54 protein-coding genes and 1 riboswitch (1 of these 55 running past the window's edge) are annotated in these 57,671 nt (G+C 37.2%); of the genes, 48 read left to right on the top strand and 6 right to left on the bottom strand.

The features are described 5' to 3' along the window. Nucleotides 1–101: 101 nt before the first annotated feature. A complete protein-coding gene (locus FHY60_RS15140) occupies nucleotides 102–1,130 on the bottom strand; it encodes a hypothetical protein (RefSeq protein ID WP_139905821.1) in 1,029 nt (342 codons plus the stop codon). Nucleotides 1,131–1,361: 231 nt separating this feature from the next. Here FHY60_RS15140 and cdaA point away from each other — a divergent pair, with 231 nt between their 5' ends. The 18 genes from cdaA to FHY60_RS15050 all read left to right on the top strand — a co-directional run bounded on the left by cdaA (nucleotide 1,362) and on the right by FHY60_RS15050 (nucleotide 16,658). After that, nucleotides 1,362–2,219, top strand: a complete 858-nt coding sequence (gene cdaA, locus FHY60_RS15135; RefSeq protein WP_139905820.1) for a diadenylate cyclase CdaA — start codon at nucleotides 1,362–1,364, stop codon at nucleotides 2,217–2,219. Next, entirely contained in the window at nucleotides 2,186–3,472 is a 1,287-nt protein-coding gene (locus FHY60_RS15130) for a CdaR family protein (RefSeq protein WP_139905819.1), read from the top strand. The genes cdaA and FHY60_RS15130 overlap by 34 nt, the downstream gene beginning before the upstream one ends. A 32-nt stretch (nucleotides 3,473–3,504) precedes the next feature. Beyond that, nucleotides 3,505–5,106, top strand: coding sequence for an NAD(P)/FAD-dependent oxidoreductase (locus FHY60_RS15125; protein WP_139905818.1), 1,602 nt, complete (start codon nucleotides 3,505–3,507; stop codon nucleotides 5,104–5,106). Between the two features lie 221 nt (nucleotides 5,107–5,327). Further along, complete coding sequence (gene ptb, locus FHY60_RS15120) at nucleotides 5,328–6,230, top strand: phosphate butyryltransferase (protein WP_139905817.1); 903 nt, start codon at nucleotides 5,328–5,330, stop codon at nucleotides 6,228–6,230. Nucleotides 6,231–6,268: 38 nt separating this feature from the next. Next, the gene (gene buk, locus FHY60_RS15115) at nucleotides 6,269–7,339 is read left to right on the top strand and encodes a butyrate kinase (RefSeq protein WP_139905816.1); all 1,071 of its coding nucleotides are present in this window, start codon (nucleotides 6,269–6,271) and stop codon (nucleotides 7,337–7,339) included. 14 nt (nucleotides 7,340–7,353) lie between these two features. Then, nucleotides 7,354–8,016 carry a CpaE/TadZ family protein gene (locus tag FHY60_RS15110; RefSeq protein ID WP_139905815.1) on the top strand — a complete coding sequence of 221 codons (663 nt, stop codon included), beginning with the start codon at nucleotides 7,354–7,356 and terminating at the stop codon, nucleotides 8,014–8,016. Between the two features lie 123 nt (nucleotides 8,017–8,139). Further along, nucleotides 8,140–8,349, top strand: coding sequence for a 4Fe-4S dicluster domain-containing protein (locus FHY60_RS15105; RefSeq protein WP_139905814.1), 210 nt, complete (start codon nucleotides 8,140–8,142; stop codon nucleotides 8,347–8,349). Nucleotides 8,350–8,360: 11 nt separating this feature from the next. After that, nucleotides 8,361–9,455 carry a 3-methyl-2-oxobutanoate dehydrogenase subunit VorB gene (locus FHY60_RS15100; RefSeq protein ID WP_139905813.1) on the top strand — a complete coding sequence of 365 codons (1,095 nt, stop codon included), beginning with the start codon at nucleotides 8,361–8,363 and terminating at the stop codon, nucleotides 9,453–9,455. After that, a complete protein-coding gene (locus FHY60_RS15095; RefSeq protein WP_139905812.1) occupies nucleotides 9,455–10,219 on the top strand; it encodes a thiamine pyrophosphate-dependent enzyme in 765 nt (254 codons plus the stop codon). The genes FHY60_RS15100 and FHY60_RS15095 overlap by 1 nt, the downstream gene beginning before the upstream one ends. Then, a complete protein-coding gene (locus tag FHY60_RS15090; RefSeq protein WP_139905811.1) occupies nucleotides 10,219–10,749 on the top strand; it encodes a 2-oxoacid:acceptor oxidoreductase family protein in 531 nt (176 codons plus the stop codon). Before FHY60_RS15095 ends, FHY60_RS15090 begins: the two co-directional genes overlap by 1 nt. A gap of 675 nt (nucleotides 10,750–11,424) precedes the next feature. Further along, nucleotides 11,425–12,066, top strand: coding sequence for a YhbD family protein (locus tag FHY60_RS15085; protein ID WP_207671432.1), 642 nt, complete (start codon nucleotides 11,425–11,427; stop codon nucleotides 12,064–12,066). Between the two features lie 12 nt (nucleotides 12,067–12,078). Then, complete coding sequence (locus FHY60_RS15080) at nucleotides 12,079–12,888, top strand: cell shape determination protein CcmA (RefSeq protein ID WP_139905809.1); 810 nt, start codon at nucleotides 12,079–12,081, stop codon at nucleotides 12,886–12,888. A gap of 166 nt (nucleotides 12,889–13,054) precedes the next feature. Further along, on the top strand, nucleotides 13,055–13,420 hold the full coding sequence (locus FHY60_RS15075) for a DUF2089 domain-containing protein (RefSeq protein WP_139905808.1): 366 nt from the start codon (nucleotides 13,055–13,057) through the stop codon (nucleotides 13,418–13,420). Nucleotides 13,421–13,464: 44 nt separating this feature from the next. Then, nucleotides 13,465–13,872 carry an SHOCT-like domain-containing protein gene (locus tag FHY60_RS15070; protein WP_139905807.1) on the top strand — a complete coding sequence of 136 codons (408 nt, stop codon included), beginning with the start codon at nucleotides 13,465–13,467 and terminating at the stop codon, nucleotides 13,870–13,872. Nucleotides 13,873–13,915: 43 nt separating this feature from the next. After that, nucleotides 13,916–14,176, top strand: a complete 261-nt coding sequence (locus FHY60_RS15065) for a hypothetical protein (RefSeq protein WP_139905806.1) — start codon at nucleotides 13,916–13,918, stop codon at nucleotides 14,174–14,176. A 15-nt stretch (nucleotides 14,177–14,191) separates the two neighbouring features. Further along, nucleotides 14,192–14,998 (top strand): ABC transporter ATP-binding protein, encoded by an 807-nt coding sequence (locus FHY60_RS15060; protein ID WP_139905805.1) that lies wholly within the window; start codon nucleotides 14,192–14,194, stop codon nucleotides 14,996–14,998. Beyond that, a complete protein-coding gene (locus FHY60_RS15055) occupies nucleotides 14,995–15,819 on the top strand; it encodes an ABC transporter permease (protein ID WP_139905804.1) in 825 nt (274 codons plus the stop codon). Before FHY60_RS15060 ends, FHY60_RS15055 begins: the two co-directional genes overlap by 4 nt. Nucleotides 15,820–15,830: 11 nt before the next feature. Then, on the top strand, nucleotides 15,831–16,658 hold the full coding sequence (locus tag FHY60_RS15050) for an ABC transporter permease (RefSeq protein ID WP_139905803.1): 828 nt from the start codon (nucleotides 15,831–15,833) through the stop codon (nucleotides 16,656–16,658). A gap of 135 nt (nucleotides 16,659–16,793) precedes the next feature. On the opposite strand, the gene FHY60_RS15045 is transcribed toward FHY60_RS15050, so the two are convergent. Beyond that, complete coding sequence (locus FHY60_RS15045; RefSeq protein ID WP_139905802.1) at nucleotides 16,794–16,979, bottom strand: hypothetical protein; 186 nt, start codon at nucleotides 16,977–16,979, stop codon at nucleotides 16,794–16,796. A 195-nt stretch (nucleotides 16,980–17,174) separates the two neighbouring features. Here FHY60_RS15045 and glmM point away from each other — a divergent pair, with 195 nt between their 5' ends. Together glmM and glmS are read left to right on the top strand one after the other, a co-directional pair. Beyond that, on the top strand, nucleotides 17,175–18,524 hold the full coding sequence (gene glmM / locus FHY60_RS15040) for a phosphoglucosamine mutase (RefSeq protein WP_139905801.1): 1,350 nt from the start codon (nucleotides 17,175–17,177) through the stop codon (nucleotides 18,522–18,524). A gap of 677 nt (nucleotides 18,525–19,201) precedes the next feature. Beyond that, complete coding sequence (gene glmS / locus FHY60_RS15035) at nucleotides 19,202–21,028, top strand: glutamine--fructose-6-phosphate transaminase (isomerizing) (protein ID WP_139905800.1); 1,827 nt, start codon at nucleotides 19,202–19,204, stop codon at nucleotides 21,026–21,028. A 207-nt stretch (nucleotides 21,029–21,235) separates the two neighbouring features. On the opposite strand, the gene FHY60_RS15030 is transcribed toward glmS, so the two are convergent. Then, on the bottom strand, nucleotides 21,236–22,462 hold the full coding sequence (locus tag FHY60_RS15030; RefSeq protein ID WP_139905486.1) for an IS256 family transposase: 1,227 nt from the start codon (nucleotides 22,460–22,462) through the stop codon (nucleotides 21,236–21,238). Between the two features lie 182 nt (nucleotides 22,463–22,644). Between FHY60_RS15030 and FHY60_RS15025 the strand changes: the two genes are divergently transcribed. The 20 genes from FHY60_RS15025 to FHY60_RS14930 all read left to right on the top strand — a co-directional run bounded on the left by FHY60_RS15025 (nucleotide 22,645) and on the right by FHY60_RS14930 (nucleotide 43,835). After that, entirely contained in the window at nucleotides 22,645–22,863 is a 219-nt protein-coding gene (locus tag FHY60_RS15025) for a hypothetical protein (RefSeq protein ID WP_139905799.1), read from the top strand. 156 nt (nucleotides 22,864–23,019) lie between these two features. Next, entirely contained in the window at nucleotides 23,020–23,238 is a 219-nt protein-coding gene (locus FHY60_RS15020) for a hypothetical protein (protein ID WP_034843433.1), read from the top strand. A 72-nt stretch (nucleotides 23,239–23,310) separates the two neighbouring features. Beyond that, complete coding sequence (locus tag FHY60_RS15015) at nucleotides 23,311–23,769, top strand: DUF5680 domain-containing protein (RefSeq protein WP_139905798.1); 459 nt, start codon at nucleotides 23,311–23,313, stop codon at nucleotides 23,767–23,769. Between the two features lie 64 nt (nucleotides 23,770–23,833). Continuing rightward, complete coding sequence (locus FHY60_RS15010) at nucleotides 23,834–24,670, top strand: DUF1848 domain-containing protein (RefSeq protein WP_139905797.1); 837 nt, start codon at nucleotides 23,834–23,836, stop codon at nucleotides 24,668–24,670. A 34-nt stretch (nucleotides 24,671–24,704) separates the two neighbouring features. After that, the gene (locus FHY60_RS15005; protein WP_139905796.1) at nucleotides 24,705–25,148 is read left to right on the top strand and encodes a stage III sporulation protein AH; all 444 of its coding nucleotides are present in this window, start codon (nucleotides 24,705–24,707) and stop codon (nucleotides 25,146–25,148) included. Between the two features lie 406 nt (nucleotides 25,149–25,554). Then, a complete protein-coding gene (locus tag FHY60_RS18145) occupies nucleotides 25,555–25,902 on the top strand; it encodes a hypothetical protein (RefSeq protein ID WP_243122163.1) in 348 nt (115 codons plus the stop codon). Nucleotides 25,903–26,066: 164 nt separating this feature from the next. Further along, nucleotides 26,067–26,441 (top strand): helix-turn-helix domain-containing protein, encoded by a 375-nt coding sequence (locus tag FHY60_RS14995; protein ID WP_139905795.1) that lies wholly within the window; start codon nucleotides 26,067–26,069, stop codon nucleotides 26,439–26,441. Nucleotides 26,442–26,454: 13 nt separating this feature from the next. Beyond that, a complete protein-coding gene (locus FHY60_RS14990) occupies nucleotides 26,455–27,249 on the top strand; it encodes an ImmA/IrrE family metallo-endopeptidase (RefSeq protein WP_139905794.1) in 795 nt (264 codons plus the stop codon). Continuing rightward, nucleotides 27,246–28,115: a hypothetical protein gene (locus FHY60_RS14985; RefSeq protein WP_139905793.1), complete on the top strand. Its 870-nt coding sequence runs from the start codon at nucleotides 27,246–27,248 to the stop codon at nucleotides 28,113–28,115. The genes FHY60_RS14990 and FHY60_RS14985 overlap by 4 nt, the downstream gene beginning before the upstream one ends. Nucleotides 28,116–28,255: 140 nt before the next feature. After that, entirely contained in the window at nucleotides 28,256–29,311 is a 1,056-nt protein-coding gene (locus FHY60_RS14980; protein ID WP_139905792.1) for an IS91 family transposase, read from the top strand. A gap of 985 nt (nucleotides 29,312–30,296) precedes the next feature. After that, entirely contained in the window at nucleotides 30,297–31,181 is an 885-nt protein-coding gene (locus FHY60_RS14975) for a MerR family transcriptional regulator (RefSeq protein ID WP_139905791.1), read from the top strand. A 289-nt stretch (nucleotides 31,182–31,470) separates the two neighbouring features. Then, nucleotides 31,471–32,373 carry a hypothetical protein gene (locus tag FHY60_RS14970; RefSeq protein ID WP_139905790.1) on the top strand — a complete coding sequence of 301 codons (903 nt, stop codon included), beginning with the start codon at nucleotides 31,471–31,473 and terminating at the stop codon, nucleotides 32,371–32,373. Then, nucleotides 32,370–32,792: a hypothetical protein gene (locus FHY60_RS14965; protein WP_139905789.1), complete on the top strand. Its 423-nt coding sequence runs from the start codon at nucleotides 32,370–32,372 to the stop codon at nucleotides 32,790–32,792. The genes FHY60_RS14970 and FHY60_RS14965 overlap by 4 nt, the downstream gene beginning before the upstream one ends. A gap of 158 nt (nucleotides 32,793–32,950) precedes the next feature. Further along, a riboswitch (cyclic di-AMP (ydaO/yuaA leader) is annotated at nucleotides 32,951–33,078 on the top strand. 5 nt (nucleotides 33,079–33,083) lie between these two features. Then, nucleotides 33,084–33,902 carry a 4-hydroxy-tetrahydrodipicolinate reductase gene (gene dapB, locus FHY60_RS14960; RefSeq protein WP_139905788.1) on the top strand — a complete coding sequence of 273 codons (819 nt, stop codon included), beginning with the start codon at nucleotides 33,084–33,086 and terminating at the stop codon, nucleotides 33,900–33,902. A 234-nt stretch (nucleotides 33,903–34,136) separates the two neighbouring features. After that, nucleotides 34,137–35,087, top strand: coding sequence for an ABC transporter permease (locus tag FHY60_RS14955; protein ID WP_423243594.1), 951 nt, complete (start codon nucleotides 34,137–34,139; stop codon nucleotides 35,085–35,087). Between the two features lie 13 nt (nucleotides 35,088–35,100). Continuing rightward, the gene (locus FHY60_RS14950; RefSeq protein ID WP_139905786.1) at nucleotides 35,101–35,988 is read left to right on the top strand and encodes a carbohydrate ABC transporter permease; all 888 of its coding nucleotides are present in this window, start codon (nucleotides 35,101–35,103) and stop codon (nucleotides 35,986–35,988) included. 61 nt (nucleotides 35,989–36,049) lie between these two features. After that, the gene (locus FHY60_RS14945) at nucleotides 36,050–37,750 is read left to right on the top strand and encodes an ABC transporter substrate-binding protein (protein WP_139905785.1); all 1,701 of its coding nucleotides are present in this window, start codon (nucleotides 36,050–36,052) and stop codon (nucleotides 37,748–37,750) included. A gap of 150 nt (nucleotides 37,751–37,900) precedes the next feature. Continuing rightward, a complete protein-coding gene (gene yicI / locus FHY60_RS14940) occupies nucleotides 37,901–40,222 on the top strand; it encodes an alpha-xylosidase (RefSeq protein WP_139905784.1) in 2,322 nt (773 codons plus the stop codon). 267 nt (nucleotides 40,223–40,489) lie between these two features. Continuing rightward, nucleotides 40,490–42,310 carry a sensor histidine kinase gene (locus tag FHY60_RS14935; RefSeq protein ID WP_139905783.1) on the top strand — a complete coding sequence of 607 codons (1,821 nt, stop codon included), beginning with the start codon at nucleotides 40,490–40,492 and terminating at the stop codon, nucleotides 42,308–42,310. Then, nucleotides 42,288–43,835 carry a response regulator transcription factor gene (locus FHY60_RS14930; RefSeq protein ID WP_139905782.1) on the top strand — a complete coding sequence of 516 codons (1,548 nt, stop codon included), beginning with the start codon at nucleotides 42,288–42,290 and terminating at the stop codon, nucleotides 43,833–43,835. The genes FHY60_RS14935 and FHY60_RS14930 overlap by 23 nt, the downstream gene beginning before the upstream one ends. Before the next feature lie 100 nt (nucleotides 43,836–43,935). On the opposite strand, the gene FHY60_RS14925 is transcribed toward FHY60_RS14930, so the two are convergent. Then, nucleotides 43,936–45,249 carry a replication-associated recombination protein A gene (locus FHY60_RS14925; RefSeq protein ID WP_139905781.1) on the bottom strand — a complete coding sequence of 438 codons (1,314 nt, stop codon included), beginning with the start codon at nucleotides 45,247–45,249 and terminating at the stop codon, nucleotides 43,936–43,938. A gap of 128 nt (nucleotides 45,250–45,377) precedes the next feature. Between FHY60_RS14925 and FHY60_RS14920 the strand changes: the two genes are divergently transcribed. The 4 genes from FHY60_RS14920 (at nucleotide 45,378) to FHY60_RS14905 (ending at nucleotide 50,858) form a co-directional block, all read left to right on the top strand. Then, the gene (locus FHY60_RS14920; RefSeq protein ID WP_139905780.1) at nucleotides 45,378–46,625 is read left to right on the top strand and encodes an MFS transporter; all 1,248 of its coding nucleotides are present in this window, start codon (nucleotides 45,378–45,380) and stop codon (nucleotides 46,623–46,625) included. A 202-nt stretch (nucleotides 46,626–46,827) separates the two neighbouring features. Beyond that, on the top strand, nucleotides 46,828–49,122 hold the full coding sequence (locus tag FHY60_RS14915) for a glycoside hydrolase family 95 protein (protein WP_243122162.1): 2,295 nt from the start codon (nucleotides 46,828–46,830) through the stop codon (nucleotides 49,120–49,122). A 260-nt stretch (nucleotides 49,123–49,382) separates the two neighbouring features. Further along, nucleotides 49,383–49,853 carry a hypothetical protein gene (locus FHY60_RS14910; RefSeq protein ID WP_139905778.1) on the top strand — a complete coding sequence of 157 codons (471 nt, stop codon included), beginning with the start codon at nucleotides 49,383–49,385 and terminating at the stop codon, nucleotides 49,851–49,853. A 39-nt stretch (nucleotides 49,854–49,892) separates the two neighbouring features. Next, a complete protein-coding gene (locus FHY60_RS14905; RefSeq protein WP_139905777.1) occupies nucleotides 49,893–50,858 on the top strand; it encodes an acetylxylan esterase in 966 nt (321 codons plus the stop codon). A 60-nt stretch (nucleotides 50,859–50,918) separates the two neighbouring features. Here FHY60_RS14905 and FHY60_RS14900 read toward each other — a convergent pair whose 3' ends face one another. Together FHY60_RS14900 and FHY60_RS14895 are read right to left on the bottom strand one after the other, a co-directional pair. Then, complete coding sequence (locus tag FHY60_RS14900) at nucleotides 50,919–51,509, bottom strand: TlpA disulfide reductase family protein (protein WP_139905776.1); 591 nt, start codon at nucleotides 51,507–51,509, stop codon at nucleotides 50,919–50,921. Nucleotides 51,510–51,521: 12 nt separating this feature from the next. Next, the gene (locus FHY60_RS14895; RefSeq protein ID WP_139905775.1) at nucleotides 51,522–52,226 is read right to left on the bottom strand and encodes a cytochrome c biogenesis CcdA family protein; all 705 of its coding nucleotides are present in this window, start codon (nucleotides 52,224–52,226) and stop codon (nucleotides 51,522–51,524) included. 223 nt (nucleotides 52,227–52,449) lie between these two features. On the opposite strand from FHY60_RS14895, the gene FHY60_RS14890 reads away from it, so the two are divergent. The 4 genes from FHY60_RS14890 to FHY60_RS14875 form a co-directional block, all read left to right on the top strand. Next, the gene (locus FHY60_RS14890; RefSeq protein WP_139905774.1) at nucleotides 52,450–54,825 is read left to right on the top strand and encodes a glycoside hydrolase family 31 protein; all 2,376 of its coding nucleotides are present in this window, start codon (nucleotides 52,450–52,452) and stop codon (nucleotides 54,823–54,825) included. Between the two features lie 112 nt (nucleotides 54,826–54,937). Further along, nucleotides 54,938–55,990 carry a CdaR family transcriptional regulator gene (locus FHY60_RS14885; RefSeq protein ID WP_139905773.1) on the top strand — a complete coding sequence of 351 codons (1,053 nt, stop codon included), beginning with the start codon at nucleotides 54,938–54,940 and terminating at the stop codon, nucleotides 55,988–55,990. A 131-nt stretch (nucleotides 55,991–56,121) separates the two neighbouring features. Further along, nucleotides 56,122–57,372 (top strand): GntP family permease, encoded by a 1,251-nt coding sequence (locus FHY60_RS14880; RefSeq protein WP_139905772.1) that lies wholly within the window; start codon nucleotides 56,122–56,124, stop codon nucleotides 57,370–57,372. Between the two features lie 40 nt (nucleotides 57,373–57,412). Continuing rightward, a protein-coding gene (locus tag FHY60_RS14875) for a glycerate kinase family protein (RefSeq protein ID WP_139905771.1) crosses the window boundary here: on the top strand, nucleotides 57,413–57,671 show its start. It continues 875 nt past the right edge of the window; 259 of the gene's 1,134 nt are visible here — the first part of the coding sequence; the start codon lies at nucleotides 57,413–57,415; the stop codon falls past the right edge of the window.

The following is a 57,671-nucleotide window of genomic DNA, read 5'->3' as shown; positions in this document are numbered from 1 at the left end:
AATTACTCATTACTCATCACTCATTACTAATTAAAAAAGTGGTTCGCATTTTATTTCTATTACGAACAAAAAGAATCCGGCAGCTACCGGATTCTTTTTCCTTACTTTATGTTTGTGCTTTTAAAGTCAGTAAATTGTTTAAGGAAGTTGTCGTACTTGTCCTGGATACCTAAGAATCTATTGTTTGCATCATAATAGATTTCTGTTAATCTATCATCAGCGAGAGGTTCTTCCGGTTGAAGTTCAGCCTCACCCTTCTCTAGATTTACCGCTGCTATAAAGCTTTGGATGTAGGCATCATAATCCTTAGTTAGCTTCACAAAGCTGTCTCTCAAGGACTTGCAGTTATCCGGAGGTGTAGTGCTTAAGATAGCATTTTGCAGCTGGCTGTTTTTTGAAAGATAGTCTGTTGCAAAGGCAATAACCTCATCATAGGTTGATGAATTATCTCGAGCCTTTCTCAATTCAATAGAGAAGTCTGTTTTCAATGGGATAAACTTATCTACTGATTCGTTTAGCTTATCAATAAAGTCATACATTTGCTTTGTCTTCATATCTGCCTTTTGTTGAGTATCTATCAATTGCTCGGTGTAAAGTTTAAAGGCAGCCAGGAAATCCTGAGCTTCTTTTAATAAAGAAGGGGAAACTCCAGATAAAGAAACTTTTGTATAGTAGCTTTCACAATCATCACGGTACTTTTCAAAGTCCATGAAAGAATCCTTTAAGTCTTTACTGCTTGGATTTCGTAAGATACTGAAGGCTTGCATATACGTCAATTTATTTAATTTTATTCCTTCAAGCAAATCCACATGCATCAATTTAAATTGATCACCTGGGACTTCTGCCTCAACTGACTCTTTTATGGTATCTAACTCTTTTAGTATGTTATCAGAAAGCTGGGTAACAGCCTCAGAGTCAATAACATTATCCTTCAACATCTGGCTTGTACTGCTGTTTAGGCTATTTATTTTTGATATAGCTTGACTCATATTTTTCTCATAGCTATTAAGTGACTTGTCTATTGAAATGTAATATGAAGCAAAAAATGTTCCTCCCAGGATTAAAGCAACTAAAATGGTTATAATAACAGATACTAACGTTTTATTAACTTTTTTCTTTTTAGTTTTCAAGTATGTTCACCGCCCTTTAATTATACATACGTATAGTACAGATATATTTTATCATATAATGATAAATTACTCATAGAAATTTTATTTATATAATATTTTATGATTAAACTTGAGGGGACATTCTTGCTAAAGTTCTAAAAAATAAACTATTAAATTACATTTTATGTACATTAAAGTTGAAGAATGGTGTATAATTGTAAATGAGATTATAATGCTTGGGGTGACAGAGTTTTGAGATTTTTTGATATGTTGGTCTATACCATAAAGGGCATGGGTGTTTGGGATGTATTGGATATACTTGTGATATCATACATATTCTATAAGGGGTATACACTAATAAAAGAGACAAGAGCTGAACAACTAATAAAGGGTATATTATTAATCGTTATATTAATCCCTATAAGTGATTTACTGAACCTTACCATGTTTAATTTAATTTTAAATAAGACAATAACCATCGGAGTATTGTCCATAGTAATTATTTTTCAGCCGGAAATTAGAAGGGCTTTGGAGCATCTTGGGCGAACTGCATTTACTGAAAAACATATACTTTTGGAAGACGATGAAGTTATGGACAAGGTAATTACAGACCTAGTAATTGCAGTAGATAATCTATCTAAATCGAAAACCGGTGCTTTAATTGCCATTGAACAGAAAACTGGGCTAAACGATGTTATTGCCTCAGGAACAAAGATAGACGCCCTTGTTTCTGCTGCACTTCTAGAAAATATATTTGTTGTTAATACGCCTTTACATGATGGGGCAACAATTATTAGAAATGATAGAATATTGGCTTCCGGTTGTGTATTACCGCTGACAGCCAACACTGATATAAATAAGAAATTAGGAACCAGACATAGGGCTGCCATGGGGCTTACGGAAATCTCAGATGCCCTTGTGGTAATAGTTTCAGAAGAAACCGGCACAATATCGTTGTCGGTAAACGGAAAACTTACAAGAAATTACGATAAGGATAGATTAAAGGATATTCTTATCAGAATTATGAAAAGAAGACAGAGCAATAGAAACATAACTATAGGAGAGAAGGTGAAGCAGTGGATAAGAAAAAGGATAACCAAATCATCATAAGGATCATATGTGTCATTGCTTCATTTGCCTTTTGGCTATATATAGCTAACTCAGAAAATCCTGAAAGAGATGGAAGAATAATTGTACCTGTAGAACTGGAGAATATTGATGTGTTAGGCAAGTCAAAGCTTGCTTTGCTGAGCGGTCAGAAGTTTGAGGTAACTTTAAGGGTAAAGGGGCCCATGCTGGAAGTAAATGCTTTGACAGCAAGTAAGTTTTTACTTAAGGCTGACTTATCAAAATCTATTCTTACCAAGGGGATTAACAGGGTACCAGTATATGTGGAACGGTTACCCTCAGATATAGTGATTATGGACCAGGAAAGTCTCAAGGTGGATGTCATCTTGGATAATTTAATAGAGAAAAGTGTACCGGTTAAGGTAGATATACCTGTAACCACAAAACCGGGCTTTATTAGTTCTACGCCGGTACTATATCCAAGTGTAGTATATGTAAGTGGCGCAGAGCAGTATGTAAATAATGTTTCTTATGTACAAGCAAAAACCGTTCTTGAGGATATTGAGAAAGATGAGGAGCTAAACCTGCCGCTGCAGCCTATGGATGAAGCCGGAAGAGTAGTGAAGAACGTTACAATAAGTCCGCAGATTGTTAATGTGGTCATACCGGTAAAAAGGACGAAAACAGTAAAGATTAATGTGGAAACCATAGGAAACATAGCAACGGGAATGATTTTGGAAGGTATAGAAGCTGTTCCTGCTACAATAGATATTGCTGGTGAGGATGAAGTATTAGAAAGTATAACTGAAGTTAATACCGAACCAATTGATCTAGCCCTAATTACTGAGGATAAGACAATTGAGGTGAAGTTAATTCTAAATGGTTTTACTACTGTTAAGGGTGAAAATAGTATCAGTGTAAAAGTCAATGTTGATAATATTAAGCAAATGAATTTATCACCAAAAATTAAGTTTGAAAATTTAGGGGATAATTTAGAGTATACTGCTGATACTGATAGTGTTTCATTGGTATTAATGGGTGCTGAGTCCTTGATGCAACGCATAACGGAGGCCAGCATACAATGTACCGTGGATTTGAGTAATCTTGGGGAGGGAACTCACAGCGTACCTATCAGCATTAAGGTACCTGACGGAGTAAAGATAGAATCCGCATCTCCACATAATATTGATGTAGTTATTAAAAAGAAACGGCAGGAGACGGAGCTGGAAAATAATACTGGAACTGAAACCAACACCACCCATAGCTCAGAGGAAACATCTACTACTGTTGAGTAATGTGTTAGGTAAACATAAGATGGAGGAAAGACATGGCTGTAAGAATAAACAATATAGTACTAAGTATTGATGAGGACTTACACTTATTGAAAGATAAAACTGCAAAAAAGCTAAATATCTCAAAGGACAGCATAAGTGCTTTCAGAATAATAAGGGAGTCTATAGATGCCAGAAAAAAAGATAACATTAAGTTCAACTATTCTGTTGAGCTCAGTTGTACAAATGAGGAAAAGGTAGTTAAAAGAGCCAAGGACAAGGATATAAGTCTAGAGAAAGAAACACAAAGTGAAGAAATCACTCCGGGAAATCAAAAGTTGTCCCATAGACCGGTAATAGTTGGAATGGGACCTGCAGGTTTATTTGCAGGTCTCCTTTTAGCGCGTAAGGGATATAGGCCCATTATTTTTGAGCGTGGAGAAGACGTGGACTCAAGAACTAAAATTGTGGAGCATTTTTGGAACACCGGAGAATTAAAGGGCGAATCCAATGTCCAGTTTGGGGAAGGAGGAGCCGGTACTTTTTCAGATGGTAAGCTTACTACCAGAATTAAAGATAAACGATGTGATTTTGTATTGGCTGAACTGGTTAAAGCCGGTGCCCCGGAAGAGATAATTTATAGCGGAAAGCCGCATGTTGGTACAGATATACTGAAGGATGTTGTAAAAAACATAAGGCAGGAGATTATTGCTAAAGGGGGAGAGGTGCACTTTAACAGCAGGTTAGAGGACATTATCATCCAAAACAGAAAGATAGTGGCCGTCAAGGTAAATGGCAACGAAATACCCTGTGAGCTTCTTCTTTTAGCCATTGGACACAGCTCCAGAGATACCTACGAAATGCTCTATAACAGAGAAGTATTTTTATCACCTAAACCTTTTTCTATAGGCGTAAGAGTAGAACACCCACAGAAGTTTATTGATGAAGCCCAGTATGGAAAGTATGCCAATCATCCGAGACTCAGAGCTGCAGATTACAGAGTGGCTTATACACATGAGCCATTAAAGAGGTCTGTATACAGTTTTTGCATGTGTCCCGGTGGAGCTGTTGTAGCTGCGGCTTCTGAATACAATAGACTGGTGACTAATGGTATGAGCTATTATAAGAGAGATAAGGAGAATGCCAATTCCGCTCTGGTGGTTTCTGTATCACCGGAGGACTTTCAAGGTACATCTCCCCTACGGGGAATGGAGTTTCAGAGGCATTATGAGGAACTGGCCTATAGTGTTGGGGGCGGTAATTATGAAGCACCTGTTCAATTGGTAGGAGATTTTCTAAAGGATAAAAACAGTACGGCTATAGGCAAGGTTACCCCATCCTATAAGCCGGGATGGAACTTTGTGAAACTGGAGAAATGCCTTCCTAATTACGTTATAGATATGTTAAAGATCGGATTAGTTGAATTTGATAAGAAGATTAAGGGTTTTGCCATGGAGGATGCGGTACTCACTGGTATAGAAACCAGAACTTCTGCCCCAGTCAGGATTGATAGAAAGGAGAACCTCCAGAGTATATCTACCCAAGGGCTTTATCCCGTTGGAGAGGGAGCCGGCTATGCAGGAGGTATAATATCCGCTGCGGTTGATGGCCTTAGAGTAGCAGAAGAAATAGTAAAAACTTACAACAATCAAATCTGATTATTCTGAAAAATTTACATTTATATAGTTTATTTGTTAAAATATAATCAAAGCGGTTTCTACGATGATTATCGAAGTTTATTGAAGTTCGGTAGGTTTATAATCAAAATAAACCTACCGGTTCAATATATTTTTTAGGCAACATTGTAGAAAACTTAACAATCCGTCGAGTTTTATATTTGTATATAAGAAAATTCATTTCATGGTAGGAGGAATGGCGAATGGTAAAAAATTTTGATGACTTACTGGCAAAGGTAAAAAGTGGACAAATCAAGAAAGTAGCAGTAGCAGTTGCTCAGGATGAGCCTGTACTGGAAGCGGTAAAAGCTGCCCAGGAACAAGGTATAGCAGAGGCAATACTGGTTGGAGATGAAAGTGCCATTAAGAAAGTTGCGGATAAAATAGGAATGGATTTGACAAAGTTTGAAATACTCCATGAACCTAACGACATAAAGGCAGCCTTAAAAGCTGTGGAGCTTGTTTCAAAGGGCCAAGCAAACATGGTAATGAAAGGACTAGTAGATACTGCAAACTTTTTAAGAGCAGTGTTGAACAAGGAAGTTGGCTTAAGAACAGGAAGACTCATGTCTCATGTGGCAGTTTTTGAAATAAAGGGTTTTGACAGATTAATATTCTTAACAGATGCTGCATTTAACATGTATCCGGACTTGAAGGCTAAAATAGATATACTGAATAACGCAGTAGAAGTGGCGCATGCCGTTGGCATAGATACGCCAAAGGTAGCTCCTGTATGCGCCGTTGAGGTTGTAAATCCCGACATGCCTGCCACTATAGATGCCTCTATACTTTCAAAGATGAACGATAGAGGTCAAATAAAGGGCTGCATCGTTGATGGACCTTTAGCTTTAGACAACGCTATTTCAGAGGAAGCAGCCAAGCATAAAAAGGTAGGGGGACCGGTAGCGGGAAAGGCAGATATATTGTTGCTTCCTAATATCGATGCAGCCAATGTAATGTACAAGACCCTTACCTATACTTCAGAATCAAGAAACGGCGGAATTTTAGTGGGAACCTCAGCACCGGTAATATTGACATCAAGGGCAGACAGCTTTGAAACCAAGACCTACTCCATAGCACTGGCAGCCTTAGTTGCACAGAAGTAGTTAGCAATTAATAATTAAAATATAAGGGGGATATAATAATGTCATTTAAGCTTTTGATTATCAATCCTGGATCGACGTCCACAAAAATTGGTGTATATGAAGATGAAAAGGCAATCCTCGTTGAGACATTGAGACATGAGACTGAGGAGATAGAGAAGTACAACTCAATAGCAGATCAGTTTGAATTTAGAAAAGAAGTCATATTAAAGGTACTAAAGGAAAAGAACTTTGATATTACCACTCTAAATGCAGTAGTTGGAAGGGGAGGATTGTTAAAGCCTATTCCAGGTGGTACATATGCTGTTAATGACAGAATGTTAGAGGATATTAGAGCAGAAATCAGAGGACAGCATGCATCAAATTTAGGTGCCCTAATTGCAAATGAAATTGCAGCGGAGCTCAATATTCCGGCTTATATAGTAGACCCTGTAGTAGTTGATGAGCTGGATGATATAGCAAGAATCTCAGGTATGCCTGAAATAGAGAGAACAAGTATCTTCCATGCTCTAAATCAAAAGGCTGTGGCTAAGAGATATGCAAAAGAGAAGGGAAAGAAATATGAAGAGCTTAACTTAATTGTTGCCCACATGGGCGGTGGAGTTTCTGTGGGAGCTCACAAGAAGGGCAGAATAGTTGATGTTAATAATGCCCTTGACGGGGAAGGACCATACTCACCGGAAAGAAGTGGAGGAGTTCCTGTAGGAGACCTGGTAAGGATGTGCTACAGCGGTAAGTATACATATGAGGAGATGAAGAAGAAGATCACCGGTAAGGGGGGATTTGTGGCATACCTTGGAACCAATAGTGCTCTGGAAGTTGAAAAGGCTGCCTTGGCCGGAGAACCTAAGGCTAAGCTGATTCATGATGCTATGGGTTATCAGGTTGCAAAGGAAATTGGAAGCTGTGCCTCTGTACTTTGTGGTAAGGTTGATGCTATAATATTAACAGGTGGCATGGCTTACGGAAAACCAATGATAGATGTAATAAGCGAGCGAGTTTCCTTCATTGCACCTATAGTGGTTTACCCCGGTGAAGATGAACTTCTTGCTCTTGCACAGGGAGCAATACGGGTGCTTAGCGGGGAGGAAGAAGCTAAAATATACCAATAGAATAGGGAGTGTCTATGAGTAGAATAAGGATTTTTACAGGTCACTTTGGTAGTGGGAAGACAGAGATTGCAATTAACTTTGCAAGGGGGTTGGCCTTACAAAACATAAAAACCTGTTTGGTAGACATCGATATCGTTAATCCGTATTTCTGCGTAAGAGACTTAAGAGAAGAATTAGAAGAAGTGGGGATTAGGTTAATAGCATCTAATCCCCATTTTTCAAATGCAGAATTAGCGGTAGTTCCGGCAGAAGTGGTTTCGGTCTTTAACGATAAGAGCAGGCATGTTATAATAGATGTAGGAGGTGATGATTCAGGAGCGGCAGTGTTAGGAAGGTATTATCAGTACTTTACACTGGAACCTTATGAAATGTATTTTGTCATAAATAATAATAGGCCTTTTACCTCTAATTTAGAGGATACGAAGGAATATATAAAGACTATAGAAAGAGCCTCAAGGTTAAAAGTAACCCACCTAATATCCAATACGAATATGTCCTATGAAACTACAGTGGAGGACATACTAAAGGGGGATAAACTAGCAGGGGAGCTTTCAAAAGAACTTAATATACCTTACAGGTATACAGTTTGTAAAAGAGATTTTATAGATGAGATAAAGGGAAAGGTTGCGGGAGAGATCCTGCCCATAGATATTTATATGAGGCCTGAGTGGCTTTAGGAATTATTTGGGGGACAGTCAATCTTTGACGGACATCAGCGTATGATATATTGACAAACGTTATGTAAACGATTCACCGTTGGGCTATTAGGGGGACAATTTAGCAGTAAGGAGGAATTTATAGTGCCTAAAGTTATGTTTCGAGAAGAAAGATGTAAGGGCTGTGGACATTGTATAGCAGTGTGCCCTAAAAAGATTATAGGATTTTCAGACAGGCTAAATAATAAAGGATACCATCCGGCCTATATACCAGAGGGTAGGATGAAGGAGTGTATCGGATGTGCCTCCTGTGGAAGAATGTGTCCAGATCTAGTTATTACGGTGGAGAAGTAGGAGGAGTTAACGTGAGTGAAAAAGTATTAATGAAAGGCAATGAGGCCTTAGGTGAGGCTGCTATAAGGGCTAACTGTCAGTGTTTCTTTGGATATCCAATTACACCGCAGACAGAGCTAGCTGCATATATGTCAAGGAGAATGCCTCAGGTTGGAAGAGTATTCTTACAGGCAGAAAGCGAAATTGCTGCAATAAATATGGTATATGGTGCTGCCGGAACCGGAGTAAGAGTTATGACTTCCTCCTCCAGCCCTGGAATAAGCTTAAAGGCTGAAGGTATATCCTATATCGCCGGAAGTGAGCTTCCCTGCGTCATAGTAAATATAGTAAGGGGAGGCCCGGGGCTTGGTGGAATTCAACCTGCCCAGTCAGACTATTTTCAGGCTACAAAGGGTGGCGCTCATGGAGATTTTAATATGCCTGTATATGCGCCGGCTTCAATTCAAGAAATGGTAGACCTTGTGCAAGAGGCTTTTGATATAGCTGATATCTATAGAACTCCCTGTATGATTATGGGAGACGGAATGCTTGGACAAATGATGGAACCGGTAGAATTTAAGGAAAGGGCAGGAAGACCTTTACCGGAGAAGGACTGGGCTGCTTCAGGTCTTGGCAACAGAAAAGTGCACAATGTGATTAACTCCTTGCATCTTAATCCTGAAGAACTAGAAAAGCACAACAATAAGCTCCAGGCTAAATATCAGCTTATAAAGGAAAGAGAAGTAAGATATGAGACGTATAACTGCCAGGAAAGCTGTGACATAATACTTGTAGCCTATGGAACAACCGCCAGAATCTGCAGAAACACTATTAAAATGGCGGAAACTGAAGGCATAAAAGTTGGACTTATCAGACCAATTACCCTATGGCCATTTCCTGTAGAAGCTTTTGAAAAAACAATAAATAATACCCTTTATGGTTATCTTTCCGTTGAAATGAGCTGTGGACAGATGGTAGAGGATGTTAGATTGGCAGTTAACGGCAGAAAGCAGGTTAATTTTTATGGAAGGTCCGGTGGTATGGTTCCTCGCCCTCAAGACATCTTGGAGAAAATTGAAGCTATTGTTGAGAAAAAACAATGTGATGAGCAGGGGAGGGCTGTATAATGGCAATAGTATTTGAACCAACTAAGGCACTGTTAGACGTACCTACTCATTACTGTCCCGGATGTACCCATGGAATAATCCATAGGCTGATTGGGGAAGTGATAGAGGAACTAAACATCTTGGATAAGACTATAGGGGTAGCTCCGGTAGGTTGCTCGGTTTTGGCTTATGACTATTTTGCCTGTGACATGTTCCAGGCTGCCCACGGCAGGGCTCCGGCAGTAGCTACGGGGATTAAAAGAGCGCAGCCGGATAAAGTGGTATTTACCTATCAGGGAGATGGAGACCTGGCTGCTATTGGTACTGCAGAAATTGTTCATGCAGCAGCAAGAGGAGAGAATATAGTAAGTATTTTCGTCAATAACTGCATATACGGTATGACCGGAGGACAGATGGCTCCAACCACGCTGCCATGTCAGGTAACGGAAACTTCACCCTACGGCAGAGATATTAAAACTCAAGGGCATCCTATAAGGGTTTCTGAGATGATAGCCACTCTGGATGGAGCATGTTACGTGGAAAGAGTCTCAGTAGATAGTGTTCCAAATGTAATTAAAACCAAGAAAGCTATAAAGAAGGCCTTTGAAAATGCAATAGCAGGGAAAGGATTTTCTATGGTAGAGGTATTATCTATATGTCCAACTAATTGGGGCTTATCTACGGTAGAATCTCTTAAATGGCTGAGAGAAAATATGATTCCATACTACGCGCTGGGTGTAAAAAAAGATCTGACAAATGCAGAAAAAGCAGAGGAGGCGAGATAATGGCAACCTTTGAAATTCTTTTTGCAGGCTTTGGAGGGCAGGGTATTTTATCTATGGGTAAGTTTCTTGCCTATGCAGGAATGGAGGAAGGAAAAAATGTTTCCTGGCTTCCATCCTATGGACCGGAAATGAGAGGCGGTACCGCTAACTGTTCCGTAATTGTTTCAGATGAAGGTGTAGGGTCACCGGTGGTTACTTCCCCAGATATATTGGTTGTCATGAATAGACCGTCTTTAGATAAATTTGAAGCAACCATAAAACCCGGTGGTATTCTTATTATGGATTCGGACTTAGTGAATAGAGAACCCATTAGAGAGGATATAAAAGTAATAAAGATACCTGCTCAGACTACTGCCGCAGAATTAGGCAGCAGAACTATAGCCAATATGGTACTCATGGGAGCGCTAATAGATGAATCCGCTGTAGTTTCACTAGAGTCAATGTTGAAGTCTTTGGCAGACCATGGTAAAAGCAGCTATTTTGAGATAAATAAAAAAGCCTTAGAAGTCTATAGTAGTGTTAAAATTTAACAAGGGATATAGTAAAAAAGTTTTGTTCATAGTATAAATAGCCATGAACAAAACTTTTTCAATTTTGGAATTTTTTATATTCATCTATGTCGCATGGAGTAAGTTCTTCTGGAACTACTTTATTTTCTGATATTTCTTCTGCTACATCTTCTGTAGAGTTATATCGAAAGAGCTATTATTTTCTTCTTCCTTACATCCTGTTAAAATAGATGAAACAACACAAATAGCTAAGGAAATAAGTTTCTTAATCATAATCACCTCTTTTCATTTTTCCAATATAATGGCCACAATTGTGTAAAAAATGTATTTATTACTTAATATATCGTATTATTTAATTTGTATAGTGACTAACATAACAAAATTGAGCGTTATTTATGTTTCGTAGTCTTTGTTGTCGAATGGAGAGTGAAATAAATAATACTTGCAATAAGATAACTCAATGTACATAATGCTGGTGGATAAAATGGATTCTAGTTCAATAAAAGACAAACCTAATTATTCAAAGAAGTTAGTTGTATAAATGGTCATGAACACAACTTTTTGCTTTCTATAATTTAAAATTAGCAAAGAGAGTTAAACTACAATTATTTTTAAAGAAACTAACATTTTAATATTTACAACGTAACAATGTTATGTTACACTGGTTTTAACAAAGAGGATAAAGGAGGAAATAAGGTGGAAGAGGAACTGATATCCAAGAAAGATCTGCTTAGAGAAACAGGTATCTCCTATGGACAACTGTACCGATGGAAGAGAAAAAATCTTATCCCTGAAGAGTGGTTTATTAGAAAATCCGTCTTCACAGGCCAAGAAACCTTCTTTCCTAGAGAAAAAATACTGGAAAGAATCAATAGAATATTGAATATGAAAGAAGGTGTATCTCTAGACGACTTAGCACAACAGTTTTCTGCTAAAACAACAGAACTAAACATTGATAAAGACTTAGCTATTTCACAAAACATTGTTACGCAAAATATCGTATTTTTGTATGAAGGTATCTATGGAGAGAAAGAAAGCTTTAGTTTTGATGAATTACTCCATATGAGGATGGCTGAAAAGTACCTCTTGCTGGGAGAAATAAGTTTTGAAGAGACTAAGGATTTAATAATTACTTTACAGGAAAATTATAAGAGCTTCAAAGATAAGGATTATGAAATCATGCTGATAAGAAAGTTCGGTGTTGCACTTGCATTAATTGCAGCAGTACCTTCGGAGGTCTATACAGGCCAAGGAGGAAAGCTTGTGCTTAAAGCCACTGCGTCAGCTTTTATAGAGGAATTACAGTCAAAAATTGAACAACATAATAAAAATATGTAAGGAGGTTTATATATGGCCAATGATAATAACAAAGATAAGTTTGAAGGAAAGTCAGATTTAAAAATATCCGGTTCCTCCACTTCTCAGGGGGGAATATTTAATAATGTTAAGATTAGCGGCAGTGCCACAATTAATGGTGATATAGAGTGCGTGGACATGAGTACCAGCGGCTATTCAAAGGTTGTAGGCAATATAAGCTCCGGTGAAATAAGTACCAGTGGTATGTGTAAAGTTAGTGGAAATGTTGAGGCTACACTTGTGAAAACAAGTGGTACAAATCATGTAGGCGGTAATGTCAAGGTTGAAGAATTAAGGACCAGCGGTACATCAAAAATTGGAGGGGACGTACAAGCAGGAATAATTGATATATCTGGAAGTGTAAGTATAGGGGGCAATGTGCACGCTGAAAATATAGTCGTTAGCGGATTAATAACCATTGGTGGTGATTGTGAGAGCGAGAGATTTGAAACCAGCGGAGATTTTAGAATTGGTGGATTACTTAATGCAGGAACTATTAAGGTTAGAATTAGTGGTAAAAGTAACGTAAGAGAGATCGGTGGAGAGAAAATAGAAGTGCAGCGATTAAAGCACAGGGGCTTAATGGGCATAGAAAGGATAATTAAAAATCTTTTCAACATTGAAGCTAAACTAAATTGTGAAAGTATTGAGGGTGACGAAATTTTCCTTGAGGATACAAGTGCAAGGATAGTGAGAGGAAATAATATCACAATTGGCAGAGGTTGTGAGATTGATACAGTAGAGTACACAGGAACCTTAAATACAATTGAGGATGCTATAGTGAAAAATGTAAGGATGTTATAAAAATCAGCAAGTGCTGATTTTTATTTTTGAATATTTATATTAACAATATTAATATTTTATATTTTAAATATTAAAAAAATAAAATATTATATTAAAATATTTAAGAATGCTATTGAATTTTATTATTTATAGAATTATAATGTAATCATGGAAGGGAAGTGATGCTATGGAATATAAAGTAATAAGCAGATGCCCTGTATGCAGCGGAAAAATGAAGGTAATAAAACTGAAATGCAGCAATTGCGATACAGTTATAGAAAATAATTTTGCCTTGTCTAAGTTTGAATATCTCAGTGCTGAACAGCTGAATTTCATCGAGACCTTTGTAAGATGCAGAGGCAATATCAAAGATGTTGAAAGAGAATTGGGTATTTCGTATCCCACTGTCAGGGCAAAGTTGGATGACGTCATTGATGCTCTAGGCTATGAGGTAGTAAAAAAACCTTCTGTGGAAAGTAAGAAGATTATTGATATGCTGGAACGGGGAGAAATCACTGCAGACCAGGCACTAAATATGCTCAAGGAAGATTAGCTTTTCAAAGAAAAACATTGGATTGGTATATAAGGAGGATTATTATGAATGAAGAAATATTACGGGTTTTAAAGATGGTAGAAGAGGGAAAGATAGACAGCCAAAAAGGTGCTCAACTTATAGAGGCTTTAAAAGTCAGTAAAAAAGAGACAGAAACTCAAGTTCGGGTGTTTACAGACAGTAAGGAAAATGTAAGAAATAAGGACCTGATGCTAAAAATAAAAGTAAAAGATGAAGATGGAAATAAGGTTAATGTGAATCTTCCTGTAAAGTTTGTATCCGGCATAATCTCAGCTACAGGAAGACTACCAGTTAACCTGCAGGGGGTAGAAGGTGTGGATATTAATGGGTTGACAAATGCATTGAATGAAGCCATTAATTCAGGAATGGTTGGTAAGATAGTAGACATAGAATCAGAAGACGGGGATGTTGTAGAAATTACTATTGAATAGTATAGAGGGGCCACAATCAGCCATGGCTCATAAGGGGGTAAATATGAGAATACATGTAAGAGAAGTAAATGGTGTTAAGCTGTCAATTCCGTTCCCTTTATCACTGATGGTATTTATGTTGAGACGCTGTAAAGGAATTATAGCAAGTGCTGCAAAAGGTATTGATTCCAGAGCGGTGGACTATATTGATTACGTTGACTACGAACAGCTTGCTATTGCTTTGGAAGAACTAAAAGAATACAAGGGACTGAAACTTGTAGAAATAGTATCTGAAAATGGTGATGAAATAGTAATTGAAATATGATTTGAGAGGTGTTTTATGGTTAAGATGGTAGAAGTTAAGGATTTGAGAAAAGTATTTATTTCTAAAAAGAAAAAGCTCTTTAGGACAGTGGAGAAAAAGGAATTCATTGCTGTTCAGGGAGTGAGCTTTCATATCCACAAAGGGGAAGTATTTGGTTTATTAGGACCCAATGGGGCAGGAAAGACCACTACCATCAAAATGATAACCGGCCTTTTAAGGCCCACTTCGGGGACGGTTCATGTTAATGGGATAGATGTGGACAAGAAGCCTATGGAGGCCCTTGGTAATATAGGTACGGTTTTGGCCGGAGACCGAAGCATATACTGGAAGTTAACTGGAAGAGAAAATTTGGAATACTTTGCAGCACTTTATGGATGTAACAGAAAAGAGGCAGTTAAGAGGGCTGAAAAGATACTAAACAGACTGAACTTCGGAGAAAAGGCCGATGAGCTGGTTGAAAAGTACTCCACAGGAATGAAGCAGAAAATAGCTCTGGGAAAGGCCTTGATTCCCGAAGCTCCGGTAGTACTTTTGGATGAGCCTACCTTAGGGCTGGATCCACAATCTGCCTTAAATCTGAGGGAAATAATACTGGAAATTAAGAAAGAAGGAAAGGCTGTATTGCTTACCACTCACTATATGGAAGAAGCGGATTTTCTCTGTGACAGGGTAGCTATTATAGATGATGGGAAGATAATAGCGCTTGATACACCGGAAAATTTGAAAAACAGCATAAAAGATGATAAAAATACTGAACCGTCCCTGGAAGATGTATTTATACACCTCACCGGAAAGAATCTTAGAGATGAGGTGAACTCATGAACAGATTCAGAACTATTGCAGCGGTAGCGAGAAAGGATATTGCTCAGTACTTCAGATATCCTTCCTGGTTTGTTCAGCTTTTAATATGGCCGGCTATTTTTCCCCTGATCTATATACTAAGTGCCCTGGGAATGGCAGGACCAAGCCAGGAAGGACTAGAGGCCTATAAAAGCATCACCGGAACTGATAGCTTTATGGGGTTTATAGTAATTGGAACTATGACCTATATGTGGGCAAACGTAACCATGTGGTCCTTTGGAACTTACCTTAGAAATGAACAAAACAGGGGAACCTTGGAGTCAAATTGGCTCTGTCCTATAAATAAATTCGATATATTAATTGGTGGCTCTGTAATAAGTATAATCAATGCCATATTTTTATCTGTAGTATCCATAATAGAGTATAAAATAATATATAAGATTAACTTTACAGGCAATGTCTTTATGTGGATCTTGATGTTTATTATATTAATGCCTGCAGTTTATGGACTAAGCTCCATATTTGCAAGCTTGGTATTGTGGGTTAAAGAGACAAATTCCCTGGTTCAGTTAGTACGAGGACTTATCATGATACTTTGTGGAATAAGCTTCCCCATATCTGTTATGCCGCAGTGGATGCAGTACTTAGCTAAGCTTCTGCCCTTTACCTTTGGAATATCCGCTGCCAGAACAGTAATGGTCAATGGGGGAACTTTGGGAGATGCTTATAATGATATAATATTCTGTGTAGTAGAAGGCATGATTTATCTTCTTATAGGCAGAATGTGCTTTGCTGCCGTAGAAAGAAAAGTAAAAGTAACGGGATCTTTGGATCGCTTTTAAGGAGGGATATTATGTATATTAGAAGAAATTTAATTGCCGCAAAAGCACGTTTCTTAATAAGTCTAAAAATATACTTTAGGTATCCCTTAAAGATGCTGCAGATATTTATAGACCCAATTATATGGTTGGCTCCTTTTTACTTTATGGGAAAGACCTTTGCCTCAGGGGGAGACTTAAAAGGGTTTGAGCAATATACAGGAAATTCAGATTTTATGGGTTTTTTAGTTGTAGGATATATGATTACTGCCTATATAAATACAGCCTTTTGGGGACTTGGCTACTCACTTAAGGAGGAAATGTGGCAAGGGGTATTAGAATCTAATTGGAGTGCTCCGGTGAACAGAATTAATTTGCTGGTAAGCAGGTCTATCTTTGATTTTGCAGCAGTGACCTTTGAAAATGTAATTACAGGCATTGTATGCTATTTCGCCTTTGGCTTTACCATAACTCCGGCAATACTAAAATTTCTGGCTTTTCTAATACCTGGGGTTATCGGAATGCTGGGTATTGGTATAGCTATCGCCTCTCTGGTACTCTTGGCTAAGGAGGCCAATGGAATAATAGACGTTTCAAGTTCATTGATATCCGGAATGTCCGGAAGCTTTTTCCCAATAAAGGTCATGCCTCGAATATTTATGATAGTAGCCTTGGCACTTCCTCTTACTTATTTAAATGACTCTTCAAGAGCAATTCTTATAGGTCAAGAGCCAATAATGCCAATGAAATATCAGTTTATTATAATATTATTGAGTATGTTCGTACTATTATTTATTGGAAGCTTTGTATTTTATTCTGTAGAAAAAAGGTGCAGGATGAAGGGGGAGTTATCCGGGCATTGAGGAGTAAGGCGATGTTGCTCTTTTCAATGAATAATGAATAATGTTGGATGAAGTTCAGTTGAGCTGAATTTTTATAAAAATCAAAACTGCGTTGCAACGCAGTTTTATTTGTTTAGGCGGTAACTAGATATGGTTCTAGAATAAATTACTACTTCTATGGCTACCCTTGTCATTTTGATTTTTTAAAGCCAGGTATGCACCAACGCCAATACCAATCAGGGTAGCTGCAGTCTTTACATTTGGCATTACGCTGTGATGCTTTTTCTTATTAGGCATCAGCATTGAAACTATAGCTCCTGCCCCCATTATTTCTTTTATCATCAAAATCCCTCCTTTTGGTTTTGAGTTTAGTTTGCTCTTTATGGGTTAAGATTATCCTTTGAGGTAAATTAAGAATATATGTTAATTATTATTGTGTCACGATTTCTATATTTATGATATAATGAAATATGTATAATTTTTATAAAATACATAAGGAACTAATAATACTAACATAAAAAAGCGAGGTAAGAATTAATGGGTAGAATGTTTGGCACCGATGGCGTAAGAGGTATTGCCAATGAAGAGTTGACAGCGGAATTGGCTTATAGCTTAGGAAGAGCCGGAGCTTTTGTACTTACGGAGGGAACTCATAAACCAAAGATACTTGTAGGTATGGATACAAGAATATCCTGTGATATGCTGGAGTCAGCCTTAGTTGCGGGTATTTTATCTGTTGGAGCGGAGGCTGTTTGTGTTGGAATTGTACCTACACCGGCTATAGCATATCTAACAAGAAAGTATAAAGCAGATGCCGGTGTAATGATATCAGCATCACACAATCCGGTGGAATACAACGGTATTAAGTTCTTTAATGGAAATGGGTATAAGCTTTCAGATGATTTGGAGGATAGAATTCAAAGTGTAATAGAAGGCGGCTTTGAGGGCGTTCCGTCACCGGTTGGTGGAGAGCTTGGAAGAAAGATAATAGAAGAGGGAGCTTTAGAGGATTATATCGCATATGCCAAGTCAACCATCGATGTGAATTTAAAAGGCCTAAAGATAGCTCTTGATTGTGCTAACGGCGCTGCCTATGAAGCAGCGGTTGAAACCTTCAGAAGCCTTGGAGCAGAAGTAGTAGTTATAAATAATGATCCGGATGGTGTTAACATAAATGATAAATGTGGTTCAACACATCCTGAAGAACTTATGGATTATGTGGTGAGGAAGCAGTGTGATTTAGGTTTGGCCTTTGATGGTGATGCAGACCGATGCCTTTGTGTAGATGAAAAGGGTAACCTGGTGCATGGAGATTTTATGATGGCCATTGCTGCAAAATATCTCAAGCAGCAGGGGAGATTAAATGATAATGCTTTAGTGGTGACTGTTATGAGTAACTTAGGCTTAGATATAGCAATGCAAAAGGAAGGCATAAGGACTGTTAAAACAAAGGTCGGAGACAGATACGTCCTTGAAGAAATGGTTAAGTACGGTTATAAACTGGGGGGAGAACAATCAGGACATATTATATTCCTTGATTATAATACCACAGGAGATGGACTGGTAACCGGTCTTCAGATGGCTGCTATAATTAAAAAGAGCGGAAAAACTATGTCAGACCTTGCCTCTATGATGAAGGAGCTGCCACAGGTATTAGTAAACGCAAAGATACCAAATCATATGAAAAACATCCATGAAACTGATGTTGAAATAGTAGAGGAGATTAAAAAGATAGAAGAGGCTCTTCATGGTTGTGGAAGAGTATTGATTAGACCTTCCGGAACAGAACCCTTGGTAAGAGTTATGCTTGAGGGTGAAAATCAAGAGGAAATAGATAAGATGGCTCATGACCTTGCAAATCTGATACAGACAAAGGCCAATAAATAATTAAAAAGGACTGTGGTAAATGCTGCCACAGTTTTTTTATATATAAAAAGATTTTAGTGTTTTACATAATATGGACTAAATTTAAATGTATAATACAGCAGACAAGGATGAAAGTGTACGGAAAGCATAGGTTTCAACAGAATTATACACCAGAAATGCAAATTTTGAATATTGACCAAAGGGTGTTAAAAAAATATAATGTAATGGACAGCTAATGTTAGGAACAAAATAATATTTGACTACATAGAATTAACTATAAAAGATTTTTCTTAAAATGGGTAAGATCTTTTATGTGTTTCTTCATGGTAAGCTGTTAAATTATCTAGTAGCCACCAGGAAGGTAGGCCCTTTATAAAAAAATAGGAAAGGAGGACAGTTGAAAACTGAAGGATTTTATAGCGCCAGAACTTATGCTTAGGCATAAGTTGACGAGGATGGGGAGTATCGAAAATTCGGCGGATGCCCCACGGTATGACACTACCGTTAAAGATTGATAAAACCGTGAAGTGATTTGCGGAACAACATCAATCGGGTGTGTATTCCTTTCGTTGCCTAGAATTTTGGTTTGTGAGGAATTATTGCATAAAGGGCAAAAGCAGATAACTGACCACAGGTATCAGGTATCTGTTTTGGTGGCTTATTCTCAAAAAATAAGTCATATGAAAGGATGAATAAAAATGTGTGGAATAGTAGGTTATATCGGAAAAAGAGAAGCAAGTCCATTTTTGATTGAGGGATTATCAAAATTAGAATATCGAGGTTATGATTCAGCCGGAATTGCTGTGATAAATAATGGAGAATTAAAGGTATCTAAATGTAAGGGAAGACTGGCAAATTTAGAGGACAGGATAAAAAATGATCCGGTGAAAGGAACTTTAGGTATAGGGCACACCAGATGGGCAACTCATGGGGAGCCTTCAGATGTGAACTCACATCCCCATACAAACACTAATGGTACTATAAGTGTAGTTCATAATGGTATAATAGAAAACTACCTTAGTATCAAGGAATGGCTGATTAAAAAGGGATATGAATTTTATACAGAAACAGATACTGAAGTTATACCAAACCTGGTTGATTACTATTACAAGGGAGACATCTTAGAAGCGGTTATGAAAGCTGTTTCTAAGATGGAAGGAAGCTATGCCATAGGTGTAGTTACTACAGAGGAACCTGATAAACTGGTTGCCGTAAGAAAGGATAGTCCGCTAATAGTTGGATTGGGTCAGGATGAGTACTATATTGCATCTGATATCCCAGCAGTTTTAAATCATACACGAGATGTATATTTCTTGAATGATAAGGAATTTGTTTTACTGACAAGAGAGGGTGTAAAAATTCTTTCTCAGGATGGAGAGGAAATAAAGAAGGAGGTATACCATGTTACATGGAATGCCGATGCTGCTGAAAAGGGCGGCTATGAACACTTCATGCTGAAAGAGATCCATGAGCAGCCAAAGGCATTGAGAGATACAATGACCTCCAGAATAATTCCCGGTAAGCCAATACAGCTGGACGATATAACAATAACATCTGAACAGATAAAGAATATAAAGAGGATATATATAATTGCCTGCGGAACTGCATATCATGCAGGGGTAGTGGGTAAGTATGCCATAGAAAAGCTTGCGAGAATACCTGTAGAAATAGAGGTAGCATCAGAGTTCAGATATAGGGATCCGATAATAGATGAAAGTACCCTATTAATAGCTGTGAGCCAATCCGGTGAAACAGCAGATACACTTGCAGCACTGAGACTTGCTAAGCAAAAGGGGGCAAGGGTAATTGCAATAACAAACGTTGTTGGAAGCTCTATTTCAAGAGAAGCAGATGATGTATTATATACCTGGGCAGGCCCAGAGATTGCAGTTGCTTCCACTAAAGCATATACAACACAGCTTATAGCTATGTATATAATAGCCCTGTTCTTCGCTCAAAACAAAGGAACCTTGAGTAATGAAGAAATAGAGGAAATAAAGAGGGAAATGCTCACTCTTCCGGAAAAGACAGAAGAAGTCTTGAAGACCAAGGACGTTGTCCAAAAGTTTGCTTCCAAGAACTATATGCACAAGGATATGTTCTTCTTGGGAAGAGGCCTTGACTATGCAGTGGCAATGGAAGGTTCCTTAAAGCTTAAGGAAATATCCTATATCCATTCAGAGGCCTATGCTGCCGGTGAATTAAAGCATGGTACCATAGCTTTAATCGAGCCGGGGACAGCAGTTATAGCTCTAGCTACTCAAGAGGATATCTATGATAAGATGGTAAGTAATATAAGAGAAGTAACTACCAGAGGGGCTAAGGTTTTAGGCTTTGCCTTTGAAGGTCATACAGAAATAGAAAAGACTGTGGACCTGGCAAGATATATACCAAAGACTTTGCCAATATTAGCACCGGTACTTTCAGTAGTTCCACTGCAATTGCTTGCTTACTATATGGCAACTATAAAGGGCTGCGACGTAGACAAGCCACGTAATTTAGCTAAATCAGTTACTGTTGAATAATTAAAAGAGAGAACGTCCATAGGTTTGTGTAAAATAGAAAAGACATGCTATTCTTTATTTGGAAATTATTACTGAGGTAAAACTCAGTAATAATTTTAATTTTTTGGGGAATTACTAAAAATAGATAGTGTAGCCTTTTGTTGATATTATTTTGTGCAATATTTTTATTATTATACATAAATATTCTAAATAGTACAGGCTTCTCAATTACAGATATTGTTCAAGCCTTTCATCAAACCGTATACTAAGTTGTGCCAGTGTGCTGGCCCAATTCTGGATAGGTGCGGTCCATTTAAGCATTATCTGCTCCGTGGCAAGATATAGAGCCTTTATAAGAGAATCATCAGTAGGAAATACTGTCCGAATCTTTGTAAACTTTCTAAGTTGTCTATTAAAACCTTCCAATGCATTGGTCGTATAGATTATCTTTCGTATTTCCGGTGGAAAATCAAAGTAAGTAGACAAGTTCTCCCAATTGTTTTTCCATGATTGTATAACTATTGGATACTTATCTCCCCACTTTTCCTCTAGCACTTGCAATGACTGAACTGCCATTGACTCATTTACGGCTTGGTACACAGTCTTTAAATCCTTCAAAAAGGCGTTCATATCCTTTGAGGGGATATACTTTATAGAGTTTCTTATCTGATGTACTATGCAGTTCTGAATATTAACTACTGGGAAAACAGCTTTAATTGCATCTGGAAGCCCTTTAAGACCATCCATACAGGCTATGAATATATCCTGAACCCCTCTGTTTTTCAAGTCATTACAAACTGATAACCAGAATTTTGCTCCCTCGTGTTCACCAATCCATATTCCAAGAATGTCCTTACGGCCCTTCAAATCTAGGGCCATACAAACATAGGCTGCTTTAGTAATTATTCTATGATCCTCCCTTACTTTAAAATGAACAGCATCCATGTATACTATGGGATACAGCGGATCTAGGGCCCTGTTCTGCCAGGCAACAACTGTATCCATTACTTTATCAGTGATCTTAGAAATCATTGCTGGGGAAATATCTACCCCGTACAGTTCATCTATTTCTGATTTAATGTCATCCACAGACATACCTCTAGCATAAAGGCCTATAACCTTCTTATCAAGCTCATTGCACACAGTTTCATATTTTCTGACTATCTTTGGCTCAAATTCTGCTTTTCTGTCTCTTGGAACATCTACTGCAACTTCTCCAAAGCTAGTTTTTATATTCTTTGAACTATACCCATTCCTATAATTTTTATCAACATCCTCTTGTCTCTCATACTTTTTTCGGCTAAGGTGTTCCTCCATCTCTGCCTCTAGAAACTGCTGTATTATCCCTCCAAACAATCTCTGCATTAATCCATTCTTGCCAACAAGGTCCTCCATGTTCTTACATTTACTCAATTCCTTATTCAAATCTATATCTGGTAATTCTAATAGGTTCATTTTTTATACTCCTCTCAAAAATATTTTATAGTTATTATTTCCACAATTACCAGCTACACATACATAAAAAGAGCATACATAGATTTGATTTACACAAATCTATGTATGCTCCCCCAAAATTTGATTTGATAGGTCTTATCTATATAATACCTGTAAATCAAAACTGAATGGAGTGATTTTTTATGAGAAATGTAACGATTTTTGGGAATTTCACTATATTAGAAACTTTTATGCTTAATGGCGTGCAAGTTGATAAAGGCTTTGATGAGAGGCTGGATATATTTTATAGAGTAAATTTTTGCATTGAAAATAGTGAAGATAGTTTTAATGATACTTTTATAGATTGTTACTATAGAAATATTGATGATTTCAAGAAGGACATGGGGAATTATATTGGGTAAAGCACTCTTAGACGTTAGGACGAATGAAACATATGCTACTTTTTACATGTCAAATAAAAATATAACTGTAAAATAGCACGGATATAAGCATTTTATATTATAATTAAAGAATAGATTGATTTTAATATGAATAAAGTGGAAGGAGTCTAACTTAAAATGGAAAAGCAGTTTGAGTGTTTAAGGTGTAAAGAGCAAATGAAGTATCTGAAAGAATACCGCTTTGATTCCCAGGATAATAATAGGGGAATATTGGGAGCCTTATTTGATATTGAAGAACATTTGACTTTTGACATATATGTCTGCCCTAAATGCAGACATACAGAGTTTTTCTTTACAGGAGCAAGGGAAGGGTTTGATGAATGGAATGACTGGTAAAGGTATTCTTTAATGTTATTGTAATGCTTATTTCATGTGTTTATGGTGTAAGGGGGCAGGGTGATAAAGACAATGAACTGTACAGAACTGGCTTTAAAAGAATTTTTGGTCAGAGCAAAAAGGAATACATATGCTGGAGATGGGGTTCTTTCTGTATCTTCAAGGCCGAACTCAAAGGATTTACACTATAGTGAAGGGGATTTAATATACATAGACTCTTACTTCGGGAGTGCTGATTTTATTGGCGAAGAAGTGGTATTTGAAAATCAAAAGCTCATATGGGGTATGAATTACTATGGGAAGATGCTCGTTGATGAAGTTGCGCCAGGATTCAGCAAATGCTTGAAAAGTGCATTAAAGGCAGTTCCTGTTGAAAAACCATTCAGAGGACCTGCTTTATTTGAACAGGGTAGGTTTGTTTATAAATGTTCATGGCAGGGAGATATATCTGAGTTTAACGGGCATGAGGCAATATACTTTGATGGTATTGAAATATATAGATTGTCTTTTCATGGCGGATATATAAAATAATAGTATTAAATATTTTACACACAACGAAAACAAAAACTTTTTATGGAGGCATTATCCAAAACCGATGCTTGAGATAATAAGTTGCAGCAGAAGAACGGATATTCCCGCGTTTTATTATGATTGGCTTCAGGAAAGTCTGAAAAATAAATATGTAATGGTAAAAAATCCTTACAATAAGTCAACATATATGGTGGATTTATCTCCTGAAAGGGTGCACTCAATTTGCCTTTGGTCAAAGTCGTTAGCCAATGTACTTAAAAACCCTGGATATTTGTCGCTGTATAATCTGTACTTTCAGTTTACAATCACAGGCTACTCTAAATTCCTGGAGCCAAATGTTGTTGATACAAATGAGGCAGTCAGGCAGATGGAACAACTGGCTCAAAAGTACTCACCTAATCAAATAAACTGGAGATTTGACCCTATTATTCTTAGTATTAAAGGAGAGAAAAGCCCAACACCAGATAACTTTGAAATAGCAAGGCTGAAGGTGTTTGAGGCTTTATGCAGGGATATTTCTTCCTTTGGGGTAAATCGGTGTACCATAAGTTTTCTTTGCCTGTATAAAAAAGTGGAACAAAGAATGAAAGCATCGAAGTTTACCTATTTGATTCCTTCACAGCAACAGCAGATTGAATTTGTAAGCGAATTAGTGGAGATTGCAGATAAATATGGGGTTACAATTTATACATGCACCAGCCCCATTATTGAAGGAGTACCTGGAGTGAACAAGGGCCATTGTATAGACGGGGCCTATCTTGAAGAATTGTTTGGTAAAAGAGCGTCCCATACGAAAGATAAAGGGCAAAGAAAAGAATGCGGATGTACCAGGTCAAGAGATATTGGAGCATATAGTGGGCAGAGTTGTGGGCATGGGTGCCTTTATTGCTATGCGAGATAATTGAATATATCACTATTATGGGAGGAGGATATTTATGTTTATAGAGAATAACCCTGAGGATAAGGTTTATAGAGATTTAATTGATTTGGCTTTTGATATCTGTGATGAATTCATTTTAGTGGTAAGACGTGATATAGATATATCAGACAATATTAATAATGTTCTCGAAAAATTAAAGCCATTTTTAAAAGAAGTAAAAGAACAGTTTGAATGGCCAGGAACAATAACTTTATGTGAACAACCAGCATTAGTGTACTATTATAGTACTGATAACAACGCTAAAGAAATATTAAAGCAAACATCGAATTCCTTGCATGAGTGGCTTCAACCGAACCTGCCAGAGGATTTATGTTTTATAAAAAATTCTAAGCCGTGGTTAATAAATACTTCACATGAAAGATTAAGTTATATTTTAACAGAAGACAAAGAAGACATTAACCGAATTATAAAAATCAAAGGCTTGAAAATAAAATTATAGTAAATATTTTGTACTTATCTCAATAGATGGGTAGAATCCAAATGTATGGATAAAGAATGTGAATTTTGCAAAAACAGACCTGAAAAGCCTTTATAAATTCTTGCTTTAATATTATTTTGGACAGCATGGAAAGTAAATGAAAGTAGTAAAGGGATATAAACAATCTTTGAAGCATGAAGTTATAAATAATTTTAAAAATATTAAGGAACTTGAAAAGAGTATATGGTCCTCTTTATACTGTAGTGAAGTTATATAAACAGGGATTTCATAATAATAGGGAGGGCTTATTCTATGCTTTTGAAGGTGGAAAAAGTTTATGCGAAAATAAATGAGGAAAATATTCAAATCGCAATTCCTAAAAAAATCATTATTTAGTTTATTACAGCAGGTAGATAGACATCGTGAGATGGTAAGTTACGAAGAAGAGATAGTAAATAACTTTGCAATCCGTGATTATATTAGTAATACAGAGATGTTAATGGTCAAATTACTTATCTTAATGGCCGAACCATATGGTAAAAAGGAAATTATTTTGGATATAAACATTGCAGAGTTTCTGGTCTTGAGGGATTTGGTATTTTGCAATTTCTCATTACCACATCTAAGAACAAAGATGAAGCCTTATATCCAACATGCATATAAGAGGTTTTATGATGATATTGAAAACATCTTCGGAATGATAGACAGCGATGAAGTAAAAGCATATTGGGATTATATTAAGAATTACAGAATAAAAGGTTGCATTCTTCATTAGGTAATAGGGAAAAGGCATTAGCAGGAATTAAATTCTGCCGATGCTTTTTTCTTATAGAAAATTTTACAACTGAAAAGATAACCTCAAAAGTTTGTAAAAATATTTTTTACAAACTGTATCTTTTTTTACACTTTTGGTGTATAATATAGCAGGAGGTGTAAAAAATGAGCATTGAATTATTGTTTGAAAATAGAAAACTAATTGGCGAAAATATATTAAATATCATTAAAGACAATGGATATACAAAGTCTTCCTTTTCAAGGCTTACTAATATTTCACGGCCTACTTTAGATAAATTAATCAAAGGAGAAGTCGACAGCCTTGCTACATTCAAAACCCATATTCAAAAGATTTTAGACAGCCAGGACATGGATGAAGAACAACTACTAAACTATGTTCCAAAGTACAAGACAAAAAAGGAACTTGTTTTTGCGCTGTCTGACAATGCTCCAGAGAATCATGCCCTTAAACCTAATGCTCAAGAGATGTTTGGTATTTTAGAGGATATAGTTCATATGTGCGAACTATATTACAATTAAGAAGGTGCAGATTATGTCGGAATTAATAACGAGTAAGAACCTTGAGCAGGTTATTGAAAAAAATAAACTTATTAAAGATGATATATTAAGATTAACAAATGATTTTACAGTCAGGTTTAATAAGTCGGGAGTAACGGGGCAGGATAAACTGTCTTTTTCGGTATTAAAAGAGAATCATTTAATCCAGATTCCTATAAATGATGAATACTGGGGCGGGGCTATTATTACAAAGGGAAGTATTAAAATACCAGTTATCAATACAGCCCAGCCCCGTGTCTATCAATATTTTGTGGCATGGCATGAAATATATCATTTGTTCTATGACCTCAGTTTAAGGGATGAGACCCATAATATTGCTGTTGATATGGATTTAAATGAGAGAAGAGCAGACTATTTTGCTGCAAAAATGATTTTTGGCAATGTGTACGACTACTACTATTCATTAGATGATGAAGATTTTATCGACAGAGTCATAAAATGCATGGATGTATATAAGGCACCATATAAGGCAGTACTGATAGAACTATTTGAAGAAGCCGTTACAAAATATAATGATTTGGATTTAAAAGAAAAAATTCTTGAGCATTTTGATAATAAACCTGAGAACTTAGTGCAAAAATTTATAGATTTGGAATTGGATGCAGAGTTAGTGAAACCCTCATATGTTGTAAGTTTAGGTAGGTTGGAGAAGAAAATACAAAGTGTTATGAAAGAAAACCCAGATGTCTCCCATCATAAAGATAATTATCAGTTTCTGCTCACGCTAAAGAATAAAATTAAAAAAGGAGTGGAGGGGCTTGTCAAATGAAAGGAGAAAGCATAAATGACTTAAAAAAATACCTTTCCACGGGCAGGTCTCTCAAAATTTGCATCCTGGATAATAACTCTGTTGAATTTTTAACATGGGTACGCAAGAGCGTCAGTCCTGAAAAGATATTTAGCCAGTATGATATGATTCTTATCCCCAAATGGGTATGGGTTGAGGTCTGTGATAGTGATAATAGAAAAAGTTACATAAATGATTTAAAACATTGTTCGAAGGTCCAAATTATAGATGAAGTTGATTATTTAACATTGGTAGATTACAAAGAAGCAGAATTATACTATCTGTTTTTGTACTGCTGTTACAATGTGAGCAGGCTTGTTAGTTTTATCAAGAAAAACATCTTAAAAAATAGACCTGTAGAGGATTTAGACCCTTATGAGGAATGGCTTGGTGTATTTTATAAAGAGGGACTAGACCAAAAGAAACTTTCAAACGGCAGGATTCAAAGGAAAAATGCAGGAGAGATATCTATTTCCGTTCTAAGTTATATCCTTTCCTATTATTACAGTGGAAGCATTGATATTATAACTATCTTCAGCAGTGACAGGGATACCTATGAATTTGTTTCTAAGGCTAAAGAAATACTTTATAAAGATGAGCGCTTTAGAGACAGGAGCAACACTTCCATAACTTTTAAATCGAATGACTTTCTGATTTATGAATGGACAAGGCTTGGGTATATAAACGAAGGAAATATTGATGCTTTTGTGGACAGTTACAGGCAGACGAGGAGAATAAAATTTACAAGAAAAAAACAAGATAATTCAATTGAGGAGCAAGACAAATTGATAGATAATGCAGCATTTTTAGAAATGTTAAAGGACAGCACGATATATTTAATCTTTTGAATCTGGACTATAGTAAAAAGGTTTTAGTAGATTTTAAGCCTACCAAAACCTTTTCTTTACTCTATAGGAAATTATGTATTTAAGAAATTGTGGATAACTTCGATTATTTAAGTGTATCTGTATTTATCTAGGTGATTGCTATGAATAAGATAACCATAGAAATGATTCTGGAACATAAATGGTATGAATTCAAAGATAAGTTATCATATAGATTGCCTAAAGATATGCGAGAGCATATCTTTAATGTCGTTGAAAAATCTCTTCATTGTGGAGAAATTAATAAAGGTTACGCTGAGTACATGTGTTTCAATTGTGGAGAGAGTATTAAAGTAGGGTTCACTTGTAAAAGTAAGTTCTGTGTGAAATGTGGAAGGCTATACACGCTGAAATGGGTAGAAAAGCAGCAAGAGAATATGCTAAATGTAGTACATAGACATAGCGTATTTACTATACCTGAGGAACTTAGAAATTATTTTTATAAAAGAAGAGAGATGCTTAAAGACCTGATGGACGGAGTCTATCAAGTAATTGACTATTGGTACAAAAAACATAAGGGCAAGAGTTATGAGGTGGGTGTAATAGCGGTAATTCATACTTTTGGACGAGACTTAAAATGGAATCCTCATGTGCATGCACTTGTTACGGAAGGGGCTATTAACAATAAATATAGCTGGTGGAAGCCGGTAGAATATATACCATATGAATACCTAAGGAAGTCTTGGCAAAAAATTGTTTTAGATATCATAAAGAAATATTTTAAGGATTATAAAACTAGAAAATTAATTAGTACCTTGTACAGGGTATATAAAGATGGTTTTTATGTTAATGCAGACAGAGCCCTTACAGATATGAAAAAAGCCACTAAATACATAGGGAGATATCTTGCAAGAGCTGCGATAGCAGAGTATAGAATTGAAAGCTATGATGGTGAGAATGTAACCTTTTGGTGCGAAGACCATGATACCGGTGAACATATAAAAGTTACATTGGATGTATTAACGTTCATTGGAAAGCTGGTACAACAAATTCATAAAAAAGGCTTTAAGTGCGTTAGAAGGTATGGTCTATATTCAAGGAAGAAAAATGCTTTGGCTAAAGAAATAATACACTTGTATAAGTTTGTTAAACAGTTAAAGATTTCAGATATTCTAAATAGAAAAAGAAACAAGAAAAAAAGAGGTGGAAGCAGAGAATAATAGAGACTTTTGATAGAAATCCATTAGAATGCAGAAAGTGTAAAAAAGAAATGGAATTATGGAAAATCTGGCATGATGACTATGGTTTGATATATGATATAAGGGAATCAACCTATAAGGAGGATAAACCAGATGGATCCAATAGACGAATATTATTACGAACTCAATCCAATAGAGAAAGAAATTGTGTACAAATATCAATGCCGCAAGTGCGGTTTCGAAGAGTGGGCCCCAGCCTTTGTGGTAGATTAGATTGCATACATGGATGAGATTCTTGAGGAAGACTCTAAATGTGAAGATTTGGGAATGCCTATTTTGGTATGCCCTCGTTGTAATGCAGACTTTTATTTTACCGGTGACATTGAAAAGCAATAGAGTGGCGTTAGCCACTCTATTGAGAGTCCCCGTTAGGGGATTTTTTTAGCCATAGGATAAATCCAACTACTTAATGGTAAATTTTTCTTTTTGAGTCCAAGCTAACCAAAAATCAGAGAGTTATTGGAATATATAAAAATCTAATAGCTCCCTTTAAAATTGTCAACAGTATTTAATTGTATTAATGCAACACTAGAAACCTTTCGGTACTTTATCATTGCTAAAAACACAAAAGGAAAGTAAGCAGCATTTGTTTTAAGGTATAGTAAAGAAAAAGCAGGTAACTATTATATTAAGAAACGGAAGAACACATACTATTGGTGTTTATAAATCATTATTTTACTTAAATAGAAAATACTATCTTACAAAGTACGAGTCTTGCCAGAAACTTAATGCCTTAGGGAAACGAGTTTTAAATGAGCAGTGATTTCATTAAGTAAACAAAATAAGCAGTATTTGCTGAGAAAATATTGAAAATTAATAAAGCAAATGTGAGGATTTATCGGATAAAAAAGTACTCTGTACATTGCGTATATTTTTAAACTTTATACAAAATAGGTATTGACTATCACCTTAGGTATTAGCCTATGATAATTACGAGGTGATAATAATGTTAATTAAAGATGTATGTAGAGAATGTAAATTGACAAAGAAAGCAGTTGAATATTATGAACGGGAGGGACTTATATCTCCAAGGATAGAGGATAACGGTTATCGGAATTACAGTGATGAAGATATTTCAGTATTAAAAGAAATTGGAGTTTTAAGGAAATTAGGCATCAGTATTTCTGAAATCAAAGATATTCTTGCAAGTACAAATAAAGCCGCTGCTCTGGCGAAGTGTAAATACAAGATGGATTTAGAAGTTGAAAAATCAATGGCTAAGAAAAAATGTCTGGAACAGTTAATAAAAGACTATGATATTAAGCAGGCAATTACCTATATTGAAAAAGACATTGAGAAGCAATTTACAATCAAAGAGAAACTGCTGCAAGCATTTCCAGGAGGTTATGGAATGTATCTATGCGTACATTTTGGACAGTTTCTTAATGGGAGAATTGATAATGAGGAAAAAGAAAGGGCATATAATAAAATCGTTGATTATTTGGATAAAATTCAAGAAATAGAATTCCCTAAAGAACTGGAAGAATTTTTGCAGCAGGGTCTTGGACAGATGGAAGAAGCAGATATGCAGAGAATTAATTCATCCATAATAGATTCAGTAAACAATATAGATATGTATTTAGAAGAAAATAAAGAAGACATTGAAAAATATTTGGAATACAGAAACTCAGATGAATATAAAAAATCACCAGTCTCTAAAATACAGCAATTATTACTGAAATTTCAGCAAGAGAGCGGATATTACGATATATTTATTGAAAATTTAAAAATATTGAGCGACTCATATAGGGAGTATTTTGAAAAACTCCAGGCTGCAAATAAAGCATTTATAGATAAATATCCACAATTTGATAATATTTATAAGGTGTAGTTCTATAATAATAATCTAATGACACACAAACTTATAAAAAATTAAAGAATTAGTAAAAGTCACGGAAAAATAAGAGTAAAAACCTTATTAAAACCGTGACTTGTTTTTATCTGGAAAGAGTTGGGCAAATAGAATTAAGGCGAGAAGGGATAAGGGTTTGAGGGTGTGGGGGATGGAGCGGAGTTTACTTTAAATATACATATTTTTTGTCACTAAAAAAGCAGTATGCTAAATACTTTGCATATATGGTAAAATATATAAGTAATGACAATTTTAAAAAGGGTAAATTATGCGTAAAAATCTTAAAGTGTTATTATGGGGATCAGGAATTATAGCAGTACTGTTGGGATGCAACAAACAAAGTGACGGTACTTCTATACAAATTGAAAGGATGGATTTAAAAATGAAGGGGTCATATTCAACGATTATTGAAGGCTTTGATTGGGGGCCGGCAATTACTAAAGTGGTAATAAAGCTGAATGAGGAGGTTAACCACGCTGATAGTAGCGATTACACAGTAAAGGTAGAGCGGAAGGCAGAAGATTCTTCAACAGGGCTTGGGGGAGAGAGAGAGATAATTAATGCATATGTTTCTGATGAAAATAGTAATCCATTGGACACAGGAAACTATATAACACTTGAAATGAAGGTTGGACCGGAAGAGGTGTTGGGCTCACCCTTTAACTACAATATAAAACGGAATTTGAATCAGTGGGTGCAGTGGGATTATGTTATCAGCAAAAACTCAACCGGTGAACTTTGGAATAAGAAAGATGGCGAAAAAATACTGATTGCCGATGAGTTTAGAAAGGACAGTATAACCTACAAGAATATTACCTTGACTTATGCCGCATATGAGCCAAAGTCGGATAATAAAAAGAATCCACTGCTTATCTGGCTTCACGGTGCAGGAGAGGGCGGTACAGATCCAAACATAGTACTGATAGGAAACAAGGTTGTTAACTTAGCCTCAAAGGAAATACAAGACATCTTTCATGGCGCATATGTACTGGCCCCGCAGTCACCTACAATGTGGATGGATGGAGGAAACGGCCAGTATGCCTTTGACGGAACTTCAAAGTATACTGAAGCTTTGATGAATTTGATCAAAAATTATGTGAATAAAACTCCCCATATTGATAGGAACAGAATATATATTGGAGGCTGTTCAAATGGGGGCTTCAGACAATGAAGATGCTTCTGACCTATCCTCAGTATTTTGCCGCAGCCTATCCCATCTGTGAAGCCTACTATGATGTAAATATTTCCGATGAGCAGATTAATACTATAAAGAATATACCAATCTGGTTTACCCATTCTAAAAATGACCCGGTAGTGGATCCAAATCAGACTGCAGTTAAGACATATAAGAGATTGCTGGAGGCAGGAGCTAAGGATGTCCACTTTACTTATTGGGATGAGGTTGTAGATACTACAGGTTTATATAAAGACAAAAATGGAGCACCCTACAAATATCATGGACATTTCTCTTGGATATATACCTTGAATAACCAGTGCAGGCTTGATTACGATGGAAGTCCGGTAACTGTAAAAGGTGAAAATGTAAGCATAATGGAGTGGCTTGCAGTTCAAAGTCTTACAAATAGGTGAAGTAAATAGCATGGATAAAGATACATATATAAAATTGAAAAAACTAGTTATTTAATTATTGTATCAAAATTCCATAAATAAGAAACAAGTGCAAATAATACATTGACTAGGTGCAACCCTAATGATAAAATAAAGTTGTTGGTTGTAACTATATGGTTGCAACCCATATGCTGAATCAAAAAGAGCGGGGGAACCAATTTAAGGGGTGAATCCTAATACATATTAGGTAGGGTTATCTTTCAACCCGAATCCGTCAGCTAACCTCGTAAGCATAGAAAGAGGAGGGATTAGATGATTAAAGTCTGTGTCATTGGATTGGGCAGGACCGGTCAGTATGTAGCTAAAGGAATATTAGAACAAAAAAATATGGAGTTAGTTGCTGCTATTTGCAGTCCAGGCAGTGAAAAACTGGGCAAAGAGCTTGGAACTATAATCGGTGATGAAAAGGCAAAAATAAAAATAAGATCTTCTAATGACTTGGAAGAGATTATACTCAAGACTAGGCCTGATGCAGTAGTAGACTTTTCCAATTCAAAGGCTACCATGAAGAACGCAAAGACCTTATCAATGGCAAAGGTGAACATGGTAATAGGGACTACAGGTTTCAGCGATAATGAGCTTAAGGAATTATCAAGTCTACCCTATAAGTTCCATAATGGAATTGTTTATGCACCCAATATTACCTTAGGAATAAATACAGTAATGCTCTTAAGTAATATTGCTGCAAATATATTGAACAATTATGATTTTCAAATAACAGAAATACACCATAAACATAAGAAAGATGCGCCATCCGGAACAGCTGTAAAATTGGCAAGGGAGATGGAAAGAGGTTTAAAATCATCCGGTGTATACAATAAGAGGATACCTATTAATGCAATCCGAGCCGGTGGTGTTGTGGGTAGACATGAAGTTCAGATTTTCGGTGAGGATGACAAGATAGAGATAAGTCATGAATCCTTTTCAAGAAAGATCTTTGCACAGGGAGCTGTGCAGGCAATAAATTATATACACAAAAAGACCGGGTATTTTGAAATGAAGGAAGTATTAGATTTAAAGAGGGTTTTATATGACTGCATTAATTCCGGCACAGAGGAGCTGTGCCTATAGTAGGGGGCTATAAACCCTTTCTTCTTTAAATCAATCAAGACCACTAATTAACAGTTAATCATGGTTAATTAGTGGTCTTTTACTATACCTATAATTTTTACATGAAAACATATACATTTTTGTGGGTATAAAAAAATCCCCATAGATAGTAGTATTTAAGCATAGGAATCAATACGTTAGAATTTCAAAAACTTAAATGGAGGTATAACAATGCAGGGGACCACAGAGGTTTCTATGAAAACGCTGTCTAGAAAAGACAGAAAGTTTACATGGAAGAATATAAAGGAACAGAAGTATTTAATAGCTATGTCCATCCCATTTGTAATATGGGTAATTATATTTAGATATGTACCACTTACAGGATGGTTGATGGCCTTCCAGGACTTCAAGTTTAAGACTGGAAAGGGGTGGTTTGCCACACTGCTTGATCAGCAGTGGGTAGGACTAAAGCACTTTATAACATTGTTCAAAGAACCGCAGTTTTATCAAGCTATGGAAAATACTTTAGGAATGAGTATTCTGGGAATAATTTTCGGCTTTATATTTTCTATCAGCTTTGCACTTCTTATAAATGAACTGAAGACTTTAAAGTTTAAAAGGTTGGTACAAACTATATCATATTTGCCTCACTTTGTATCCTGGGTGGTTGTAGCCGGTTTGGTAAATAGCATGCTGGCACCGGCAGGAGCTGTAAATGAACTGCTAATGGCATTAAACATAATAAAGGAGCCAATACATTTTATGACGAAACCAAATATGTTCTGGGGAGTTGTAATTGGTTCCGATCTCTGGAAGGAGACAGGCTGGAATGCTATTATCTATCTTGCAGCTATAACAGGAATTGATCCGGAGATGTACGAAGCAGCCAAGGTAGATGGTGCTAACAGATTTAAACAGATGATTCACATAACTCTACCGGGAATAAGATCAACTGTAATCGTGCTTTTAATTATGAGCATAGGTAATCTTATAAATATCGGTTTTGAAAAGCAGATGCTGCTTGGTAACAACGTAGTACAGCAGAAGGCTTTAGTATTAGACAAATATGCCTTGGATTACGGTATAGGGATGTTCAGATATTCTTACGGTACTGCAATAGGTATCTTTAAATCCGTAGTTGGAATAATCCTTGTCTTTGGTGCTAATTTCATAGCAAAGAAAACCGGTGAAGGCGGAATCGTATGATGGGAGGTGCAATATGAGTTCAAGACGTAAAAAAATTGGTATATTCGATATGGTTTTATATATAATAATGATTCTTGTGGTAATTGTTACGCTTTATCCCTTTCTGAATGTGTTGGCTGTATCCCTTAATGATGCCTTGGATACTGTAAAGGGTGGAATCCATATTATACCTAGAAAATTTACACTAGCAAACTATAAGGAGATATTTCAGTCAAACAACAACTTAGTGAATGCTTTCATTATGTCCGTCCTGAGGACAGTAGCAGGTACCGTAGCGGGAGTGCTATGCAGTACAATGTTAGCTTATACTTTAAGCAGAAAAGATTATATATTAAACAAGTTTGTTGCAGTAATTTTTATATTGACAATGTACATTGGTGGAGGTCTGATTCCTGAATATTTGCTCATAAGGAATCTGGGTTTGATTAACAAGTTCGCGGTCTACATTATTCCGGGACTTATATCAACCTTTAATGTAATAATTATCAGGTCTTTCATTGATAATCTGCCCATGGCCTTACAGGAATCTGCTAAGATAGATGGAGCAAATGACTTTGTTATATTCTACAAAATAATTTTCCCATTATGTCTTCCGGTTATCGCTACAGTTTCATTGTTTATAGCAGTCGGACAGTGGAACAGCTGGTATGACACCTATTTGTATGCCAGGTCCAATCAGGGCTTAAGCACGCTGCAGTATGAGCTCATGAAAATACTGGATAATGCAGCGGCAAGTGCTAAGCCGCCGGATCCAAATAATCCGTTGCCTCAGGTAAACACAAATCCTGAATCCATCAAAATGGCTATTACTATGATAACTACTGTGCCTATATTACTAGTTTATCCTTTCGTGCAAAAGTATTTTGTTTCAGGAATGACTTTAGGTGCAGTTAAGAGCTAATATTGGAAATTGAGTCTTTAAATCAGACTTAATAAATATATGAATCATAGGGGGAACAAATATGAAAAAAAGAAAAATTTTAAGTTTCTTATTGTCAGTTGCAATGATTTCTGCATTGGCTGCCGGCTGTAAGTCAAAAGAAGAAACAAAACAACCTGATGCAGAAACACCAAAACAGGAGGAACCGGCAAAACAGGAAATGGATAAAACACCTGTGACCCTTACCTTCTTCAATGCCGATTTAAACTTTGACGTAGATTTCACTGACGACATAGCTAAAAAAATAACTGAACTCACAGGCGTAACTTTAAAAATAACCCACCCGGTTGGTGGAGATACAAATGCAATCCCACTGATGATTGCAAGCGGTGAGTATCCAGATCTTATCTATGCAAAAGGTGATACAAGCAAGCTTGTAGATGCTGATGCAATAATGGACTTAAGACCATGGATCGAAGAAAAGGGAGAAAATCTTAAAAAATTATATGGAGACTACTTAGAAAGATTAAGCTACAGCCCAGACAATAATGCTATATATACTGTAGGTACAAATGGTGTAAGCACAGCAACTTGGAATCCAAGTGGTACATTTCAGTTACAGCATGCGGTTCTTAAGGAGTTAGGGTACCCAGAAATTAAAAATATATATGATTTGGAAAATGCTATAAGGGAATACAAAAAGAAATACCCAACCATAGATGGCCAAGAAACAATAGGTTTATCACTAATGGCCAGTGACTGGAGATGGTATATAACTCTTGCAAACCCGGCAGGCTTTGCCCTTGGTATACCAGATGACGGACAATGGGCTATAGACGATGAGAAACAGGAAGCAAAATATAAGTTTACTGTTGAGGGAATGAAAGAATACTATAAGTGGTTAAATAAAATGAATGCTGAAGGATTATTAGATCCAGAATCCTTTACTCATAAGTATGATGCATATATTGCTAAGCTTTCTTCAGGAAGAGTTTTAGGCTTAGCTGATGCTAACTGGGATTATCAAGATGCAGTAAAATCCCTGGTTTCAGCTGGAAAGCCTGAAAGAACCTGGGCACCACTGGCTGTGGTTGTTGATGAGACAAAGTATAAAGACCCATCCTTAAAAAATTATGGTTACTCCGGTGGTTGGGGAATAGCAGTGGCCAAGAATAGCCCAAATGCTGAAAGAGCATTACAGTTCTTAGATTGGATGGCCTCAGATGAAGCACAGGTATTGCTTAACTGGGGTATAGAAGGTGTACATTACAAAGTAGAAAATGGTAAGAGAGTTGTTCTTCCAGAAATACAAAAACAAAAGAATACTGACAAAGACTTTAGTAAAAAGACAGGCGTTGGCCTTTACACTTACCCCTTCCCTATGAGAGGAGACGGAGCTAAAGATTCAACTGGTAACTATTATACTGCTAACAGCGAAGAAATCTATATTGCTAACTACAATGAAGCTGAAAAAGAGACTTTAAAGGCATACGGCAAGAGAATCTGGTCAGACTTCTTCCCACAACCTGAAGAATTAGGTGTTTCTAAACATGGTCAGGCATGGCAGTTCAATATACCAAGTGACAGTGATTTAGCTATAATCCAGAAAAAAGCTGATGATTACATGCAGAATGCCCTAGCTCAGCTTGTACTAGGAAAACCGGAAAACTTTGATGCTGCTTGGGATAAGATACAGCAAGACTTAAAGAACATGGACATAGAAAAGGCTAATGCAGACATGACAGAGTTAACAAAGGAAAGAATTGAGTTCTGGAACAAGTAAAAAAAGCGGCCATATGCCGCTTTTTTATTTGCTTAGCATCCCCCACTAATTTCTGCATTAAATAATCTATAATTTTAAAGGTATACGATTTCACTAACTAATGATATGATTAAGTTGAATTGAATTAAGACAGGGGAGAGGAGTCGGATTATGAAATTTAGCAATGGGTGTTGGTTAAACAGAGAGGGCGTTGATACTTTCAGTCCAGCAGAAGTTTATAGTGTGAATAGAAAAGATAATTCTTTGGTGATTTATGCTCCATGCAAAAAGATAAATCATAGAGGAGATACCTTAGGTGGTCCTGTTATTACTTATAAAATATCTTCACCGATACCTAATGTAATAAGAGTACAAGCTTATCATTATATGGGTGTAAATAAAAAAGGACCTGAGTTTGAGATCAATAGTGTGGAGAATCAAATTGACATAATTGACAATGAATCAGAAGTAAGCTTATCCAGTGGTAAGCTTAAAGTAAAAATAAACAAGAACGATGGATGGGCGATGGAGTTCTTTAGAGGCAGTGAAAGGCTAACCTTCAGTGGTCATAGGCACTTCGCCTATATAAAAACAAAGGATGAAGGCAACTTCATGAGAGAGCAGTTAAGCTTATCCGTAGGTGAGTTTGTCTATGGCTTGGGAGAAAGATTTACTCCCTTCATAAAGAATGGACAAACAGTGGATATATGGAATGAAGATGGAGGAACAAGCACAGAGCAGTCCTACAAGAATGTTCCGTTTTATATAACCAATAAGGGCTATGGTGTATTTGTAAACCATCCGGAAAAGGTATCCTTTGAAGTTGGATCAGAAAAGGTAACTAAGGTTCAGTTCAGTGTGCCTGGAGAAAGCCTAGATTACTTCCTGATAGGCGGAGATACCATGAAGGAAGTGCTTGAAAACTATACAGCGCTTACCGGAAAGCCTGCATTGCCACCGGCATGGACTTTTGGACTATGGCTTACCACTTCCTTTACAACCAATTATGATGAAAAGACAGTAACCAGCTTTGTAGATGGGATGGCAGAAAGGGATGTACCACTTCATGTTTTCCATTTTGACTGTTTCTGGATGAAGGACTTTAACTGGTGTGATTTCCAATGGGATAAGAGAGTGTTCCCCGAACCTAAGGAGATGCTGAAGCGTCTAAAAGAAAAGGGACTAAAGATCTGCGTGTGGATAAATCCATATATAGCTCAGGAGTCAATTTTGTTTGAAGAAGGAATGAAAAAGGGATATCTCATAAAGAGACCTAACGGAGATGTCTGGCAGTGGGATATGTGGCAGCCTGCTATGGGCATAGTGGATTTCACAAATCCTGCAGCCTGCAAATGGTATTCTGATAAACTGAAGGCCCTAATAGACATGGGTGTGGATTGCTTTAAAACGGATTTCGGCGAAAGAATTCCTACTGATGTAGTTTACTATGATGGTTCAGACCCAATGAAAATGCATAACTACTATACTCATTTGTATAACAAGGTTGTATTTGAAACCCTTAAAGAAAAATTAGGAGAAAAGGAAGCTGTTGTATTTGCAAGATCCGCTACAGCAGGAGGACAGCAATTCCCTGTACACTGGGGCGGAGACTGCTCTGCAGACTATGAATCCATGGCAGAAAGCTTAAGAGGAGGTCTTTCCTTGTGTATGTCAGGCTTTGGATTCTGGAGTCATGATATAGGCGGCTTCGAAAGCACTTCAACTGCAGACGTATATAAGAGATGGGCGGCCTTTGGTCTTTTATCCTCTCACAGCAGACTGCATGGAAGTACTTCCTATAGAGTGCCATGGCTATATGATGAGGAAGCAGTCGATGTTGTAAGATTCTTTACAAAGCTAAAATGCAGTATAATGCCTTATCTGTATAAAACCGCAGTAACAGCGTCTGCTGCAGGTATTCCAGTTATGAGAGGCATGGTTATGGAATTCCAGGATGACCCAACCTGTCATTACTTGGACAGACAGTATATGCTGGGAGATAACCTTTTAGTAGCACCTATTTTTAACGATAGGGGAGAAGTGACCTACTATCTTCCTGAGGGAACTTGGACTAACTTCATAAGTGGGAAGAAGGTACAAGGTGGAAGATGGATTAAAGAAAAGCATGACTATTTGAGCCTACCTCTTATGGTTAAAGAAAATAGCATAATAGCAATAGGTAAGGAAAACAAAAGGCCTGATTATGATTATGCCGATGGAGTTACTTTAGGCTTATATGAACTTTCCGAGGGCAAGAGTGCTTCCACTGAGGTTGTAAATATGCAGGGGGCAGTGGAATTAAAGGTAACAGTACAGAGAGAAAACAATGAGTTAACCATTGCGGCAGAAGGCGTGGGTAAGCCTTGGAGCCTATTATTGAATGGAATCTTTGAAGTGGGTTCTGTAGAAGGGGCAACTGCCAGCCTTGAGGAAAAGGGGGTAAGAATTACACCCCTAAGTGATGCAAAGCCTATAAAGTGTAAATTAGTTTAATTAATGATGGCAATTAAAGGTGCCGGCTGCAGATATAATGCAGCTGGTACCTTTTGTCATGTTGAGATACCTTTAAGCTTCAAGTTAATCTTTACTTCTAAAAGTAAAATGTAAAAAAAGTATATTAAAGATATATAATTTCTATATGAAAAAGTATATAATTTTTCAGCTATACTCTGTCAGAGATGTAATTTATAATAAAATTAATTATATAAAAGTATCAAAGTTGTTGGAGAGTTACAAATTTGAGTATAGGAAGGATATTGTATGAAGTTCTTATTAAAGGCAATTAACCGGTTCAATGACATGAAAATCAGAAAAAAGCTCATGTTGATATATATAATTGTCGTTTTGATACCAATTTTAGTGGTTGGTTTTTATCTGACCGAAGGTATGAGAAGCATGGTTATTGAAAAATCCATAGATGAAGCCTGTACAAATAATGACAGAATTCAGTATCGGCTCAATGAGATAATAAAAATAGCAAACGATGTATCTGATAGAATGTATTTTGATGAAAAGCTCAATAAAATTGTAACTACCCAATACACCAGTGCTGCTGATGTGGTAAAGGTTTACAACGAATATCCGATCTTTGATGAATTTCTCAGATACTATAAGGAAATAGCCAGTATCCGTTTTTATGTTGAAAATCATACAATGCTGGATAATTCACAGTTCACCAAGGTTACTGAGGGCACCAGGAAGTCCTATTGGTACACCAGGGCTCTTGCCAATGATGGACGTATCGAGTGGATGTATAAGACTGATGAAATAACAGGAACAGACTATCTAAGCCTTATACGCCTTGTAAAAGATATCAACAGAAACAGAATTGGTGTATTGGTTATAAATATAAATGAGGACAGGCTGAGAGCCCTTATAAAAGATGAACCCTTCGAATCCATAATTGCTATCAACGAGGGAAAGGTGGTAATGAGTCAGAATAATAAATTGAGGGGAACTTCCATTGACTTTCTCAGTTTGGAAGAATTAAAAAGCCGTAAAGAACACTATATTGTAGAAAAGAATTATAACGGAGAAGAATCAAGTATCATCATGAATTCCTTTTCGCCGGAAAAGGCTTCAGCCAACTGTTTTCAAATAGTTATGATAATGCCCATTGCAAATGTTACAAGTAAAACCACTCAAATAAGCATAAGAGGTATAAGTATAATGTTAGTTAATCTGGTGCTGTCCATTATACTGATTACCATATTTTCCAAGTGGTTCAGTGAGAGGATAATACTATTGAGAAAAGAAATGCATAAGGTAGTAACCGGAGAATTTAATATTGAAGAGAGTATTGAGGGCAAGGATGAAATAGGAGAACTTTACGAAGATCTTAATAAAATGATGCAGAGTATTAAGCAGCTGATCCATGAAGTTTACGAGGAGAAGATACAAAAGGAACAATTGAAAAACAGGCAAAGGGAAGCCCAGTTTAAAATGCTGGCAAGTCAAATTAATCCTCATTTCTTATATAATACTTTGGAGACCATTAGAATGAAAGCCTTCGTAAAGGGCGATCATGAAACAGCAAAAATAGTTAAAATGCTGGGTAAGATTATGAGAAGAAATCTTGAAGTAGGAGATAAGCCAATATCTTTGGATTCTGAAGTAGAATTGGTAAAGAACTATCTCGAGATTCAAAGGATGAGATTTGGAGAGAAAATCAATTATACTATTAATGTAGACTGTGATATATCAAACTACTTTATTCTACCCCTGCTTCTCCAGCCCATTGTAGAGAATGCTTTTGTTCATGGCCTTGAGAACAAACAGGGCAGTGGAAATATAGACTTAAATATCAGGGCTGAAAAAGATAATTTTATAATCACAGTAAAGGATGATGGCTTAGGAATTAGTGCTGAAAAATTGGAATACCTGAATAAGTGTCTGGAAGACTTTACTATTGGCGGTAAAAAAAGCATAGGTATAAGTAATGTAAATCAGAGAATAAAGCTCTATTATGGTGAGGAGTATGGAATAAAGATTCGCAGCAGAATAAATGAAGGCACAGAAGTTATTCTGATATTGCCAAAAAGTAAGGAGGTTCAAGGGTATGCTCAAAGTATTGATAGTTGATGATGAACCCTTTGTAAGGGAAGGATTAAAGATGATTATTCCTTGGGAAGAATATGGTTTTTCTATTTGTGGCGAAGGCATTGACGGAAAGGATGGACTTGATAAAATACTGAGCTTAAATCCGGATTTGGTCTTAATGGATATTAAAATGCCCGGCATGTATGGTATTGAGGTGGTTAAGGCTGCCAGGGCAAATGGACATTTAGGTAAATACATCATGCTGACAGGCTACTCAGATTTTGAATATGCCAGAACATCTATAATTTTAGGGGTCAGCGATTATATTTTAAAACCAATAGATGAAGATGAGTTAATTGTCGCCATAAAAAAAGTCAGATCCGTTATAGAGAATGAGAATGACATAAAAAGACATATTAGAAACAGTGAACAGATTTTGAGGCAGGAAGTACTTAAGGATATCATAACTGGAGAGGAAAAGGACGGTGTTGACGATACCAGATTAAAGGATTCCAATATTGATATGAACTTTAACTGCTTTCAAGTTGCCATAATCCAGTACTCAGAGATAAAAACTGAGGCCTCCAACAAGGAACTTTTTGAAACGGTAAGAGAGTTATTAGAAACAGAAGAAAATGTGGAACTTACCTTTTTTGAAAACAAAGCCATGCTGCTGCTAAAGGGGACTGATACCACAAAGTCACTCCTAATTTTGGAAAAGCTGCATAAGAGGCTCTCAGGAAGGCTTAAGAAAAATATAATCATAACCTTGGGAAGAACAGTTGAGAATAAAGAAGACATAGTGAATTCCTATAAGGATGCTAAAGAATTAATAGGAACTATGTTCTTCTTCAGTAGCACAAGAATATTAGCCTGGGATCAGATGAAAGATGAAGTTGGGATTGACTCCGCAGAAGAACCCACAGGAGAACTATGGAAGTATGTTGAAGAAATATACACTTATCTTGAGATAAATGATTCTGACAGAATAGCAGAGGTCTTTAAAAAGTTGGAACTTTATCTAAAACGTTCAAAGTTCTCTCCTGAAAAAGTAAAGGGTTTATATATAGATATATTCGTGGAGCTAAAGGAAAGGGTTTTGGCTAACTACACCCAACTAGCCGGTTCAATGGCCAGCAATGAGGAAGTAATAAGCATAATCTATGAGAAAGAGAACTTTCAGGAGCTTATGGATTACATTGAGGAGTTGGTTTCAAGCATCTCCGGAAAAATCTGCAATACTTCTTCAGATAATGTGGTAAGGCGTGTTATAAACTATATGGAGAAGAATTACAATAAGCCACTAAGACTGGAAGCCCTGGCTGAGCTTTTTAATTATAACAGTGCCTACCTGGGAAAGATCTTTAAGAGCTACACCGGTGAGAATTTTAATTCCTACCTTGACCGCATAAGAATAGATAATGCTAAAGAACTTTTAACTCAAAAGGACTTAAAAATATATGAGGTATCGGAAAGGGTAGGATTTAAGAATAAGGACTATTTCTTTAGTAAGTTTAAGAAGTATGTGGGAGTGAGTCCCAAGGAGTACAAAAGGCAGAGTGATTAAGAATTGACAATGGACAATTGTCCATTGTCAATTAAACTTATTTCGTCTTTTCCTTAAAGTATGAGTCACCGATAGAAATTATATATTAAAAAGATAATTTCTATCGTTTCTTCCACAGCCTTTTAAGCCTTTCAGAGATCTTAGCCTCTATGCCATTTTGTGTAGGTCTATAGTAGATCTTATTTTTATGTGAGTCCGGAAGATATTGCTGTTCTACGAAGCCGCCATAGGCATGGGGATAGAGATAGCCAATTCCGTGGCCAAGCTTTGCCGCACCTTTATAATGGGCATCCATAAGGTGAGGTGGAATTCCTGAGTCCCTATGTTTTTTTACGTCCTCCATTGCTTCATCGATTGCAGATATTGTGGCATTGGATTTGGGAGCACAGGCTACATAGATAGCAGCCTGAGCAAGATTGATTCTGCATTCCGGCATACCAATCATATGGGCGGCGGTCATGGCGCTTGTGGCTACTACCAGGGCCATGGGGTCTGCGTTGCCCACATCTTCCGAAGCATGAACTACTATTCTTCTGGCAATGAAAATAGGATCCTCGCCGGCATCAAGCATCTTTGCCAGGTAATATACTGCCGCATCCGGGTCACTGCCTCTCATGGATTTGATAAAGGCGCTGATGGTATCGTAATGGTTATCTCCATTCTTATCATACAGTGTCATTTTTCTTTGTATACATTCCTTGGCGTCCTCTACGGTTATTATAATCTTATCCGTTACCTTCTTAGAAGTTTTCACAGCCATATCCAAGGCATTCAATGCCTTTCTTATATCTCCGTTGCTGTGAAAGGCAAAGTAATCAAAAACTTCTTCTTCTATTTCTATTGTTAGATCGCCCAAGCCCTTTGGACTTTTTAATGCATTCTTAAGGGCTTTTTTTACATCCTGATCTGTCAAGGGTTTTAGCTGGAAGATCATAGAACGTGAAAGTAAAGCGTTGTTAACCTCAAAATAAGGGTTTTCGGTAGTTGCACCAATCAAAATGATTATACCTTTTTCTACAGAAGGAAGCAGGGAATCCTGTTGTGACTTACTGAACCTGTGGACCTCGTCCAGAAAAAGTATAGTCTTTCTTCCATAGAGTTTTAAATCCATTTCAGCTTCACTTACGATTTTTTTTACATCAGCTGTGCCTGCAGTGACAGCACTCAATTCTATGAAATTGGCTTTAGTTTGGTTGGCAATGATCCTTGCCAAGGTGGTTTTGCCCACACCAGGAGGACCATAAAAGATGGCAGAAGAGATATTGTCAGTCATAATTGCTCGGTAAAGCATCTTATCTTTGCCAAGTAAATGTTCCTGACCAATGTATTCCTCAAGAGTTTCCGGTCGTACCCTCTCGGCCAGAGGCTTTAAATTTATATTATTCTTTTTATTGGCTAAATCAAATAGATCCATTCTATCACATCCCGCTTTTTCTAATAGTCATTATTTATAGCTCTATATAAATAGTAGCAAATAATATGGTAAAATACTACTGCAGCATGTTAGAATCATATTTGAAGAAGAAAGATGGAGGAACTATTATGACTTTAAATAGCAAGACTTTCAATAAGAAGAACTATTATTTAGCTTTGGCAGTAGTTTTTATAGGCTTCTTAGTTTTTGGCTTTTCGGAAAACATAAAGGGACCTGCTATTCCAAAGATGCAGGGCGATTTTAGCCTTGATGAAATGCAGCTTGGGTTGTTGTTGGCACTTAACTCATTGGGATATCTCCTGGCCTGCAGTTTTACGGGAGTATTAACAAAAAAGCTTGGAATAAGAATTTCTGCCCTTCTAGCCTTTGGCACTATGTTTGTTGGAGGAATATTTATATTCCTGTCTGTAAACTATCCAACCTTATCAGCAGCTTATTTTTTATTGTATATAGGTAACGGTATGCTGGAAATTGCCCTAGGCATAATTGCAGCCCGTGTCTTTACTAAAAATACCGGTTGGATGATGAATTTATCTCATGGCTTTTATGGTTTGGCATCTACCGTGGCACCTATTATTGCCACAGCGCTTATGAAAATTAATGTGGGAGGCAAAGCAGTAGGCTGGAGGGGAATGTACTTAATAATGCTTTCTACGGTACTCATACCTTTTGCTATTACCATTTTTACTAAGTTTCCGGGAGATGAAATAAAGGAAGAGGAGAAAATTCCCTTAAAGAATTTTGTTAAAGATCCTGTAGCTTGGATCTTAGCAGTTATTCTATCCTTTGGGGTTGTTTCTGAGCTAGCTGTAGGCGGTTGGCTGGTTAATTTTCTTCAACAGGCCTATCAGTGGGGTGTAACTACTGCATCTTCCTTGTTATCGGGTTTCTTTTTCACTTTTATGCTGGCCAGGCTTTTCCTAGGTCCCCTAACGGACAAAATCGGTTTTACAAAGTCCCTCATAATTTTTTCCGGGATTTCAGGTATACTTACTATATTAGGAGTACTTATCGGAGAGAGGGGGGCCTTTTTATTTGCCTTGGCCGGAGGTGGAATTGCACCAATCTATCCGACGGTTATGGCACTGCTGGCCAAGCGATATCCAAAGGATACGGACACGGCTATAAGCTTTACTGTAACCCTTATGGGGATTGGAAGTGTCATTGGAAACTTCCTTGTGGGAGCTATTATTGACTTATTTCAGAATAGTTTTACAGGTGTTTACGGTGCTTCTAAGGGCACTTTGATCGGACTGCAGGCGGGGTATAGCTTTATCGGAATATGTGCCTTGCTGTGTTCACTGACAGCATTAATCCTGTATATATTCTTAAAGAAGCGAAATGAAATTATATAAAAGCAATTCAAGAGGGGTTGCTCCATAATATGCTTATTGTGTGGCAAGCCCATTTTTGTTTTATGTTGTTTTCAGATTCCTCTAATTTTTACATGAAATAATATATATTTTTTGAAGTAGGTCTCTACAAGATTTTAAATTATTCTTGTTATTGGAGGGACTAATTTTAACTTTTTAATAGAAAATAATGAGGTGGATAAATATGAAATTGTGGTATTCAAAACCAGCAGCTCCTGATAACTGGAATGAGGCGCTGCCCATAGGTAACGGTACTCTTGGTGGAATGATATATGGCGGTATCAACAGGGAACACATACAGCTCAACGAGGACAGTGTATACTATGGCAAGCCGGTAGACCGAATTAACGAGGATGCCTTAAAATATCTTCCTGTGATCAGGCAATATCTCTTCGAGGGCAAGCTTAAAGAAGCTGAAGATCTGGCTATTATGGCTCTTTCCGGTACTCCTGAGGGTGCCAGACAATATCAGACCCTAGGCGAAATGTATATAGATTTTTATAAACAGGAGGGAGAGGCCAAGAACTATAGGAGAGAGCTTGATATAAGCAAGGCTATAAGTTCTGTTACCTATAGCATCGAGGATACCTTCTATAAAAGGGAGATATTCTCCAGTGCAGTACATGGGGTAATGGTGGTCAGGATTACAGCTGATAAACCAGGCACTGTATCCTTTAAGGTCCATTTGGACAGATGGAGGTCCTTTGATGAGCTCAAGGGTGCCGGCGAAGACAGTGTAATAATGAGGGGAAACTGTGGTGAAGGAGGAGTAAAATTCATCACTTTGGCCAAGGTTCAAAGTGTAGGAGGAAAGGCCCATAGAATAGGAAATGTACTCATTGTAGAAGACGCTGATGCTGCAATCATATACCTTACAGCACGAACTTCATTTTATGAGGATAATCCTGAGCAATGGTGTAAAAATACTATTGAAGCTGCAGTTAAGGTACCCTATGAAGAACTCAAGAGTAAGCATATAGAAGAATATAAAAGTTATTTTCACAGAGTCAGTATAGATTTTAAAAGCTCAGACACTGCAGAGAATCTGGAGTTGCTGCCTACAGATGAAAGATTAAACAGAATTAAGGAAGGAAAAGAGGATTTTGGTCTCTTAAACCTATATTTCCAATTCGGAAGATATCTTCTGATATCAAGCAGCAGGCCAGGGACTCAACCGGCTAATCTACAGGGTATATGGAATAAGGATATGTTCCCAGCCTGGGACAGTAAATACACCATAAATATTAACACAGAGATGAACTATTGGCCGGCAGAAGTTTGTAACTTATCTGAATGTCATCTCCCGCTCTTTGACTTGATTGAAAGGATGAGGCCTTCAGGTAGAAGGACAGCAAGAAAAATGTATGACTGCAGGGGCTTTGTATGTCACCATAATACAGATTTATGGGGAGATACAGCACCACAAGACCTATGGATGCCTGCCACACAATGGCCCATGGGGGCTGCCTGGCTGTGTCTTCATCTTTGGGAACACTATGAATTCACCTTAGATAAGCAATTCCTGCTGAAGGCCTATGAAACCATGAAAGAAGCTGCAGAGTTTTTTGTAGATTTCCTCATAGAAGATAGCAAAGGAAATCTGGTAACCTGTCCATCAGTATCTCCGGAAAATACGTACCTGCTTCCCAATGGACAGAGCGGAAACCTATGTATAGCTCCTTCTATGGATAGCCAGATAATATATGCCCTGTTTAGGGCCTGTATAAAAGCTTCACAAATACTGGCACTGGATAGGGAGTTTAAAAATAAACTTGAAGGCATGATCACTAAGCTGCCTGAGATACAAATAGGAAAGCATGGTCAAATACAGGAATGGGCAGAGGACTATGATGAAGTGGAACCGGGACACAGACATATATCACAGCTCTTTGCTCTCCATCCTTCAAATCAGATTACTGTAAGAAGGACTCCGGAACTGGCGGAAGCAGCAAGAAGGACTTTGAAAAGAAGGCTTTCCTATGGTGGAGGCCATACCGGTTGGAGCAGGGCTTGGATAATTAACATGTGGGCTCGTTTGGAAGACGGGGAAAAGGCTTACGAGAATGTGCTGGAGTTACTGAGGAAATCAACCCTTAACAACTTATTGGACAATCACCCCCCCTTCCAAATTGACGGTAATTTTGGAGGTACTGCAGGAATTGCAGAGATGCTCCTGCAAAGTCATGACGGGGAATTAGCTCTCCTGCCGGCAATTCCTAGGGCGTGGAACAGTGGCAGTGTCAGCGGACTTTGCGCACGAGGAGGCTTTACAGTAAGTATAGAATGGAACAATAACAGATTAAGTAAAGCAGTTATTGTATCTAAAGAGAGAACTGTGTGCAAAATAAGGACTGATATACCTGTGAAGGTATATAGCAAAGGTAATGTGTTGGATGCAGCATGGGATGAAAACTCAGGAACTATTTCATTCAGTACAGATAAGCAGGGGGAGTATACTGTTGAACCTATACAAGGCTAGATTCACATCTAGAATAATGGGTCACTAAAATAGAGGGAGAAAAATATAGTCCTGATAATGATGCCATATATACTGTAGGTACCAATGGAGTAAGTACTGGTACCTGGATACCCAGCGGTACTTTTCAGCTCCAGCATGCAGTTCTAAAAGAATTAGGCTATCCACAAATAAAGAACTTAAAGGATTTTGAAAATGCTATTAGAACCTATAAGCAGAAGTATCCAAAGATAGATGGACAGGATACCATAGGACTATCCTTAATGGCCAGTGACTGGAGATGGTATATAACTCTTGCAAATCCTGCAGGCTTTGCATTAGGAATACCGGATGACGGCCAGTGGGCAATAGACGATGAGAAACAGGAAGCAAAATATAAGTTTACCGTTGAAGGAATGAAGGATTACTATAAGTGGTTAAATAAATTGAATGCAGAAGGCTTACTGGATCCCGAATCCTTTACTCACAAATATGATGTCTATATTGCAAAGCTGTCCTCAGGCAGAGTTTTAGGATTAGCGGATGCTGCCTGGGATTATCAAGACGCGGTAAAGTCATTGGTTGCTGCAAATAAAGCAGAGAGAACCTGGGCACCACTGCCGGTAGTGGTTGATGAAACAAAGCACTGCTGGCAGGTAGAAGCAGGAGAATTTGAGATCCTAATAGGCAGCTCCAGCGAGGATATAAGGCAAAGGGCGATTTTTACTGTAGATAAAGATTTAAATTATAAATAACTTAAAATAAAATAATAAAATAACTTTTGAGGTGAAAAGATGAATTTATTTGATTTACCAATTGAAGAACTTAGGGAATATAAACCAGAACTGACAAAAGAAAAGGATTTTGATGACTTTTGGGAGGGCATTTTAGCTGAATCTGATAAGTATCCACTCAATGATGAAGTTAAGCCGGCAGCTTATCCCATAGATACAATAAAAGTATATGATATTTACTTTGATGGCTTTAGAAATTCAAGGATTCACGGAAGGCTAGTACTGCCAAAGGGAGCCAGTGCAGAAAATAAGGTTCCGGTGGTGGTATATTATCATGGCTACAATTGGAACAACCTTGTTATAAGCCATGCCTTCAAGTTTACTGTTATGGGCTATGGATGCCTCATGATGGATGTAAGAGGTCAGGATGTAGAAAGTCCCGATCACAATCATTATGGCAATGGTGGGGCTTGCGGCTGGATGACCAAGGGTATTTTAGACCACAATAACTACTACTATTTATATGCTTTTATGGACTCTGTAAGGGCAATTGAGTTTATAAAAACCAGAGAAGAGATAGATGTAAATAAGATTGCGGTAGAGGGTGGAAGCCAAGGAGGTGGCCTATCTCTAGCAGTAGGTGCCCTTTCAAAGGATGTGAAGGTGGTTATGGCAGATATACCATACCTATGTCACTTTAGACGTTCTGTAAGGTTATCTACGGAGGGGCCTTACAATGAAATATATCATTATTTCAAAATTCATGACAGCTTACATAGGACAGAAGATCAGGTGTATAGGACCTTAAGTTATTTTGATGGCATGAATTTGGCCACAAGAATTAAGGCTAAGACCCTGATAAGTGTGGGGCTGGAGGACACAGTTTGCCCACCATCTACCTGCTTTGCTGCATACAATCATATTAATGCAGAAAAGGAAATCAGAGTTTATCCTGAATATGCTCACGGAGGATTTACAGCCCATGAAGAAGAAAAAATTGCTTTTATAAAAAAGATATTTGGCTAGTAAAAAAAGAGTGGTTCACACTTTTCTTAAGGTGCTGAACTGCTCTTTTTTATATTGTACTTATTTATTTAAAAGTTCCACATATTGCTTCATCTCTTCCAAAGTCATAAGGCCGATTTTTCCGGCTCTTACGTAACCTTCTTCATCTATAAAGTAGGAAGTTGGAATCGAACGGATTTGATAATCAATTGCTACAGTTTCAGCGGAATCTAATAGAATCCTGAAGTTGTAGTTGTTTTTATCTGCAAATGCAGTAACTGTGTCTTTATCTTCACCTAAATTAACTGCCAGGATTACAAGATCAGAGTCCTTTGTCTCTTGGTACAGCTTCTCAATGTCCGGCATCTCTTTTCTACAAGGAGGACACCAAGTGGCCCAAAAGTTTAAATATACCTTTTTACCCTTAAGGTCGCTAAGAGTAACTTTGTTGCCCTGAGTATCTGTAAGAGTAAAATCCGGAGCCTTTACTTTTACTTCTTCTTCTTTAGTATCTTCATTACTAGCCACTTTTGAGTTCACATCATCATTAACTGAATCTTTATTTTCTTCAGTGCTTAAATTATTCGGTAAAAGGTTATTGTTGGAGACTATGTAGTAGGCACTGCCGAACAGGATAAATACCAACACTGCAAAAGGAATTATTTTTTTCATTTAAATCTCTCCTTAAAAGTTTATAAAATTGAAATATTGAGCTAATATGCTTAGCTTATTTGTAAATATTAATACGCCCATAATTATCATTAGAATACCACTGATAATTGATACTGAGGGAAGGTACTTTCTGTACTTAGTCATTAGATTAGTAAATTGGTCTATGGCATAGGCCGTCAGCAGAAAAGGTGTTGCCAAGCCTAGCGAATATACCACCAAAAGCAGGATACCCTTATAAATTGTACTCAGATTTGAAGCATACAGCAGTATGGAACCTAAAATTGGTCCCACACATGGAGTCCAGCCGCCGGCAAAGGCCATTCCAATTAGGATTGAACTGTAACTTTTGCGGTCAGAATTAAACTTAAGAAATCTGAATTCTCGATAGAAGAACTTTATTTTTAATAGTCCGGTAGTATGAATGCCAAAAATGATAATCAAAGTACCGCTTATCATTCTAAAGCTGTTTTGATGCTTAAGAAATAGCCTGCCGAAGGAAGTTGCTGAAGCTCCCATTATGATGAAAATCATGGAAAAACCAATAACAAAGCCTAAAGCCTTGTATACTGCATAGAGTTTTGTTTTTTGAGCATTTACAACCTTTGCAGAAGTTCCGGTGAGATAGCTTATGTAAGCAGGCACTAAGGGCAGCACACAGGGTGAAAGAAATGATAATAAACCTGCAGCAAAGGCAAGTATAATTGAAACATTATTCATTGAAACATCCTCCTATGATATGTAAACACATTTATACTATTATAATACAATAATATGTGCAAATAATGAAGTTTAATAATAATTATTATCAGTTGCTATTAGAAATATATTGAGTATTTTCTAGGACAATGTCCAAAAATAGTTTTAAATTATCTAAAATTAGTTGTTGTCTTAATAAAACCAATAGTTTAGAATTTGATTTAAATAAAGGTGAGGTGATAAAATGTTCGGAAATATTAAGTCTTATAATAAAGCAGATAATAAAGTATTCATCCAATATGAAAATATCATGGCAACGGTAGAAGTTATTAATCCGTACATAATTAACTTTTTTGTACCGCTGCATAGAGAACAGCGTGTATCAAAAGCCGTAGAAAACTTGGAAGTTGAACCATGCAGCTTTGATGCTAAAGAGGAGAAGAACTCTATATTAATTACTACAGAAAGGCTTCAGGTTAGGATTTTTGATGAGTTTAAGGTTGATATATATGATGAGATGGGCAGGGTAATCTGTGAGGATTATAGGGGAGATAGAAAGCCGGCCCCAAGAAGAACCGGAGACTTTAAATTAGCGGAAGAAGAAGGGCATAAGACAGCTCAGGAACAAGGAGCAGAGGTAACCATTGTAAAGAAGATGGAAGAGGATATGTTCTTCTATGGCTTTGGAGAAAAGACAGGTCATCTAAATAAAAAAGGCTACCATTACAAGATGTGGAATACGGATGATCCAAGTCCTCATGTGGAATCATATGAAGCACTTTATAAATCGATTCCCTTTTTCATAGCTATGAAGGATAAAAAGGCCTTTGGTATTTTCTTTGATAATACCTTTGAAACCCATTTTGATATGGGAAAAGAAAATCAGAATTATTACTACTTCTCATCAGTGGATGGAAACTTGGACTATTACTTTATCTATGGACCAAGTGTAAAAGAAGTAGTGGGAGGCTATACAAAGCTTACCGGAAGAGCTCCCCTGCCTCAGCTTTGGGCCTTGGGATATCACCAGTCCAGATGGTCCTATAGTCCTGAGGAAAGTGTGTGGGAGCTTGCAGATAATTTCAGAAAAAGAGATATTCCCTGTGACGTTATACACTTTGACATAGATTACATGGATGGCTACAGAGTATTTACCTGGGATAAAAACAGGTTCCCAAATCCCAAAGATTTCTTGGCAAAATTAAAGGAAAAAGGCTTTAAGGCTGTTACTATAATTGACCCAGGTGTTAAAAAGGATAAGGGTTATAAAATATATGATGAGGGTCTTGAAAAGGGCTATTATGCCACAGATAAAGATGGAGTAACCTATGTAAACAGAGTGTGGCCTGGAGATTCCGTTTATCCGGACTTCGCCAATGAGAAGGTAAGAAATTGGTGGGCGGATAATCAAAAGATAATGATGGATTACGGTGTTTCCGGCATATGGAATGACATGAACGAGCCCGCCAGCTTCAATGGACCGCTGCCTATGGATGTAATGTTCAATAATGATGGTATCGAGGCGCAGCATAAGGAAATACACAATGTCTATGGACACTATATGTCAAAGGCCACCTATGAGGGTATAAAGAAGTATACCGGCAAAAGACCCTTTGTTATAACAAGAGCCTGCTATGCTGGAACACAAAAGTATTCCACCGTATGGACCGGAGATAATCAGAGCCTTTGGGAGCATCTTAGAATGTCATTGCCCATGCTTATGAACTTAGGCTTAAGCGGTATGGCCTTCTGCGGTACTGATGTAGGTGGCTTTGGACACGATTGTACACCGGAGCTCTTAAGCAGATGGGTGCAGGTAGGAGCCTTTACTCCACTGTTTAGAAATCACTCCGCAATGAACACAAGAGATCAGGAGCCTTGGGCCTTTGATGAAAAGACAGAAGAAATCAATAGGAAGTATATAAAGCTTAGATATAAGCTGTTACCGTATATATATGATATAATGTGGCAGGTGGAGAACACCGGACTTCCTGTAATCAGGCCACTGCTGCTGAACTATCAAGAAGATGGTAACACCTATGAAATAAACGATGAATTCCTGTGCGGAGATAATATATTGGTGGCGCCGATAGTTGAGCAGGGAAGAAAGGTTAGAACGGTGTATCTGCCTGAAGGAGACAACTGGGTAGATTATTGGACTAAGGAAGAGTTCCAAGGGGGGCAGCATATAATTAAGGAAGCTCCGCTGGATGTTTGTCCTATATATATTAAGGCTGGTTCAGTTATACCGAACTACCCACCTCAAAATTATGTTGGAGAAATAGAGGTTAAAGAACTAACATTGGATATTTATCCACCGGTTAAGGGAGAAAGTTCCTCCTATCTGCACTATCAAGATGATGGAGAGAGCTTTGAATATAGGGATGGAAAGTATAATTTATTTGAATTCCTACTAGAAAACAATAATGAGCTTAGCATCTCAGTATCTACTAAAAATGATGGTTTTAACAAGAAATATGAAGGCTTAAAACTGCATATCAACAATGTAGAACCATCAGAGATAGTGGTTGATGGGGTTAAGGTTGATTTTGATAAGAGTGAAGGCGGTATTGATTTTGTAGTATCTCTAAAGGGAGAACACAATATAAAAATAAAATAGCACTGACTATAAGAGGGAGAAGGTAACTCCCTCTTTTTGCTTTATCTTAATATAAATTTTGGTTATCATATAGAATATACCAATCTAAATCTTAAAATAAGGAGCAAAACATATGATCAAGCTTACAGAGCATTTAGCTCAAAATATTGTGGATAAGATGATGGAGGTAATCCCCTATAACGTAAATATTATGAATGCTGATGGCATCATAATTGGCAGCGGGGATAAAAGCAGAATAGGACAGCTTCATCAAGGGGCTGTAAAGGCAATCAGAGAAGAGAAACTCATAGCTGTTCATAAGATTGCAGGAGGGGCAAAGCCAGGTGTCAATGTTCCTATATATTTTAACAATGAAATTATGGGGGTTATAGGCATAAGCGGCGATCCCAGTACTGTGGAGGCTTTTGCATCGATTGTAAAAGTTACTGCGGAGCTGCTCATAAACCAAGAATATGCCTTCAATGAGAGAAGGACAAGAGAAAGAGTAAAGGAAGAGTTTTTATATCAATGGGCCTATAGCAAGGATTACGATGAGAACTTCTTACATATGGCTGAAGCCTTACACATAGACTTAAATATAAATAGAACTGCTGTAGTCATAAATAACGGTGAAAAAAACATAGTTGATAAACTCAAGAAGTATTTATACCCAGAAGAATACGTAGTGAGGATAAATCTCGGAAGGGTTCTAATCTTTATGAAAGCTGATAATAAGCTTAACAAAAGGATCATAACTCTTTGTGAAAGCCTGTATAACATAACTAAAGTGGGAGTGGGCAGCAAGCAGGAGATTATGTCCAAGTCTGTTCAACAGGCCATAAAGGCTATTGGCATTACAGAAAAGCTGGGAATGAAGAAGAAGATATGTAATTATAGTGAATTGGCCTTTATTGACTCCATAGTAAAGACTATAAAAAAAGATAGCTTTTATAGTCTGGTGGAAAAGATTAATGAAGAATCAAAGGGCTTAGATTTAATTGATACACTAATTACATATATTATGTTAAATGGAGAGGTAAACAGCACGGCGGCTGAACTGCATATTCATAGAAACAGCTTAAACTATAGGTTAAAAAAGATTCAGGAAATTACCGGAAAAGACCCGAGAAATTTTGTAGAATTGATGGAACTTTTTATAGCATGTATATTGTATAAATTAAAGTAATTGTGCATCTGCACAAAAATATGTGGCAAAACATTAAACCTGCAACCGGTGAAAATGTTTACTAAACCTATTATAATAAATTCATAAATTAATTTTACTTACTAAAAGATAAAAAGAGGGGGAAAAGGAATATGCAGGTTACAGCATTAGGAGCAATTGTGGGACTTGTATTAGCAATCTATCTAATTATTAAAAAGGTTCATCCGGCTTATGGGTTGATACTTGGTGGAATAGTCGGTGGTATAGTAGGTGGCGCAGGCGTTACTGGTACAGTTACATTAATGATGGATGGCGCCAAAGGAATAATTCCAGCAGTACTAAGAATACTTACAGCCGGTGTCCTTGCGGGAGTACTTATTGAAACAGGAGCAGCAGCAAAAATTGCGGAAACTATTGTAGATAAGCTTGGAGAATCCAATGCATTGATTGCTCTTTCTCTAGCTACATTGGTATTGACAACAGTAGGAGTATTTATAGATGTAGCAGTTATAACCGTTGCGCCAATTGCAATTGCAATAGCAAAAAGAGCTAATTTCACAAAAACAGGTATACTTATAGCAATGATTGGTGGAGGTAAGGCCGGTAATATGATGTCACCAAATCCAAATGCCATAGCTGCCTCTGATGCCTTTAAGCTTCCATTAACTTCAATTATGGCAGCAGGAATTGTACCGGCCATAGTTGGTCTTATAGTTACTATAATTGTATCCAGGAAGCTGGCTAAAAAAGGTTCTGCAGTAGAACAAAACGAGATTTCATCAACTTTTGAAGAAAAACCGGGATTTTTGCCAGCAATAGTTGGACCATTGGTAGCAATCATAATATTATCCTTAAGACCATTATTCCACATTAGTATAGATCCAATGGTAGCACTTCCTGTAGGTGGTGTAATCGGTGCTTTAGCTATGGGTAAGATAAAAAATATTAATAAGTATGCAACGGTAGGACTCGCAAAAATGAGCGGAGTAGCTATACTGTTACTTGGAACCGGAACAATTTCAGGAATAATTGCAAACTCAGCCTTGAAAGATGTAATAATAAATTCACTTAACACTATAGGACTTCCTGCTTTTGCTTTAGCACCTATAGCAGGTATATTAATGTCCGGAGCAACAGCATCTACAACCTCCGGTACAGCAGTAGGAAGCCAGGTATTTGGGCCTACATTGTTAGAGCTTGGTGTACAACCATTATCAGCTGGGGCTATGATTCATACCGGAGCAACAGTAATGGATCATCTTCCACACGGAAGCTTCTTCCATGCTACCGGCGGCAGCGTATTTATGGATATGAAGGAAAGATTGAAGCTTATACCTTATGAATCCTTGATCGGATTATCTATGACTATAGTTTCAACTATAATATTTGGTTTATTAAGATAAGAAAAATCATTTCATGCAGTTATAAAAGGGGGAACAAATTATGAAATTTGTTTTAGCGCCGGATTCTTTCAAAGAGAGTATGACAGCTAAAGAAGCAGCTGATGCTATGGAAAGAGGAATAAAAAAAATAATGCCCCATGCTGAATTTGTACAAGTGCCAATGGCTGATGGTGGCGAGGGGACGGTTCAGTCCTTGGTAGATGCTACAGAGGGCGAGTTAATAGAAACTGAAGTTACAGGTCCCTTAGGAAAAAGGACAAAAGCTGTCTTTGGAATTCTGGGGGATAAGATTACAGCGG

The organism is Clostridium thermarum (genome assembly GCF_006351925.1).
GTDB lineage: Bacteria > Bacillota > Clostridia > Clostridiales > Clostridiaceae > Clostridium_AU > Clostridium_AU thermarum.
The sequence above is the reverse complement of the archived record's forward strand: the minus strand, read 5'-3'. Positions and strand labels throughout refer to the sequence as shown.

What these genes read in the sequence shown, in the direction of transcription:
- FHY60_RS15050 (WP_139905803.1), top strand. Translation starts at nt 15,831, where the DNA reads ATGTATATTAGAAGAAATTTAATTGCCGCAAAAGCACGTTTCTTAATA.
- dapB (WP_139905788.1), top strand. Translation starts at nt 33,084, where the DNA reads ATGATTAAAGTCTGTGTCATTGGATTGGGCAGGACCGGTCAGTATGTA.
- FHY60_RS14965 (WP_139905789.1), top strand. Translation starts at nt 32,370, where the DNA reads ATGAAGATGCTTCTGACCTATCCTCAGTATTTTGCCGCAGCCTATCCC.
- FHY60_RS14920 (WP_139905780.1), top strand. Translation starts at nt 45,378, where the DNA reads ATGACTTTAAATAGCAAGACTTTCAATAAGAAGAACTATTATTTAGCT.
- FHY60_RS15025 (WP_139905799.1), top strand. Translation starts at nt 22,645, where the DNA reads ATGAGAAATGTAACGATTTTTGGGAATTTCACTATATTAGAAACTTTT.
- FHY60_RS15005 (WP_139905796.1), top strand. Translation starts at nt 24,705, where the DNA reads ATGTTTATAGAGAATAACCCTGAGGATAAGGTTTATAGAGATTTAATT.
- ptb (WP_139905817.1), top strand. Translation starts at nt 5,328, where the DNA reads ATGGTAAAAAATTTTGATGACTTACTGGCAAAGGTAAAAAGTGGACAA.
- FHY60_RS14990 (WP_139905794.1), top strand. Translation starts at nt 26,455, where the DNA reads ATGTCGGAATTAATAACGAGTAAGAACCTTGAGCAGGTTATTGAAAAA.
- FHY60_RS14985 (WP_139905793.1), top strand. Translation starts at nt 27,246, where the DNA reads ATGAAAGGAGAAAGCATAAATGACTTAAAAAAATACCTTTCCACGGGC.
- FHY60_RS15055 (WP_139905804.1), top strand. Translation starts at nt 14,995, where the DNA reads ATGAACAGATTCAGAACTATTGCAGCGGTAGCGAGAAAGGATATTGCT.
- FHY60_RS15060 (WP_139905805.1), top strand. Translation starts at nt 14,192, where the DNA reads ATGGTTAAGATGGTAGAAGTTAAGGATTTGAGAAAAGTATTTATTTCT.
- FHY60_RS14910 (WP_139905778.1), top strand. Translation starts at nt 49,383, where the DNA reads ATGGCCAGTGACTGGAGATGGTATATAACTCTTGCAAATCCTGCAGGC.
- FHY60_RS15110 (WP_139905815.1), top strand. Translation starts at nt 7,354, where the DNA reads ATGAGTAGAATAAGGATTTTTACAGGTCACTTTGGTAGTGGGAAGACA.
- FHY60_RS15065 (WP_139905806.1), top strand. Translation starts at nt 13,916, where the DNA reads ATGAGAATACATGTAAGAGAAGTAAATGGTGTTAAGCTGTCAATTCCG.
- FHY60_RS15095 (WP_139905812.1), top strand. Translation starts at nt 9,455, where the DNA reads ATGGCAATAGTATTTGAACCAACTAAGGCACTGTTAGACGTACCTACT.
- glmS (WP_139905800.1), top strand. Translation starts at nt 19,202, where the DNA reads ATGTGTGGAATAGTAGGTTATATCGGAAAAAGAGAAGCAAGTCCATTT.
- FHY60_RS14915 (WP_243122162.1), top strand. Translation starts at nt 46,828, where the DNA reads ATGAAATTGTGGTATTCAAAACCAGCAGCTCCTGATAACTGGAATGAG.
- FHY60_RS15080 (WP_139905809.1), top strand. Translation starts at nt 12,079, where the DNA reads ATGGCCAATGATAATAACAAAGATAAGTTTGAAGGAAAGTCAGATTTA.
- FHY60_RS18145 (WP_243122163.1), top strand. Translation starts at nt 25,555, where the DNA reads ATGGTAAGTTACGAAGAAGAGATAGTAAATAACTTTGCAATCCGTGAT.
- glmM (WP_139905801.1), top strand. Translation starts at nt 17,175, where the DNA reads ATGGGTAGAATGTTTGGCACCGATGGCGTAAGAGGTATTGCCAATGAA.
- FHY60_RS14900 (WP_139905776.1), bottom strand. Translation starts at nt 51,509, where the DNA reads ATGAAAAAAATAATTCCTTTTGCAGTGTTGGTATTTATCCTGTTCGGC.
- FHY60_RS14895 (WP_139905775.1), bottom strand. Translation starts at nt 52,226, where the DNA reads ATGAATAATGTTTCAATTATACTTGCCTTTGCTGCAGGTTTATTATCA.
- FHY60_RS14995 (WP_139905795.1), top strand. Translation starts at nt 26,067, where the DNA reads ATGAGCATTGAATTATTGTTTGAAAATAGAAAACTAATTGGCGAAAAT.
- FHY60_RS14980 (WP_139905792.1), top strand. Translation starts at nt 28,256, where the DNA reads ATGAATAAGATAACCATAGAAATGATTCTGGAACATAAATGGTATGAA.
- FHY60_RS14925 (WP_139905781.1), bottom strand. Translation starts at nt 45,249, where the DNA reads ATGGATCTATTTGATTTAGCCAATAAAAAGAATAATATAAATTTAAAG.
- FHY60_RS15015 (WP_139905798.1), top strand. Translation starts at nt 23,311, where the DNA reads ATGAACTGTACAGAACTGGCTTTAAAAGAATTTTTGGTCAGAGCAAAA.
- buk (WP_139905816.1), top strand. Translation starts at nt 6,269, where the DNA reads ATGTCATTTAAGCTTTTGATTATCAATCCTGGATCGACGTCCACAAAA.
- FHY60_RS15030 (WP_139905486.1), bottom strand. Translation starts at nt 22,462, where the DNA reads ATGAACCTATTAGAATTACCAGATATAGATTTGAATAAGGAATTGAGT.
- FHY60_RS14945 (WP_139905785.1), top strand. Translation starts at nt 36,050, where the DNA reads ATGAAAAAAAGAAAAATTTTAAGTTTCTTATTGTCAGTTGCAATGATT.
- FHY60_RS14955 (WP_423243594.1), top strand. Translation starts at nt 34,137, where the DNA reads ATGAAAACGCTGTCTAGAAAAGACAGAAAGTTTACATGGAAGAATATA.
- FHY60_RS14930 (WP_139905782.1), top strand. Translation starts at nt 42,288, where the DNA reads ATGCTCAAAGTATTGATAGTTGATGATGAACCCTTTGTAAGGGAAGGA.
- FHY60_RS14905 (WP_139905777.1), top strand. Translation starts at nt 49,893, where the DNA reads ATGAATTTATTTGATTTACCAATTGAAGAACTTAGGGAATATAAACCA.
- yicI (WP_139905784.1), top strand. Translation starts at nt 37,901, where the DNA reads ATGAAATTTAGCAATGGGTGTTGGTTAAACAGAGAGGGCGTTGATACT.
- FHY60_RS14935 (WP_139905783.1), top strand. Translation starts at nt 40,490, where the DNA reads ATGAAGTTCTTATTAAAGGCAATTAACCGGTTCAATGACATGAAAATC.
- FHY60_RS15070 (WP_139905807.1), top strand. Translation starts at nt 13,465, where the DNA reads ATGAATGAAGAAATATTACGGGTTTTAAAGATGGTAGAAGAGGGAAAG.
- FHY60_RS14975 (WP_139905791.1), top strand. Translation starts at nt 30,297, where the DNA reads ATGTTAATTAAAGATGTATGTAGAGAATGTAAATTGACAAAGAAAGCA.
- FHY60_RS14970 (WP_139905790.1), top strand. Translation starts at nt 31,471, where the DNA reads ATGCGTAAAAATCTTAAAGTGTTATTATGGGGATCAGGAATTATAGCA.
- FHY60_RS15010 (WP_139905797.1), top strand. Translation starts at nt 23,834, where the DNA reads ATGCTTGAGATAATAAGTTGCAGCAGAAGAACGGATATTCCCGCGTTT.
- FHY60_RS14890 (WP_139905774.1), top strand. Translation starts at nt 52,450, where the DNA reads ATGTTCGGAAATATTAAGTCTTATAATAAAGCAGATAATAAAGTATTC.
- FHY60_RS15075 (WP_139905808.1), top strand. Translation starts at nt 13,055, where the DNA reads ATGGAATATAAAGTAATAAGCAGATGCCCTGTATGCAGCGGAAAAATG.
- FHY60_RS14950 (WP_139905786.1), top strand. Translation starts at nt 35,101, where the DNA reads ATGAGTTCAAGACGTAAAAAAATTGGTATATTCGATATGGTTTTATAT.
- FHY60_RS15045 (WP_139905802.1), bottom strand. Translation starts at nt 16,979, where the DNA reads ATGATAAAAGAAATAATGGGGGCAGGAGCTATAGTTTCAATGCTGATG.
- FHY60_RS15020 (WP_034843433.1), top strand. Translation starts at nt 23,020, where the DNA reads ATGGAAAAGCAGTTTGAGTGTTTAAGGTGTAAAGAGCAAATGAAGTAT.
- FHY60_RS15125 (WP_139905818.1), top strand. Translation starts at nt 3,505, where the DNA reads ATGGCTGTAAGAATAAACAATATAGTACTAAGTATTGATGAGGACTTA.
- FHY60_RS15090 (WP_139905811.1), top strand. Translation starts at nt 10,219, where the DNA reads ATGGCAACCTTTGAAATTCTTTTTGCAGGCTTTGGAGGGCAGGGTATT.
- FHY60_RS14885 (WP_139905773.1), top strand. Translation starts at nt 54,938, where the DNA reads ATGATCAAGCTTACAGAGCATTTAGCTCAAAATATTGTGGATAAGATG.
- FHY60_RS14880 (WP_139905772.1), top strand. Translation starts at nt 56,122, where the DNA reads ATGCAGGTTACAGCATTAGGAGCAATTGTGGGACTTGTATTAGCAATC.